The sequence below is a fragment of the Pseudoalteromonas sp. SWN29 genome (genome assembly GCF_015864465.1).
In the GTDB taxonomy this organism is placed as follows: domain Bacteria; phylum Pseudomonadota; class Gammaproteobacteria; order Enterobacterales; family Alteromonadaceae; genus Pseudoalteromonas.
Map to the genome: position 1 here is coordinate 1 of NZ_JADYXE010000020.1, position 57,671 is coordinate 57,671.

Sequence of the window (57,671 nt, forward strand, 5' to 3'; positions counted from 1 at the left end):
GCCCAAAAGTAGGACCGTTCGAATTTCAAAAACTCGGTACACCATTAAGTCAAAACATGCTTAACTGAATGGTGTTAAGCCTATAGCTGGGTTTACAATACCAATTTTATTAAAAACATGATCATTCTAGCGTATTAAATAACTCACTAACGACATTAAAAATTATTTATATAGAACAACTATGTATCATAATTTTAGCCTTGTTATTGAGCTATTTTCTTATCGCTATAATAGATCACTAATTTAATGCAATTGGTATAAAAATAACTGAGGTTTTATTTTATCAAATTTAAACTAAACGGGTAATTAAACTCTTTACCTTCGTTAGCTTTAATACTCGCCATTACAACCATTATAAACCCAAAAATTGCCACTAAAGGCAGTAATATTAAACCTATCACTGCAAATATTAGTAAAAAACAAACAAGGTAAGCAATTGCCATCGTTATTTGAAAATTAAGTGCTTTTTTGCCATGTACGTCAACAATTGGCATTTCATCTTTTTTAATTAACCACACAATTAATGGCCCAATTATTGAGCCAAACGGCACAACAAACCCAGCAAGCGCACTTAAATGGCATAACATAGCCCACGTACGGTCATCTTTATTAACTGGTTCAACCTGTTGATTTTCTTCCATAACACACTCCTTTTTGTTTTGTGTATGTTGCCTCTTAACTAAACAAATGTCTACTAATCAACCAACGTATTTACCTTTAAAAATCACAGCGTGAAATCTTGTGATAAAAAAGTGATAAGTTTGTGAGAGTTTCTGGAGACGATTATTCAATACTTAACTCGAATCATCACTTACAGGAATAATAATGAAAACTTCTACATTAACAATCGCAATTCTTTTAGCGGCAGCTAGCCAATCGACTATGGCCGCAGAGTTAGACTTAAAGGTTACCAACCTAACCAAGGGTATTCACTTTACTCCACTGTTAATTACAGCACACAACAGCGAAGACACACTATTTGAAGTAGCAACGCAAGCCTCTACAGCATTACAAACAATGGCTGAGGGCGGAAATATTGCAGAGCTAGTTGCACAAGCAACTGCTGCAGGTAGTGATATGGCTGCAAATCCAGCTGAAGGTTTACTTGCACCAGCCGCATCTGCGATGGCAACACTGACCACTACCGACGGTAACGAGTACCTATCCTTAACTGCAATGATGCTACCAACTAATGATGGCTTTGTAGGCTTAAACAGTTGGAAAATTCCAACAGAAGCGGGTACTTACACAATTAATTTAAATGCTTACGATGCAGGCACAGAACAAAACAATGAGCTTGTAGTTGAAGGCTCTGGTGCACCAGGTACTCCGGGTATTCCTGCGGCTCCAGGTGGCGACGCTGGCACTGGCGGTACAGGCATATTAAGTGGTGATACAAATACAAGTATTCATATTCACCCTGGTAGCTTAGGCGATAACGATTTAGAAGCCGGTAATAGCGATTTAAGCAATACGGTACACAGATGGTTAAACCCAGTAGCTCAATTAACCGTTACAGTTAAGTAGGAGCATGATTATGTCATCTGCTAACAACCTTAAAAAAAGTCTACTAGTGCTTGCACTTGCAACCACACTTGCAGCGTGTAGCGATAACGATAATGACGACCCAATAGTTGAAGAGCCGGTCGTTGTTGAGCCAATTGTTGTAGAGCCTGTAATCAGTGAGTTTACTATTACTTTTAGTAACTTAACTGCTGGGCAGCCTTTATCACCGCTCTCTGTCATTGCTTTTGAAGATGAAGCACCTTGGGCATTTGGCACAACGGCTTCTGTTGGTTTAGAAATGCTCGCAGAAAGCGGCGCAAATGAAGAATACCTAAGCTACGAAAGTGCGCTTGCTGCTGTTTCAGCGGAAGGAGGCATTGGCCCTGGTGAGACAACCACAGTAGTTATTTCTGTTGAAGGTCAAGAAGCGCTTAATTTGTCATTTGCTGCAATGCTTGGGAATACAAATGATGCTTTTACCGGTCTTAGTCTTGTAGATGTGTCTTCATTAGAAGTCGGTGGCTCGCTAATGCGTACCACTGTTGCTTATGATGCGGGTACGGAAGCAAATACAGAAACAGCTGAAACTGTGCCAGGTCCTGCCGCTAGCGGTGAAGGGTTTAACGAAATACGTGACGATACTGCCGATATAATAACGATGCATCCAGGCATTGTTTCAAATCTAGATGGTTTATCAACATCAGTACTTGGTGTTGAGCATAAGTTTGATAATCCAGTATCGAAAATAGTAATTATGCGCACGCAGTAACGTTCCAGCTTGTAATGGGGAAGTAAGGGAGCATGGATGCCCCCCTTTTTACGAGGTAATACATGCGTCACGAAAAAATATTAGTAGTAGAAGATGACAGAGAAATAGGTAAGTTAATTGCCACACAGCTAACGTCGCTTAACTTACATGTTGATCATGTTGTAAGCGCAGAACTAGCCTTAAAAAAAATAGCTAAGCATCCCTACGGACTTATTTTACTCGATATAAACTTACCCCAAATGGATGGTTTGAGCTTATGCCGAAAAATAAAAGAGCATTACCCTACTACCTCCGTTATTTTACTCACCGCGCTTAGTAGCGATATGGACAGAGTTATTGGCCTTGAAATGGGCGCCGATGATTATATTTGTAAGCCATTTTTTGCACGCGAATTACAAGCCAGAGTAAAAACCCAACTGCGTCACAGAGCTCAACTACTTGCCAGTCAAAATAACGATAACTCCCCTGCTGATAGCGAGCAAACGCTAAATGTAGGGTCACTTCAAATTGAATTTAGCTCACACCAAGTGTATTTAGGCGAACAAGCACTTAACCTTACCGCCACCGAATTTGATTTACTTGTTTATTTTGCACGCCATCCTAATCATGTTTTTAGCCGCCAGCAGTTGCTCGATAAAGTATGGGGTTACCAACACAGTGGTTACGAGCACACGGTTAATTCACATATAAACCGCTTACGTGCCAAGTTAGAAGAACACCAACAAGCACCTATTATCGAAACCGTTTGGGGTGTTGGTTACAAACTAAACCCTAGCCAACTCAATTAAGACACCCATTATGAAATTATCTTTGTACCAAAAATTAGCTATATCGCTAGTCGTAATTTTTTGTTTTATTTGCGCCCTTGTTTACGGCTGGAGTAAGCAATTAGAACTGACTTCAAAACACCATGCAGAACAAAACCTACATTTAGCGTTAGCTGAGCATTTAGTACAAGATAACCCATTAATAAAAGAGGGTGTTTACGACTACAAAGCCCTTGAAAACCTCTTTCACACCTTAATGTTATTAGGCCCTGCGTTTGAGTTTTATTTTGTAGACGAAACCGGAAAAATTCTTACTTACTCAGCAAAGCCAGGAAAAGTTAAACGCACGCATATTAGTTTAACACCTTTAAAAAGACTGATTAACGATTCAAGCGCAGCACCTATTTATGGTGATAATCCTCGCAATAAAGAGCAACAAAAAATATTTTCAGCCGCGCCAGTATTTAATCACGATAAGTTACAAGGCTATTTATATGTAATTATTGGTGGCGAGGCTTACGACACCTCACTAAGCACTGTAAAAAATAATGATAAGTTATGGCTCGCCGCTTTATGGCTTGGCTCTGCACTCGCATTTTTATTGATTGCGATGCTTATTTTACTACGTTTTTTTACCAACCCAATTCAGCGCTTAGCCCGCGATGTAAGTAATATAGAAGCGGCTAATTACAGCCTTACCGATACAAAGCTAAGTAATTATTCAACGCAAAAAAGTAATGAAGTGCATAGTTTAGGGCGAAGTATTCAAGCCATGCTTACCCGTATTAACGAGCAGTTTAAAGCGCTTGAACAAGGCGATAAACAACGCAAAGAGTTACTAACTCACTTATCGCACGACCTACGTACACCACTTGCCTCCTTGCAAGGGTTTTTAGAAGTATTAAATCAGTCAGGCGAGCAGCTAAGTAAACAAGAGCAGCAAGAATACTTACAGGTATCGCTTAATAATTGTGGGCAATTAAAGCTACTCATAGAGCAAATATTTGAGCTTGCTCACTTAGAAAATGGCGAAATAAACATAAATAAAGAAACCTTTAATTTAGGTGAGTTAATTTACGATTGCATGGCAAAATTTAGTTTAGCCGTTGATAAAAAAGGCATTAGTTTGTCGGTAGAACCTGCGATTTGTGATTTCCCGGTGGTTGCCGATATAGCTAAATTAGAGCGCGTGTTAAGCAACTTAATTGATAACGCAATTAGGCATACCCCTCGTGGCGGCAGCATTTCAGTACATGTAAAACGCAGTGACAATAATCAACTCTTTGTGCATGTATCAGACACGGGGGTAGGTATAAAAGAAGACGAACTTAATGCTATTTTTGACCCTCATTACCAAGCAAGTAACTCTAATAAAGAAGGGCGCCAGCAAGGTGGATTAGGACTGGCTATTTGTAGAGGATTATTAAAACTGATGGATAGCGAAATTTACGTACAAAGTGAAATTGGTAAAGGCACTATGTTTAGCTTTAACTTGCCACAAAAAAAGGTGCTTTCTTAAAAAGCACCTTATTGAGTTAAATCTATTTAAATATTAATTACTTTTTAATACCCGCTAAATCAAGCATAAATGCATAGTTTAGCGCGGTATCTTCTAAGCGTTTAAAGCGACCCGATGCGCCGCCGTGCCCTGCTTCCATATCTATTTTAAACAATAACTTATTGTCATCAGTTTTATAGTCACGAAGCTTAGCAACCCATTTTGCAGGCTCAAAGTATTGAACTTGTGAATCGTGCAAACCAGTCGTTACCAGCATATTAGGGTACGCTTGCTTAGATACTTGGTCGTATGGTGAGTAAGACAACATATAATCGTAGTATTGCTTTTCGTTAGGGTTACCCCATTCGCCATATTCATTTGTTGTAAGCGGAATACTCGCATCAAGCATGGTTGTGACTACATCCACAAACGGTACCGCAGCAACCATCCCTTTATAAAGCTCAGGTGCTTGGTTTGCTACTGCGCCCATTAATAAGCCACCAGCACTGCCACCTAACGCAAATATTTCATCTTTTGCGCCATACTTTTGAGAAACCAATGCTTTGGTTACGTCAACAAAGTCATTAAATGTATTCTTTTTAGTGAGTAGCTTGCCGTCTTCGTACCAAGGACGACCTAGCATTTGCGAGCCACGTACATGGGCAATTGCAAATACAAAACCACGATCGAGTAAGCTCAAGCGTGAGCTGGAGAACGTTGGATCCATTGTTGCGCCGTAAGAGCCGTAACCATATTGTAGTAGCGGGTTAGTGCCATCTTTTTTAAAGGCATTTTTACGATAAACTAAGCTTACCGGTACTTTTATGCCATCGCGGGCTGTTACAAAAATACGCTCTGAAGCGTAATTGTCAGCATAAAAATCACCTAACACAACCTGTTGCTTAAGAAGCGTTTTATCGCCAGTCGCTAAATCTACATCGTACGACGAGCTTGGTGTAGTCATGCTGGTGTAGTAAACACGTAACGTGCTGCTATCTATATCGTTATTGCCATAAGTACCAATTGTATAAGCGCTATCGTTAAAGCTCAGTGGTAACTCTTTACCCGTTTTTAAATTACGCGCAATCAACTTTGATTGGCCCATTTCACGCTCTTGGTAAACTAAGTAGTCATTAAATAAATCAATGCCTTCTAGCTTAATATCATCGCGCGCTGGGATCACACTTTGCCAATTAGCTTTGTCACCTACTTTATCAATATCAACTTTCATCAGCTGAAAATTTACAGCATCTAAGTTAGTGACAATATAATAAGTGTTTCCTAGTTTAGAAATTTCATATTCAAGCCCTGCTTCGCGCTCAATTAAACGCTTAGGCATTGCCTTAGCATCATCAGCACTTAATACTGATACACCCGATGCCGCTGTGCTGCTGTGCCAAATATAAATCTCTGACTCATCTTTACTCTTACTCATACCCATGTAATAGCTGGTATCAGTTTCCTCATAAATTAGCTCGTCATCAGCTTGCGGTGTACCTAACGTATGGCGGTAAACTTGGTAGCCTAACAAGGTTTGTAAATCTTTTTTAATGTAGTAAACCGTTTTATTATCGTTTGCCCACACAATGCCACCGTTAGTGCCTTCAAGTGTGTCTTCGAGTAATTTACCGGTTGTTAAATCTTTTATTTTTACGCTATAAATACGACGACTAACAGTATCTTCACCATAAGCCATTAAATTACCATTCGGGCTTACATCTAAACCGCTTACCGCATAATAATCGTGATCTTTAGCAAGCTCATTTACATCTAAAATAACTTGCTGATCGGTACCTGCAAAATCGCTACTGCGTAAGTAAGTAGTGTATTCGTTATCGCCACGTGTTTGCGTTGAGTAAAAATAATCACCGCTTTTAACTGGGACTGAATCATCGTCTTTTTGAATGCGCCCTTTTAGCTCTTCAAACAACTCACTTTGCAGCGTTTTAGTATGTGCAAGCATGGCATCCGTGTATGTATTTTCAGCTTCTAAATAGTTAATTACCGCTGGCGCTTTTCGTTCGTCATCACGTAACCAGTAGTAGTCATCTATACGTGTATCACCATGAATAGTCATTTCGTGCGGCACTTTTTTAGCAACCGGTGCAATAGCTTGGGCTACTTGAACCGTTTTGACTTGCGTATTATTTTTTTGAGTGTCTTCAGGGGCTTGATTACAGCCACTTAAAATAGCGAGCGATAGTGCGGCAAGTGCAAATGGGGTACGTTTCATCAGTCAAAGTCCTTGTTGTATTTTTATTTTTTATTAAGTAGTTAAATATACCTATAAATGGCCTTTGTTGTGATTTAGTTTGTGAAGCTATGTAAAATAAATCAACGTAATTCCTCTTTTCTTAACAAGCCTACATCAGGTACTCTGTAAATATATAAATCACTTTTAAGCTCAACTGATTAAGGGTAGTAATGAATAGCGAAGTAATTAACATTTTAACTATGGCAAAAGTAATTCAAACGGCCGTTGCCCCCGTATTTTTAATCACAGGTATAGCAGCAACTTTAGGTGTTTTATCTAATCGCTTAGCACGAATTACCGACAGAGCGCGCTTATTGGAGCGAAGATTAAAAGTAAATACAGATGACGATTTTAATAAGTCGCTAGCAACAGAACTCCGCGCTTTATTAAAAAGATCGCGTTTTATACATATTGCTTTTAGTTTAAGTGTATTAAGTGCCTTACTTGTATGTGCTGTGGTTATGTTTTTATTCTTGTCGCACATTCAATCAATTAACTTAAGCGTGACCATTGCTTGTTGTTTTGTAGCTGCCATGGCGTTACTCATTTGTGCATTTATTTCGTTATTAGGTGAAGTGTTTTTAGCAACCCGCAGCATGCGACGAGGCATGATATTTGCCGATATAGGCATTAATGATTAACTTTTCATTAAATCCATCGTATTCGCTTGAATAAAAATGACGTTACATACAAGATATTAAATTAGGAATAATACTCAACAGGGGCAAACTATGAAATTTAAAAAAATATTAGCAGGTATAGCATTAGCTACATGTGCAATTAGCGTATCGGCAAATTCTGCATTTAAAGAACCAAGTGACGCAATTGAATACCGCCAAGCAGCGTTTTCAATGATCTCAGTGCAAATTGGTGACATGGGCGCAATGCTAAAAGGTAAAGTACCTTTTGACGCAGAGCAATTTAAAAAACGCGCTAACAACGCTGCAGCACTTTCAAAAATGCCATGGGAAGCTTTTTACGAAAGTACTGATAAAGGCGAGACCGCAGCACTTGCTGCTGTGTGGGCCGAAAATGCAACTTTCGTTGAAAAAGCGAATGCTTTTGCAGCAAATGCAGACAAGCTAGCGTTAGCTGCTCAATCGGGCGATAAAGCCGTAATTGGTAAGGCTTTTGGCGCTTGGGCTAAAGGCTGTAAAGATTGCCATAAGCAATTTAAAGATTAATTATTGCTGTAGCTAACCTAGCAACAATAAATAGATAATAAAAAGCACTGAGCGTTAATAACGGTCAGTGCTTTTTTATGTTTTTTATCTACGAGACTTTCACAGCTCGGCTTTTAAATGGGCGCTTAAACACCGCACCAATATCACCTAAAATAATATATAAACACGGTACTAATATAAGCGTTATTAACGTTGCAAACATAACAGCAAAACCAAGTGCTACTGCCATAGGTATTACAAACTTAGCCTGCAGGCTTGTTTCAAACATAATAGGTAATACACCAGCAAAGGTTGTTATAGACGTTAATAGTATTGCTCTAAAGCGGGCGCAACCGGCTTCTATTACTGCATTTTTAACGCTAACACCTTCGCGGCGAACTTGGTTTACATAATCGGTCATTACAAGTGAGTCATTTATAACAACACCTGCGGCAGCAATTAAGCCAAAGCCCGACATTAAGCTCATATCTAAATCAAACCAGTAATGACCCCAAATAGCCCCGGTTAAACTAAACGGAATAACCGACATTACAATAAGCGGCTGCGAATAACTTTTAAGCGGTACAGCTAGTAGTATGTATACTAAAATCATTCCGCCAATAAAAAACATTATTTGCTCATTAGCTTGAGCTTGCTGCTCTTCTATTGCACCGCCAAGTTCTGATTTAACACTTGGGAATTCTTCTATTAGCTGTGGCAGTAAGTTTTCTTTTACTTGCTTAACTACTTCACCTGGCTCAATTTGCTCTTCATCAATATTGCCATAAACATACACGGTACGATAACCGCCCTCGCGTCGTATATAGCTAATACCTGGCGTTTCTGTTAATTCTACTACATCGCCAAGTAAGACTTCTCGACCTTGCGGGGTGGTAACAACGGTGTGTTTAAGCGATGAAAATGCTTCTCGAGTCAGTTTAGGGTAACGTACCATTACGCGTACTTCTTCGCCGTTACGGATTACGCGTTGCGCTTCGCCACCATAAAAACTAGCACCTACTTGATTCGCAATACCCGCCAAATCTAAGCCTAAATCGTATGCAACTGGTTTAAGGCTCATTTGCACTTCTTTGCTTGCAGGGTCGATGGTTGAACTAATATCAAACAATCCTTTTTGCTGTTGAAGTAATTGAATAAAACGACGACCTGCTTCATTTAAGGTATCTATGTCTGAGCCATACAATAAATAGCCAAACTCGCCGCCGCCATTACTACCGCCGCCACCAACATCGTCTTGAATAGTTAACGACTTAATACCAGCAATCGTCGGCATAGCTTCACGCCAGCGACGCGAAAGTTCAAATGCATTGTATGGACGTGAATCTTCGTCAACCAATGGCGCAAGTAATTGCGACTCAGTTCTGCCTTGGTTAAATACCAATACATCACGAATAATTTTTTGACCAAACTCACGCTCAGTTTCTTCATCCACTCTAAGTACCATGGCTTCTATTTCACGAATAGCCGCAATAGTTTGTAAGTCAGAAACATTATCATTCATTTCAACTTGTATTTGCGGAAAGTCGTGCGGCACTTTAGGTGTAGGTACTGTGCGCACTTTATTTGAGGTAATAAGCGAAATACTTATTATAAACATAGCAATAAAGGCAAACAAAACGGTCCAGCGCCAATCTACACATTTCGCAATAAAACGTTTATATGGACCATTTACAAAACCAAAAAAGCGCGTATTGAAGCGATCGCGCCAGCCACCTTTTTTAATTGGCGAAAAGTGTGTATGCGCAATATGTGCAGGTAAAATTAGTTTTGACTCAACGAGACTAAACGCCAAGCACAGCATAACCACAACGGCTATACCATAAAAGAAGGCGCTTTCTGGTCCGCTCGACATTGTAAATGGGGCAAATACAGCAATTGTTGTTAATACCCCAAAGGTCGCCGGTGTGGCGACCCGGTTTGCTCCTCGCACCACGTTTTCAACGCCACCACCGCTTTTTTCAACTTCGGTGTAGGCGGATTCCCCTATCACTATGGCATCATCCACCACTATGCCTAGCACCATAATAAACGCAAATAACGAAATAATATTAATACTAATGCCAAATAACGGCATCATCATCATGGCCCCTAAAAAACACACCGGTAAGCCAATCATTACCCAAAGCGCGAGTTTAAAACGCAAGAATAACGACAACATAATTGCCACCAAAATCGCACCTTGAAACAAGTTAGCCTTCATCATATCAAGGCGAGCATTTAGGTAGTAGGTCATGTCCATCAATGGCTCCAACCGAATACCCGGTGGTAGCTGCTTATTTTTTTGCTCAATAAATGCTTTCACCGAATCCGCAACGGGAATCATGTTTTGCTCTTGCGTTGCTTTAACCGATAAGTACACCGCGTTTTCGCCATTAAACTTAAAGTAGCGCTCACCTTCAGTAAACTGATCTTTAATTACGGCAATATCTTGCAGTAAAACTTTAGCGCCATACTCACCAATTTTTACCGGAATTTGTCTAAATTCATCACCTGAGTAAAACTGATTTTCTATTCGAACAGAAATAACGCCTGCGTCTGTTTTTAGCTGCCCCGCCGAAAAGTTAGCTGAGTAACGGCGTACAGCATCCATAACATCACTAAGGGTTAAATTATATTGGCGAAGCGTATCGGGCTCTATTTCAATAGCAATTTCATCTAGCGGTACATCGTTTACAACCAAAGATACATTCGATAGCTGCAGCAACTCATCCTCTATTTGGTTTGCTATCGGCTTAAGCTCCGTAAGCGGCAAATCAGCAACCAGTGTCATGCCTATTACATCTTGTCTAAACTCAACCTGACTTATGGTGACCGGCTCCATACCCGCTGGAAAAGTCGCAATGCCATCTATACGTAACTTTACTTTATCAAGTACGTCGGTAAGTTCTGCATCGGTATTTATTTCGAGGCTTGCCGTACCGCCATTTCTAAATGCGCGATACACGCCTTTTTTAATTTCGGTTATATCTTTAAGTGATTCTTCCACTTTTATAAGAATACTTTCTTCTATTTCCTGAGGAGAGGCACCTGGGTAATTAGCCTCAATATTAATGTAGTTAATCTCTATATTAGGAAACATTTGGCGCTGAATCGTAAAGTAACTTATAGCCCCCATAATAATGATAAAAAACATCATTAAATTAGCGGCTACTGAATTATTAGCAAAGTAGGCAATTAACCCTGTTTGTTTTTGTTGTATTGATTCGCTCATAACTATTACACCCTACAGCTGTTGCGTGTTTGAAGTGCTCGTTTCTGAGCTTTCAGGTTTTGCAGCTACACCTGCAATTTTAACCTGCATTCCTTTTTGCGGGTATTCAGGTAGAGTAATAACGAGTTTGTCATCGGCATTTAAACCGCTGCTAATGTAAAAATACTCACCTTCTTCACGAATAACAGTTACTTTGCGAGGCTCTAGTTCTTGATTTTCGTTTACTACCCACACAGTTTGATTGTTAACTAAAGCTTGCGGTAAACGGTAAATATTATTAAGTATTGCACCTGCAAAATTTACCTGTACATAACTGCCAAACTTAATAGCAGGCTGTTTTGTTTTTAAGCCGTATGGGTCTTCAATACGTACCACTAAACTACTCATACGCGTAGCGTTATCAACAATCCCTAGGTCGCGGTCAATTACACCTTCACGGGTAAAGCTGTTTAGCCCTTTTTGAATAATCGTTGCGGTAATGCCTTTAATACGCTCTGGTAAAAAAACACTGTCGAATCCTGCGATAGGAATAATCACTTCAGCAGTTTCAATATTATTTAGTTCAGCAACTTGCGAACCCATAGTGACATATTGGCCAACACCTACGTTACGGCTAATCACTAATGCATCGTAAGGGGCAGTTACTTCACAATTATCTAAGTCACGCTGTGCACGTTTTAATGCTGCTTGCGCCGATTTAACAGATGCCTGCGCGCTTAGCACTTGAGGTTTACGTAAAAATAAGTCGGTACGTGCTTTACCAGGAAAACGCTTTGCTTCATCTGCGGCTACTTGGGCTTGGGCTTGTTCTTCAATTAAGCCTGCTTGTGCACGGGCAATTTCGGCCTCAGCAACAAGTACTGCAGCTTCATAGTTATCTTTTTCGATAGTAAATAACGTCTCACCGCGAGCAACGACGCCACCGGCTACAAAATTAGGATGCCAACTTAGCACTTCACCCGACACCTGCGCCGAAAGCTGTGTATTTTCAAGCGGCTTTACTTCACCGTAGCTATTAATAATAACTTGATGATCGTTTGCAGCAACAGGCTCAACTTGCACTGTTGGACGAGTATCAATAACTTCTTTTTTTTCTGGTTCTTGTGCAATGGCATTTATTCCCATAAAGCCAACAATACCAACAGCTAGCGCTACAAATGGAAAAATCCATCTAAGTGAATTTGTTTGCATATTCTATTATCCTCAAAACTCTATTAGCATCATAATACCAGAGCCTTATGAAACATTAAGGTGACATTTGTAAGCAACTGTTGCAAATACATATAAACCACTGCTATTTAGGGCTATAAAAATAACTTTGCATGCAGCTCACCTCATTCGTTATATTTTGTTACAAACTTTTGTTTATTAATATCAGTTAATTAGCGTTGTACACTTAAATTTCGTCGCGAAGATGTGCGAAATTAAATTAATTTACGTACAGTCCAATTAAATTAACAAATATTAAAAGTCTCAAAATGAAATTAACGACCATCACCCTTGCGCTTAGCTTAGCGTTTGGCAGCCATGCATTTGCAGCCGATAAAAAAGACGAAAAAGAGCCAAAAACACTTAGCGAAATGATCAAAGGACAAACCGAATTTGCCGGTATATTTAGCCTTTATCAAGACGAAAAAACCGGTAAGCACCTTATGGTGATTAACGAGTCCCAACTTAATACGCCGTTTGTATATTTTGCGCACACTGTCGATGGCGTTACAGATGCAGGCCATTATCGTGGTTCGTACCGTGAAACTAAGTTAATTGAATTTAGAAAATACTTTGATCGTATTGATATCATCAGCAAAACACCTCGCTACAAATTTGACGAAAACAGTGCAATTTCAAAAGCGAGTGATGCCAATATTAGTGAAGCGGTACTTGCGAGCATTAAAATAGAAAAAGAAGAAGACGGTAAAATAGCATTTAACGTAAATAAGTTATTTTTAAGCGAAGCACTTCATAAAGTATCACCTACGCCAAATCCAGCTGATAAAAACGCCAAAAAGCGCTTTAAAGTAGGCAAGTTAGACGATAAAAAATCACGCATTATTAAACAGCGTCCATACCCTAATAATCTAGACGTGGTTGTTGATTACGTATTTACTAACCCAAGCCCAACGGTACGTGGCTCAAATGCAGTAAGCGACCCGCGTAGTATATCGGTAAAAGTTCAGCACTCGTTTGTTGCTCTACCTAGCAATAACTACGCACCACGTATGGATGATGCGCGCATTGGTTATTTTACAAATCAATTTGATCAAATGACATCTGCCGATTGGGCACCTTATGAAGATGTTATAAAACGTTGGGATCTACAAAAGAAAGACCCTAGTGCAGCACTTTCAGAACCAGTAAAACCAATTACTTGGTGGATAGAAAACACCACACCGATTGAATGGCGCGATACTATTCGTGACGCGGTTTTAACATGGAATACTTCTTTTGAAAAAGCCGGTTTTAAAAATGCTTTAGAAGTAAAAGTACAACCAGATGATGCAGATTGGGATGCGGGCGATATTAATTATAACGTACTGCGTTGGACTTCGTCACCTAAGCCTCCATTTGGCGGATACGGACCTGCACTTGCTAACCCATTAACAGGTGAAATACTGGGCTCAGACATTATGCTTGAGTTTGTATTTATGAAAAACCGCTGGATTTACGACACACTTTTCACTCAAGGAACAATGAGCCACGGTGAAACAACAAATACCGGCGAGCTAAATTGCTCACTAGGGCATGAGATTCAACAAAATCTAATGCTTGCTAAAGGCCTTGCTAGCGGCGACAAAATTGAAGATAAAGAAATGCTTCGCCAAGGTCTAACGCAATTGGTACTTCACGAAGTTGGCCATACTTTAGGTCTTAACCACAATATGAAATCATCTATTTTGTGGGATGAAAAAGAAGTACACGACAAAAACAAAACCCAAGGCATAGTAACCGGTTCTGTTATGGATTATGCACCGGCTAATATTGCCCCAATAGGTATGCAGCAAGGTGATATTTTTCAAACAAAACCAGGTCCTTACGATGACTGGGCAATTAACTATGGTTACAGCGTAGCACTTACCGATGAAGCCGCTGAGCAAATGCGACTTGAAAAAATACTTGCTCGCTCAAGTGAACACGCCCTTGCCTTTGGTAACGATGCAGACGATATGCGCTCACCAGGTCGCCATATTGATCCACGTGTAATGATTGGTGATTTGTCGTCCAATCCTGCTGCCTATGGCGCAGACCGTATGGCACTTATTAATAAACTATTTACTGAGCTTAAAGATAAAGCAACCGTTAAAGGCGAGTCCTACCAACAGCTTGTTACCTCTGCTAATAGCTTATTTGGTCAGTACCGAGCGCAAGCAGGTATTGTTTCTCGTCAAATTGGTGGTGTGTACGTTGAGCGCGCTGTAGTGGGTGATACAAACGCAGATAAACCATTTACACCGGTATCGCTTGAGCGTCAAACACAAGCAATGGATATACTCGCAAAATTTGTATTTGCACCAGACGTACTACAAAACATGCAGCCTCTATACAGCTACTTACAACTGCAGCGCCGAGGCTTTAATCACTTTGGTAAAAATGAAGACCCTAAAGCACACCAAATGATTTTAGGTATGCAAAAGTCTGTACTTGCACAGCTATTACACCCTGCTGTGTTACTGCGTATTTCTGACACCGCTTTGTACGGCAATGAATATAGCCTAACTCAGTTTATGGAAGATTTAACCGCCAACATTTTTGTAAAAAGCAAAGATGCCAACTCTATTAGTCACAACTTACAAATTGAGTATGTTAATCAGCTAATCGCGATTGCAGGCCTTCGCAAAGCAAGTAAATACGATAACTTAGCTAAAACAGCGGCGTTATATCAGCTAACTCAAATAGCCGATAGCAGTGTTGCATGGGGATCTGATATAGCAACTAAAGCGCATAAAAAATACATTGATCGCCTAATCACAAAAGCACTAGAAGCGTAAAAAATTAAGCCGTACTTTTAATATTTAACCTAATTAATAAAAGTACGGCCTTTTTCATAACACTACGTTACTGGTATTTACTGTAAATAAAACTAAGGGCAGTTTACTCTTTGTTTTCTACATGGATGCAGTTAGGAGTCATAAGCTTTGCTCAGCGTTTGCTTTACCTATCTCAGGAAAAGCGTACAGGCGATAACTTTATCGCAAAATATGCTATCAGTTTTAACTCTATTTCACCGAAACACTGACCTCAAATCAATTTAACCTGAGTCTTGGTTATTTATTGAACTTAGATCCACAACCGTTATTCAAAACCGAACACCGACTTGTTCGATATCGAACATCTATTTATTTTAAAGCACTATAAAAACAAGCAAAACTTTGAAATATAAGAAAATTTAAATTTGGCATTAAACTTTCATTAACAACTACATCAATCAAAATGATGAGTAGATAATGAATATTAATATTGACCAAAAAACAAAACCGAACAAATTAAAAATGATGCTGACTATTGCAACTCTTTTAGTTGTCATATGTATCGGTTATTTCACAATAAAACCCACCATACCCAAGCTCAGTGCTAGCACGCTCAATACAGTTACTGTGCAACAAGGTGATATTGATATTATGACACCAGTGTATGGTCAATATGCATCACGCTATGAACGCCTGATCAGCGCGCCAGCAGCAGGCCAAGTGGGTGAAATTTATTTACGGGCAGGTGCTGATGTAAAAGCAAGTACTGTTATCGCAAAGTTAGTTAATCCTGATTTGCATCAGCAACTGTTTGAATCACAAGCAAAACTTGAACGGATGAACTCTGAATTTGCAGCATTTAAGTTTCAAAAACAAAATGAACAACTCACTTTTCAAGCCGAACTCGCTGATATTGATAGTCAGATACAAGGCGCTAAATTAGATGTAGATGTTAACCAGCGCCTATCAGACCAGGGCATTGCTGCAAAAATCGATTTAGAGCGCGCTATTCTTAAATACAACCAGCTCAAAAAGCGCCTAGAGTTTGCAAAATATCGTTTTGAAAAGCAAAAAGAAATGCACAAGCTAGAACTTGAGCAACAGAAAATTTTATTAACTCAACAACAAAAACAAGTCGCTTTAGTCAACAATAAAGTGGCAGCATTAACTATCACAGCAGGAATAACAGGCACGCTACAGCGTTTAGATATTGAGCTTGGCCAACGAGTAAACCAAGGGCAACCAATGGCGCGCATTGGTTCAAAAACACAGTTGATGGCAAAACTAAATATCCCACAACGTATTGCTGAGCGTATACAACTTGGCGCGGCAGTTGAGTTAAAACACCCAACAGGCAAGCTAAAAGGGCATGTTAAACAATTAGCGTCGGTGGTTGAAAACGGCTTTATCGTCGCAGAAGTGCACCTAAGCGAGCCTCTACCTGCAAACTTACGTCCAGCACAACCTGTCAATGCATTCGTATTTGTCGAACGCAAGAAAAATGTACTTTATGTGAACCAACAGCCCGGATTAAAACCACTTGGCGCGCAACAACTCTATAAACACATTCCTAACCAAGCACAATTACAACAACAGCAAATAACCTTTGGTGAACTATCAGGCACGAACTTACTCATCACCAACGGCGCCATTGCAGGTGAAAAAATTATCACAAATGATTTAAGCCAATGGCATACTTACAGCCACTTGGCCCTAGATACAACTAACCTTTAAGGAAAACCCCCATGACCACACTAGTAACAATTAATAATATCAATAAAGTGTACAGCAAAGGCCAAGTGAAAACGCATGCCCTACAAGATGTATCTTTAACTATAAATAAAGGTGAATTCATCGCTATTTCAGGCGCATCGGGTTGCGGTAAATCGACCTTACTCAGTATTTTAGGCCTATTAGACACCCCAACGGATGGTCATTATCAATTAGCTAATATTGATACCCATAGCCTTAAAGTTGATCAACGTTCTAGCGTACGCAACAAGCACATTGGCTATGTATTTCAGTCCTTTAACTTAATTGATAACCTCACTGTATTTGAAAACGTCGCATTACCCCTTGAGCACCGCGGCGTCTCGAGTAGTGAAATAAAAATCGCTGTTGAAAAACAGCTAGCTGCAGTAAACATGAGCGCACGATTAGACCATAAACCAAGCCAACTCTCTGGTGGACAACAGCAACGCGTTGCGATTGCTCGCGCATTAGTTGGCAACCCTGATTTACTGCTCGTAGATGAACCAACAGGTAACTTAGATAGCCAAAATGGCGATGCCGTTATGCAACTATTGCTTGATTTAAACAAACAAGGCGCCACCGTTATTATGGTGACGCATGACGAACGCTACAGTCAGATGGCGCAGCGTCAAATTCGCTTATTTGATGGCAGAATATTAGTTGAACATCAGGAGGCTATAGTATGAGTTTTTATCTACGCGCATTACGCCACGGTGTTTTACGACTCTTTACATTGCCACGTTTATCACTGCCAATTTTACTTACATTAAGCTTAACATTGGCTGCGGTGCTTGCTGTTGTCGCCATGAGTAGCCATCTTATTTTTAAACCTTTACCTGATATAAAAGACGAAGATAGCCTGTATACAATTAATCGCACTATGTCAGTTTCAAAAGACATGCGTGTTTCAATGTTTACCACCAAGCGTCTTGCTCTATTAGCTGAGCAATACAAAGGCTATGGTCAGTTTGCTGCATATCAAGCGGGTAAAAGTACAGTCAAGGTGCATGAAACGAGTTATCCCGTGTCGCATTTTGATGCCAGTAATAATTTTATGTCTATGGCCGGAGGAAGTCTGCTATTAGGAGAGCAACCAAGCAAAGTAAATACTCAAAATGCGGCGTGGATCTCTGAAAGTTTATGGCAAAGCGCATTTCAAAAAAGTGTAAACGCAATTGGCCAAACATTAAAAATAGACGACCAAGCTTTGCAAATTCGCGGAGTGGTCAGCGACTTCTCGTCGTTTAATTCCGATAACGATGAAAAATATGCCCAACAGGTTTGGCGCTATTATGATTTAGCCGAAAAAGCTGCAATGCCAACACAAATGACCATTGATGGCAGTCTACAACCCCTATTTCGCCAAACAGAACGTGCATTTACGACCGATGACATGGAGAGCTTTTGGCAACAGTATTACCTTAACCAAAGCGAACAACTTGGCCCTATGAAGCAAATGTTTGAGAGCATGAACCCTGAAAGTTCAGCAACCTTATATCGCGATAATTTGATGGAAGATCAGCAAACCATGCTGTTGTTTTTATTAGCCACGGTGGTCATCTTGCTCGTTATGGCAAGCCTCAACTTACTAAATCTATTTATTGCCCATTACCAACAACGCGAACAAGAATTTGCCACACAATTATGTATGGGCGCATCACGTAACAAATTATTAGTAATGAGCTTTTTAGAAAACCTGAGCACTTTTTTACTTGCCGCAGTATTAGGGTTGTTAGGTGCTGCTTGGCTTATTAGGCTATTACCTATCATTAGTGGTGGTAATATCGCGATGCTTGAACTCGTGCAAATTGATGCGATAACCATTGCTGTTGCGGTTGCAATTGTGCTGATGATCAATTTGTTTTTTGCGTTTTTATCAACCCGTCAGTTTGATCAAACACAATTAATTAGTAATCTTAATAACGGTAATAAAGGTGTCAATGCAAGTAAAGTGACCCGCCTTAGCCACGTATTATTTATTGCACAATTAAGTTCTGCTGCGGTCATTTTAACCGGTACCGCTATGCTGGCAAATACCGCCTACGATAAGCTAAATATTAACTTAGGTTTTGAGCCAGGCAACACACTTATTGCCAGTGTACGTCTTCAAAGTAATGAAAAAGCAATTTTAAACAACGCAGAAATGCAGGAAAAATTAGCGCAAGCAGCACAAGATCCTGAAGCCGCAGAACAAAAAACCAAGCAACATTTTCAAGGTGCATTGGAAATAAAAAATCAACTTGAGCAAGCAATAATTCAAGTCCAACCTAATATTACCCCGCTACAAAGCGAAGGAGAACCCTTTAGTTTTAGTACCGTCATAAATATGACTGAGGATGAGCAAACACAAGAGCGCTTTACCTATATGACGATTAATATTGCACCTGATTATTTACAAACCTATAAACTCAATTTGCTAGCAGGACAAAATATGAGTCAAACGCAATATCAAAATTTAGAGCCTGTTGCATTGATCAACGAAACCTTTGCAAAGCAATTGTCCACAGATGGCACGATTGAATCAGTAATAGGTAAAGAAGTATCTAATAAACAAGTTATTGGCGTAATCGCAGACAATTATACCATGATGGCTAAAGATCAGGGCTATCCGATTCTGCTTTACAGTTATTCGCACGATGATACTGATTTTGTGATTAAGATTGCTATGCAGCTACCACCTGGGCAAAGCTTTGATAAAAATGCCATTATGCAAGCGATTCAATATGCTCACCCACAAGTAATTGAAGTAAATGCGCGTACATTAGACGAACGCTGGACAGAGCAAACAATGCCACAACGCGTACAGTTTTATTTTATTAGTGCGTTATCGCTATTAACTTTGCTACTTGCAGCGGTTGGTAGTAATGGTATGGCAATGAGCTTTACAGAATTAAAACGCTTTGAACTTGCGATACGCATGGCAACTGGCGCAAGCCGTATAAATCTAATGAAACACACATTAAAGAGCTTTAATGGCTTACTTCTCAGTGCGCTGGAGATTGCAATCACACTAGCTTGCAGTATTTATTTAGCGCTACAAAATGCAATTCCTATGCTGCCTGCATTTTCATGGCCAGCATTAACAATTTTCACTAGTTTATTGATTGCTATCGTCTTTATTGCCATTGTTTTGGTAGTATGGCGTATTATTAATGCAGACCCTATGCGCGCGCTTAGAGAGCAGTAAACTTTTAAGGAGGTGGCAGTTAATACTGCCATTACAACCAGTATGAGCCAACCTACTATTTTAGTTGTTGATGACGACGATGATATTCGCTTTGCCCTATCGCTACTTTTAGAACAAGCAGGTTATCGTGTGATTGAAGCTGATGGAGCAGCGCAATGTATGCAATTACTCTCACGGGTAACGCCTGCGTTGGTGTTACTGGACATGAACTTCACCCGCGATACCACCTCTGGTAAGGAAGGACTTGCACTGTTAGAGCAAATCACCCCATTGGGTATTCCTGTAATTTTAATGACTGCATGGGCAAATATTGAACTGGCGGTTACTGGGTTACAACGTGGTGCTAAAAACTTTATTGAAAAACCATGGCGAAAAGAAAAACTACTTACCCAAATAGCAAATCATATTGAGCCTATTTTACCTCAGATTGAGCAAAGTGATTGGATAGCATGCTCAAGCGCGATGAAATCCCTCGATAAGCTCATTACACAACTTGCACCAACCGATGCAAATTTATTAATTTTAGGTGAAAACGGCACCGGTAAATCACAACTAGCGAAACGTATCCACCAATTAAGTGCGCGTAATGAAGCACCGCTTGTGAGCCTAAATATGGGGGCTATTGCAGAATCTTTATTTGAAAGTGAACTATTCGGTCATCATAAAGGTGCGTTTACCGATGCAAAGCAAGACCGAACCGGCGCGTTCAGTCGTGCTAAAAATGGCACTTTATTTATGGATGAAATAGGCACATTACCCTTTCATTTACAGCCTAAATTATTACAAGTACTCGAAATGGGTGAGTTTACACCGCTTGGTGCAAATGCAAGTGAACTCGTTAATGTACGCTTAATTGCAGCCACTAATCAAAACTTGAGCGCTGCCATCTCTGACGGGCAGTTTCGTCAAGATTTATATTATCGCTTAAATACCTTTGTAATTAGGCTCCCCGCTCTGCATGAGCGCACAGAAGATATATTGCCACTTGCCGCACACTTTATTAACCTGTTTGCTGGCAAATATAACAAACCGATTTGCACATTATCTAAAAGCGCTGAAGAATTGCTATGCAATCATAACTGGCCGGGTAATATTCGCGAGCTAAGTCATGTGATAGAACGCGCAATGCTAATTAGCACCGGCAGCGTCATCGAGCTACCTAATATCATGCTCGATAGTCAAGTAAACCAAGGTCAATCAATTCCAAAACTCACACTAGAAGAGCTTGAAAAACAAAGAATCACTGATGTACTACAACAACACAATCAACAAATAACAGCGGCGGCAAAAAGCTTAGGTATTTCACGTAATGCGCTGTACCGACGGATGGAAAAGTACCAACTAGAGGGATTTGATGAGTAATATCAAAGTGCGCTATAAAACCAAAATAATTAGCATATTAGTTGCTGTATTTTGCGCAATTATTGGCCCGAGTACAGGGTGGGTTTATCAATTAAGCCAAGATATATTACTAACGACAACAGTCGCTATTTTTTTAAGTTACCTACTTATTATTTCTCTTTATAAGCTATTTAATAGTTACTTCTTACCTATTACTCAATTACAAGCCTATATTGATGCCAAACAACAGGGACAAAGTAATCTCAGTTTAGGTTACAACGATCCCAACTCACCATGGACAGCGCTAGGTATACAAATTGAAACGTTATTTACAAAATCAACACCTGCATCAACGCAGTTAATCGATGGATTATTTCAACATTGGCCTCACCCTATCGCTTTATTTAACGCTCAAGAGAAGCTTACTTTCTTTAATCACCCTATGTATAAGCAACTGAAAACACCACTTCTGCGTGGCATGACCATAGCTGAATGCGGTTTTACAGTGAATAATAAACAATGTAGTCATGCTAAGTTAAACCAAGATTGGCAAGTGCAACGCATTGTACTTAGTGATGCAAAGCAAATACTTATTAGCGCCAGCTATATTGGTCATCAATTACAAGATGCAAAGCGTCAGTCTCAAGCTGATTTAATTCGTATCTTATCTCATGAGTTAAATAACTCACTCACGCCTATGGCTTCCATGACAGATACATTACTAACCACAGAAACACTAAATGAAAAACAAACAAGGCAAGTATTAACAAGAATCAAATCGCGTAGTGAGTCTTTACTACGATTTATAAAGTCCTACTCAGAATTGAGCCGATTACCAGCAGCACAACCGCAATATTTTGATTTAAAAAACTTAGCAGATCTTAATGCCGCAGAGCAAAATATTCAGTTTAGTTTTGCTGGCGAATCACAATGCTTTGCTGATAAGTTACTTATTGAACAGCTGTTAATTAACCTATTTAAAAATACATTCGAAGCCAATAAAGACCAACCACACGTAACACTTAACAGCTTTGCACAAGCTAATATGCATATATTGCAGCTAACCGACAATGGTCCGGGATTTGCTAATCTGGAGTATGCAATACAGCCTTTGTATACAACTAAAAAAACCGGTTTCGGGCTTGGTTTAGCACTATGTAATGATATTGCCCAAAAACACAACGGTCAGCTTCTTTTAGCAAATACTGACAATGGCGCACAAATAACCATTAAACTACCGCAAGGCGGCACTTTAAAATAACGCATTTACAAATAAATTATACCTTGCAAATAGCGCACAGCATGACCTGTTAAAGTGACTGTTGTATCACCCACTTCACATAGCAAATGCCCGCCTCTGCTTGAAGCCTGATAAGCACTTAGCGTAGTTTTACCCAATTGCTGCGCCCAGTAAGGTGCCAAGCCTGTATGAATAGAACCCGTTACATAATCTTCGTCGCCACCGCTTGCAGGCCAAAAATAACGAGATATAAAATCATATTCATCGCTAGGAGCTGTCGCCACTACATCAAGTGGATAAAGCGTTTTTAAAAGTTCAGAGTTAGTTTTTAATTTAAGTATTTGATCGGCGTTTTTATAAATAGCAAAGTAAGCTTGGCGATTTTTAAGCACTTTACTCGGTTGTATAGACAGGCCATCAAGCAATTGCTGTGGCGCATTTTGTACCTCAACCGGTGCTTGTTTAGGAAAGGTCATTGCAAAGCTGCCATCGTTGTTTTTATTAACGATTAGCTCACCCACCGCATCAGCAATAAAGCAAATTTGCGACACGTTATGCTCTTCACATAAAACATACGCTGCCGCAAGTGTGGCATGACCACAAAAATCGATTTCCATTAACGGCGAGAACCAGCGAATAGCAAAACTTCCATCGTCTTTCAGGCAGGTAAAAGCCGTTTCAGATACGTTATTCTCAGCGCCAATCTTTAGCATTAAATCGTCACTTAACCACGCTTTAAGTGGGATCACTGCAGCATAGTTACCTTTAAATAACTCACTCGTAAACGCATCTATTTGGTGAATAGTTAATTGCACTTTAGTCCCCTAATTACTTTTATATACATGCTGAAGGTAAAATTTCTTTTGGTACTGTTGTTCTGTTATCGCCAACCGCCTGCATACCCGTTACCGGCTCGTCAAACCCACATAACCAAGCAATTGGGCTTGTAGGACTCCCAGTTACAACTGCCGGTCTGAATGTTAAAATTGTATTTTGTAGAGGCTGTGAAGCTTTATTGCCCAAGCTAATATGAATAGCACCATTATCAACTGTAATACCCGTTACCCGATTGCCAATCAAAAATTTACTTGCTGGTACACCCGCTTGTTCGTTACTTGTTGGAAACCGCCTGTTTTCAAGATAATAAACCGTAACGTCTTCTCGGATGGCAGCAGCCATTGCAAGTGGATCAACTAATTCGGCTCTTTGTAAATACTTACTATACTGAGGTAGCGCAACCGCAGCTAAAATACCAATAATAGACACCACCACCATCAACTCTATTAACGTAAATCCTTTCATTTTCATAATGCTTCTCCTAACATAAATAGTGGTTGATAAGCTGCTTTCACAAATAAGTAAATTGACACAACAATGACTAAACCATAAACAATAACGAGCTTACTTATATAGCTTTTAATATGTGTATTAAGTAACTTTAGCTGCTGCTTTAATAACACTTTAAATTCTTCTTGGGTTTCTAAACCTAGCAGCTCGCATATAGCTAAGTGCTGGGTTTGAGGTGTAGAGGCTTCAATACCTTCTTTAATAGTAATGGGGAATAGTAGGGTGGTAGTTAAAGAGTTGTACTGATTAATTAATTGACGAGGAATTAGTATTTTAAATAAACCCGAAAAAGGCTGTAGCTCTGTTAGAGCGCTCGCATTTTTAAGCTTTAAAATAATGGTAAAAATAACACTCAGCAATAAAGTAAGTAAAATGATTGGAACATACCAGTAAGTAAAATAATCATCAAAAGTATGGTTTAAAGACACTGTATGCGTGCTATATATTTCTACAAAGGCAGGGACAACAAAAAACTGATACAACAAAGAGGATAAAAAATAAATAACAAATACAATAGTTAAGTAACTAAGCCAGCCCTTGTGCTCAAACTTAAATTCGTTAATTAACTCTGGCAAGCATTGATAATACGTAGCTTTTTTTTGCGAAGTTGCTTCATCTTGAGATGCAATTTTTGAGATTAAATCATCTGCTAATTTGCTACGTACACCGTTATTAATATAAACGTCTAAATACGGCGGTGTACTTAGCTCATCTTTTTTCTCTGCACTTAGTGTTTTAGAGCTATTAACACGGCAAATATAACCAAACTGATTCCAATTCATACTTTATCCCTTTATTTGATAAAGTAATTTGCCACAAAATGGACTAAATAGGAACTTAGGTCGCTTATTTTTAAGCCATTACAGGCCGCATTCTATAATATTGCATACAACCAAATTGCACTGCATTGGTAAGCAATAGCATAATAAACATAAGTAAATGCGCAGTACTTGGAGCAGCCGTTGTAAGCTCAACAACTAAGCCGCAAATACCTGCAATAAACTGCAGGCTAAAGTAGCGTGCGCTTAAATTACTTACATTACCCGTGCGTAGTGTTTTATAAGTTTGTGGCATAACACGTACCGAGCTCATCACCAGCCCAACATATGTTAAGGCGCTTAATACCGTTGCAGTATCTAGGTTCGAATTCAAAAGCAGTGAAAAAGGCAGTAACGAAAAGCCCAACATGGTTATCAACTGCACACGCTCTCGTTTAGCTGCGTTATAACGTGCGAAAAAATACAAAATAAGTCCGCTTAACGCACCAGTTACAATAAATGGTAATGCAATATAATAGCGCTCAAAGTACATATTGTAGGTTATAAAATAAAGGCTTTGTGCTAATCCAAACGTCATCATCAATAGTGATAGACCTGAGACACTACGATTTTTTCGAATTTTGTTTAGTAATGGTAAAAAACTAAAAACCAAAATAAATGAAGACAATATAGGCAAATAATGCGCCAAAGCAACCTCGCTCGTTACATAAGTGTTAATTAAACATGGAAATAAAAACATTTAATAAACATATGTTTTAAAAGGCTTTTACTATGAGCGCGGCATTGTAGAGCCGCGTAAATTTAACTCAACTAAATAAGACATTCTTATTTTAGGTACTGGCAAGCTGGGTATACAAAAACCGTAGAATTAAGTTCACAGTTTGCCTGTTTAATAGAAAGCACTCTCACGATCTATTAAATAAAAATGATAGTTGTTATCATAAGCAAGTCATTAGCTGCAATATATAAAACTATCTATGAGAAAAACTCTTTTTAAAATTCACAGTTGGATCGCCCTTATAGCTATCATTCCGTTGATTGTTATTAGTATTACAGGGAGCGTATTAGTTTTTAAAAGTGAAATAGATGGCTTACTTATGCCAAACAGCCATTTTGTTGTAAAAGCACTGCCAGAGCGCATGCCAATCGACAAATTAATTACAAAAACAGAGCATGCTTACCCTGAATATGTAGTAGGTAGTTGGGAAATATTTAACGATGATACTGCTGATCGGGTTTACTTAGTAAAACGCGGCACAGAACAATGGTATAAGTTTCATTTAAACCAATATACGGGTGATATTTTGTCTGAGCCTGTAGGCACCAGCCATTATTTTACTGATTGGTTTTTAGAACTACATTACACCTTTTTACTTAACGACTTTAAAAACCTGCCAGGGCAAACCGGTACTGTACTAGGCTTCTTTTTTGCGTTGTTTTTATTGGTGTTAGGTATAACTGGGCTTATTATTTATCGTAAATTTTGGCAGCGCCTATTTAGTGTGCGCTGGCATGCCACATTGCAAATTGTACTTAGCGACATTCATAAAATGACGGGGGTTATTGGATCTCCCATCATTATTATTTTAGCGATCACAGGTGGCTATTTTAACTGGGCAGTGTGGTATCACGAAGTTATTGAACACGCAGAGGAAGAGCACTTTGTACTAACCAAAAACCTGCACAGTAGCGATATTTCGTTTCAACGCATACTTGATGACAGTAAAAAACAAATCCCCACTTTTAACGGTACGTTTTTAGTTATGCCGCTAGAGCCTGACGAAAATATTACCTTATTTGGCGAAGTCGATACCGCCAACCCACTTGCTAGTGAGTATGCCAATACGGTTAGCTATAACAAGCTAACAGGCGAGCACATAGCTAACTGGGATATTCGCGAAGCAGGCGTTGGCTGGCAGGTAATTGATAGCTTTAGAAAGCTTCATTTTGGCTACTTTGCAGGGCTAATAAGTAAAATACTGTGGTGCGTAATTGGTTTAAGCCCAGTGTGGCTAGCAGGTACTGGTTTTTACTTATGGTTTACTCGCCGTAGACGTAAAAAACAATCACAAAAAAACCGTTTTAATAAACGCAGCACAGCAAGTGCTTGATTAAAAACCCATCACATTGTAATGTAAAATTTAACAATGGAGTGGGTTTATGATGTTTTTTAAAATAGCAGTCTGTATTACTTATTTATTTTTAGTTGGATGTAAAACAGCTAATGTTCAACAAGTAGAACAACAAGTGCAGCTTGAACAACTATTTAACCATTCCTTGTTCAAAAAGCTCGACACTCCTTCTGAAAGCAGTATTTTTGAGCTGCCAGATGATGAAAAAGAAAAGTTTTTAGTCTATGCCGAAAACCAAAAACTATCTCAAATCCGTGATGACCATATTATTTACAATTACCTCGAAAGCTACTTAAATACCATGGTGACACACTTACTTCAGCTCAAATCTTAGAGCTTTCACAAGGTAATTGTATTAGTTTAGCCATTTTAACACAAAGCTACGCACAAGCTCTTGGGTTAGAAACAAGCTTTCAAGAAGTAACAAGTAAGCCCATATATGCAAAAGAAAATAATGTTGTTTATGTAGCAAGCCACTTTAGAACAAGAGTATACGCCCCAAAAATAGAGAAAAAAGATGGTAATATTATTGAGTTTTTTAGAGCTGGCACTTTAATTGACTACTTCCCTACTCGTCGCAGTTTTTATTCAAGCAGCGCAGATTATAACGATTTAGTTTCTAAGTTTTATAGTAATTTAGCTGCAACAGCATTGGCAGACAAACAGCTTGATATTGCTTACTCACTTATTTTACAAGCAAACAAGTACACCCCTAATGACCCTGAATTATTTAATATAGCGGGTATTTTACATCGCCGTGCTGGCGATGTGAAAAATGCAGAGTTAATTTATGAAACCGCTTTTAATAATCAAGTATTGAGTATTAACTTACTTAGTAATTATCAGCTTTTAGCAAAACAGCTGGGGAAAAATGAACTAGCAGAAAAATTAGCAAAGCAGTTAGTTAATAAAGAAAAAGATCCTTATGAGCTACTCGTAGTCGCTAAAAACGATTTGCAGTCAGGGCTGATAGGCAAAGCTAAAAATCACCTTGAACAAGCAATTGCAAAAGCGCCGTATATTGCAGAGTTATATTTAGAGCTAGCTAAAATTCACTACCAACAAGGCAACTCTCGACAAACCAAAAACCTACTGGAAAAGGCAATTAAGTTTGAACGAGATGATCAAAAGCACGATGTATATCAGGCTAAGTTACTGTCTTTACAGATGGAGAAGTAACTTAGCCAAAGCGCAGTTAACTTTAAACGTTAAAGTGAATAATAAAAGCTTAACCACGCTCGCATTTCATCTTCAAAACTGTCGCCTTCTACTCGCGATAGCCCCATATTAAACGTTAAATCGTTTACACCTGCAGGCCCCATTCCAAAACTAAAGTCACCTTGGTATTTTAAGCCGTAGCTTTGTGCGTATACGGTGTCGTCAAGTTGATGTTGCTTATAATAAAGCCACGGCATGCCTTCTTTAAAGCTAAAGCCACCACCATAACCTTGGTAACGCTCAGCTGTTGCACTGTAAAAAGGTAACTCCGATGAAAGTACATATTCACTATTTTGCTGCTGATTAATAAGATTTGAGCTAAAGCCACCTAATGCAAGGCTCCTGTCGTCACGTTGTTTTTGATCAAAGTTTGCATAAAGAGGAATACCAAACGCTTTACCAAAAATTTTTGCGGCTAAATCGTAACCTTGCCAACTATTGCTCTTACTACTGCCATCGTACCAACTGGCATAAATACTTTGGCCTATTGCAAAGTCTTGACGATCATATTGCCAATTTTGAGCAACGCCTAAACGCGTCCAATTTTTATGGCTTTGCTTGTAATCAGTGTAATTGTAGGCAAGCTCTGGCGTTAAATTTAACTGCCCAAATTTAACGGGGTAACTTATTGCGGCAAAACCACCACGGGCATTCATGCCTGCACTTAGACTTTGCTGATACTGGCGCGATGTATCTAAATCATAGTCAAACAGTGCAAGTTTCAGTTTTACATCAAGCGCATTATATTTTGCCTGCACATAACCACCATGCAGTGCCCCATCGTGTAAATCAGTGCTATATCCCGCCTGCAAGTCGAGCTGCTTTAATAAGTCGCTACTTTTAATGCTTAAATCTAACAAACTTGTTGAAGCCGAATAATACTGAGAGCCAAGCGCAAAGGTAGCGTGCTGGTCGAGCACGTTGTAATTTGTTTGCTGCGTTGTTTGGTGCGTATATATTTCAGCTTTTGGAAGCGTATGTTCGTTTACTATTAGCAGCGGTGCTTTTTTGTTGGCCGCAAACTCAGTAACTACAGTGCTTTTTATAGCTTTTGGCAGTGTTTTTACATTTGGCCCATCTGCGGTTATCGAAAAATAGAGTAACGAGCCATCAGCCATTTCAATTGGGTGGGCAACGGCCTCTTGCCCTTGGGTTAACTTGGTGAGTGTTTTACTCTCTATGTTGTAGTTATAAATATCGGTGGCGCTATTTAAACCTGCAACAAAGTAAAGTGACTCGCCATTAAGACTAAAGCTCGGCTGACTTAAATATTGATACCCGTTTGGCATAGGTATTAATTGCTGCTGATTGCCACCTACATTTTGTATATACAATTGCCAATTTTCATTTAATGACGTTGATAAATAAGCTAATTTAGTTTCGTCAGGACTGAGTATTGGGTAATCGTAGGTTGTCTCAAGGCTTTTTGTAAATAATGGTGTGATGGTTTGCGTATTTAGATCAACCTTTACTAATTCAGAGTAACCATCTCTTATTTGCTCGCCATACAAGGTTTCGCCGTTACTGGTTACGTTAAAACGACGTATACCAGCAAGTTCGGTAAGTTGTTCGATATTGCCTGTCTCAATGTTATAGCTAAATATGTCAGACACTTTGTTATAAATTCCCGACTCTTCATTGCTGTACGCATTGAAATATAACGTTGTGCTATTTACCCATTGAGGATTTGCAATACCGGCTCGGTTAATTTGATTAAGCACTTGTTTTTGTTCGCGCTTAAACACACTGGGCGCTGTATCGGGAATATCTTGTGCATCGTTTTCGAGTAGCTCTTTTTGCGCTTTAGTAAACTCTTCTTGCGCTTTAATGTTGTCATCCGTGCTATAAATTATAAGCTTGGTATTACTCTCTTTATCTCGCTCAACAATCGCAATTTTACTACCATCTTTTGAAAGTACTGGGTTACTTGCATATAAGTTAAGCTCAAGCCAAAGTTCACTATTAAGTAACGGCTCCCCTTGCTCTATTTGTATTGCTTTATAGGTATATTCAGCTATAAATCGGCGATATAGCTTGGCTGCACTTTGCCCAAACACACCGCTAAATGCCTCATCAAAATTACGCGTTTTTACACCTTGCATTCGCGTCCATACGCTATCGAGCGTTTGTTCTGAATAGTTTTTCTCTAACCAATTTAAAAAGCGGCTACCCATTAAATAAGCCATTGAGCCGCCCATAAAGCCCTGCTCGCCATTTAATTGCCCATACGTTGGCAGTGCGCCCTGTTGAGCAAATTCTCGCAGTATTGACTCTGAGTAGTTATCAAACAAACGTCCACGACCCGTCATTTTAGATTCAATTAGAGTAGCATAACCTTCGGCTACCCAACGCGGCGTATCACTGTAGGTTAAGTCGTATAAATCCCATATGCCACGTACTTTTTGCTGCCAGTCATTGCGTGTAGGCTGTGCTAAGTGCACTAAGTGAATATATTCATGCAACACAAGTAACTGCTGCCAGCCAGAGCTGTTTGATATAACTGTGTCGGATTGTGGTGGGGTTGTAAAAAGTGCCATTACAGGGTTACTTGAGGTAGGTAGCGCAAAGCCATTTGCTGCATTTAGGGGATCAAACACCACTACATCAACTATTTTATCAAGTGCTCTATTTTGCTGCTCAAGCACTTTGGTGCGTACTATTTCAAGCTCTGTTGCAGTTGATTTAGCAAAATCAGCATGCTCAACATTGTAGTGAATGTTGAAATGTTCAGTATGAATAGTTTGCCAATCGGCTGCAAAGCTCGGTGCTGCTAGTAATAAAGCCGATGCGATAAGTGTTTTTTTCATGAGTGTCCCTAAAAGAATTCCTTAATACCATCTAGGGTATTATTAAATGTCTTTCAGGGGCAGTAAGAAAGTGTAATAAAGCATGTGCAAATGTGTATTTACACGTGCCTTATTTTTTTAATGAGGGGGTATTACATCCAGCTGCGAGTATCTGACTCAATCTGCTTAATTGTAAAATCGATAATAAAGTCAGCGTCTTGCTGCTTTATATAAGGCATAAATGCAAAGCCTGATGCCAGTTGTATATATAGGCTTTTCAAGCCTGATTTGCGCATTAAGTACGTACTTATACTGCGTGCACTTTGCGCTTTATAAAGTTCAAAAACACGGTAATGAACGCCAATCATGCCTTTGCGTACAACCATGTAAAATCGACCATTATCCTCATGCATGTAATAACCATAACGCTGATACGATAAGGTTACCAAACCAGAAAAAACCACCAGAACGCCAAGGCTAATCAAAGTATTAATATCGGCAATAAAACAAAAACCAAACACCAATGCACTAGGTAACAGTGCATAAAAGCCTAAGTTTTTATATAAAAGCGCTCGCTCTGCGCGCTTAAAAGCGAGTTTTTTACTATTAAACCATGGGTAAATCCATTGGCATACACTATCAACTTGTTCGCTATTTAATACAGGTAACACTAAGGTTTGTTTATTTTGTTTAGCCGCAACACCTGCAACTAAACCACCGCTACTTGCTTGCAAACACTCCACAGTAAATCGCTTTAGTAATCGGCCCATTAAGTTTTGCTTTATAACAATAGATTGCACTTTATCCATGCTCATCGAAAGCTGATGGCGCTCTAACAAGCCTGCAATACGTTTAAATTTTTGACCTTTAAAATAAAGCTCAAAATTATAAAAACGAATAAGCGACATAGTCATAGATAACATAACGGCCACCAAAATTAATAAAATAATTAAGGTGATCATCGCAAAGGTAGCAGCACTTGCCAGCATGCCAAGCTCTTGCTCATAAAAGCCTTCTACTTTAGCAATAATTTGCTTCTCTAAAAAATCAACAATCAGGTTTATAAATGGCGCAAAAGCAGCGATTGCTAAAATAGCCATATTCGACATCAAACCAAATTTGGCGATTTCTTTATTGCTAATGCTTAGGCTGTTTTCAGTAGTGTCTGCTTCGCTTTGTTCAGTGCTTTGTATTTCTTCTTGTTGCTGCGCTTTAAAAGCAAATATCTGTTTACGCATTTGCTGCGCGTAGTCTTTAGTGACACCAGGTAAAACAACTTCTTGTGACACACTGCCTGCAGCATCAAAAATACAATTAACTAAGCTTACGGGAGTAAAATAAAATGGCTCGGCAATATTAACGTTTTGTACACGGCCAAATTTAAGCGTAAGTCGCTCTTTTTTAAATACGCCTTTGTTAAGCAATATTTCGTTATCACTACTAATACAAAACTTAAAATTTAAATAATATAAAAATGAGTAAACAAGCAATGAAATCAGCGCAATACCACCTACAACTTGCGCCCAAAATAATTTATTTTCTACTTGAGTAACAAACACTACAAACATAGGCAGCAAGTTTAAAAGGCCATCTTTTACAAAGCGCACACTAAAATGCACAACAAAATATAAAAGCGCCCAAGACGATACTTTTTGCCAATCATTTGAGCTAGTTTGCTCCTCAATAATACTATTACTCATCGACTAAAACCGCCTGAGGAGCCGTATCGTCTTGACGGTAGTTTTGTACAAATTGGCGCATATTTTTACAATCATCATGGGTTAACCCACTAATTTGTAAATCGGCACTTACGCCGCCTGCGCTAAATAATTTGATGCTCGCAAGGCTAAGCTTTCGCTCTATTGGCCCCTGATGTATTTCCATATGTTGTACTCGCGCTAAAGGCAATACCGTTACTTGTTGCCAAATAACGCCTTTTTTAAAAGCAATATCATGGTTTCGTACCGCAAAACCCTGCAGCCTTATGCTAACCATGTTGTACAACATGGAAACAGCTACTAAAACGGGCATACCAATTAGCAAGTAAGTTTGCGCACTCTCAGCAAAAGCTTCGTTAAAATAACAAACCGCAATAAGTACCCCAATTAACGGAATATAAAATGTAAGCCAGTTAAGCTGAGTATGTAATAAGGCCTTGTCAGCTAAAGGCTTAAAATTAATGGCGCTATGCGCTGGTAAATCCATTATTTGTTGATTGTTAAACACAATTGCATCCTATCGGGATTATTAATTAGCCCAGCTAATGGTGGTTACTAATGTATGATTTTGCTTTGGCTCAAGCGTTACTTTATCTGTCAGTACATTAGCAGCCTCTAGGCAGAGCATTGTTTTATACTCATCATCAGCAAAGTTAGATAAGCGTTTTGATTTTTCTATCCATGGGTTCCACAGTACACACGAGTTTGAATTTTCACGACTCACATTAATAACACCTTCTGGCGTATTAATTGTTTGTACTGCACTTGCTTGTGTATAAATCATGTCGGTTTCGCGCTCAAAACTTACAACGTCATTTTGCACAAATGGCCCTTCACTAAACTCAATATATTGCGCGCCTTGCAAACCATCAACATGGGTATTTGTAATGTCTGATGTAGGAAAATAGGTATGCAGCGCTTGAGTAAAGCTAAATGGCGTATTTCCTAAGTTAGTCGTAGTTAAGCGAACCTGTAACTTATCACTTAATATAAACTCCACTTTTAATGCTGACTGATGCGACCAATACGTTGTATTAACTAGCTTCATAGGTAACTTTAAACTAACCGTAATTTGCTCATCAGATTCGTGTACTTCATCGGCTTGCCACACGCTTGTGCGCGCAAAACCATGAGCAGGCCACCCATCGTTAGCGTGTGTACCAAACCACGGCCAACAAACAGGAATACCACCTCGGATACTTGCCCCTTCTTGATAGGTTTCGTCTTGTGATACCCAAATAAGCGGCTCATTATTTTTAGGAGTAAATTGGGTAATTTGCCCACCTTGCAAGAATATTTTTGCATCGCACTTTGCACTAGCTACTTTAATGAACTCAAGACCGGTTTCGCTTTGTTCAATGCTAACTGATGGCGATAATTTCATACCCTTCCCTATAATACTGATACTAAAGATTTTTAATGTTTACATATAAACAATAATGCATGCTTAAAGTATACGCTATTGATATTAAATATTGATTGCTGAATTTGTTCATTGCCGATTAATATATATACAGTAAACTCACAAACAATTACTTTGTACTAACAGCTGTAAATGAATAATACTAAAGTCTATACAATAAGACTTGCCAATTATTCACAACATACGTACTGTGCGCAACTTAATGCACACAAGATGCTAAGAAAATTTACTATAATTTAAACAATATAATTTTACATTAGTTACTGCTCTAACTATTAAAAACCAACAAAAGCGGCCTAATGTGCAATATATTGTTTGAATTCAATTTATTTGATGTGTAACATTTCGCGATTACGGCAAACTACCGCCCCATCGATGAGATAAGCAAATGCAAAAATATGACGAGTTATTGGTTTCTTTACGTAAAGTGATCCGCGCGATTGACTTACATTCTAAGCAGCTAAATAAAACTTCGGGTTTAACTGGCCCACAATTGCTTATAATGCAAGAAGTTAAAAAAACCGATGGGATAACGGCGAGCCGTATTGCTCAAAACGTAAATTTAAGCCCAGCAACGGTCACCAATATTCTCGACAGAATAGAAAGCAGAAACTTAGTAACACGCGTACGCAGTCAAATGGATAAACGCAGAGTGAGCTTATACCTCACCGAGAAAGGAAAAGAGTTACTTGATAAAGCACCTCAGCCATTGCAAGAACACTTTATTGAAAAGTTTTCTGCGCTTGCTGAGTGGGAACAGAGCCTTTTACTCTCATCAATGCAGCGTGTAGCCGCGATGATGGATGCAGATAAATTAGATGCATCGCCCCTTCTAGAAGTTGGTGCACTTACTCAAGCTCCTAAAGAATAAACAATAAAAAAAATACATAGTTTTGTACTTACTCTAAACGTAAGGCGTTTTTTGACGTCTTGAATTTTTTATTTTTTAATCACAAGCAGAGCGGCTATTATGACTAAACTCTCAAAATTAACACTAGCACTAGTCCTAGGTGGTGTTACAAGCACTTCTTATGCGTCTGATGATCTAGACACACTACAAAGCCAACTTAAACAGCTAAAGCAACAAATGCAATTGCTTGAAAATAAGTTAGCTGATGAAAAAACAAAACAACAGCAAATTAATAAGCAGCACGAACAACAAGTTGCAAACATCAGTAAAAAATCTGATCAAAAAGTAGTTGAAGTTGCCGCAGCTGAACCTGAGAAAAAAGATGAAGGCATTAAAGTTGGTGGAGCAATACGCTTTAATTACAGCACCAACACATACGATGAAGATACCCAAGATCGCGGTGGCGATTTTGATTTTGATATTTTCCGTATAAATGTATCTGGTGAGATTAACGATATTTCACTTAACGGCGAAATACGTTTTTACGATTACATGACCGTTGTTAAGTATGCTTACTTAGGTTACGAGTTTGCAGATGGCTGGGAAGGACAAGCAGGTATTGCACCCGTGCCTTTTGGTAATGGCCCATACAACTCACACAGCTACTTTTTCAGTACTAATTATTACGTAGGTCTAGAAGACGATTTTGATTTAGGTGTAGTAGTAAAACGTAAACTTAAAGATAACTGGAAACTAGACCTAGGCTTTTTCAAAAATGATGAGCTAGGTGGTATAGACGGTGGCTCTTCAGATATTAACCATCGTTACTCTTACGACATTATTGGTAGTCGTTCAGCAGAGGAAGGTACATACGATGCACCAGGCTCTCGCATAGGTGAATACAATACGTTTGCCGGGCGTGCGACGTATCAAATTGAGCACAGCAAAAATATAACTACCGATGTGGGTGTATCACTATTAAGTGGTGGCTTACATGACGGTAACGATCGTGCTGGTAACTACGGTGCATGGGCATTTCATGTTGATAGCACAATTAACAACTGGAATATCCAATTTCAACACGGTGAATACGACTACGATCTAGACGACAGCAGCGACCGCTTTGTTGTTGGTGCGTATGCGTATTATGACACTGTATCTAGCGAAGCAACTATGACTAACTTTAACGTTGCTTATAATTACTCGCTTGATTGGGGCCCAGTTACCGACATTCAATTTTACAACGATTACGGCATTATTTATGACAAGTCTGACGATAGCGCAGATACATGGATGAACGTAACGGGTATGAGTGTTGCTGCAGGTGGTTTCTTTAGTTACTTCGACTTTATTCAAGCACGTAACCAGCCATTTATTGGCGGAACAATTATTGGTGATGGTGATACAGAACGTCGCTTCAACATAAATATTGGTTACTACTTCTAAACTGTTAACCGCATTTATTTTTTAAAAGGGCAAACTTAGTTTGCCCTTTTTTATTGATTTTAAGCTTCGAATTAATAGCTATTTAGCCTACAATTAGAGATACCATAACACGCCTAAAAAGAGCCTAAGTGAATATAAAAGCAGTGTTTATTTGTTATAAAAACTTATGGTTTAAAGCGCTTGGCTTGTTACTTGTTGCGCTTGGTATCATAGGTATTGTGCTGCCCGTTATGCCTACCACTATATTTTTTATTTTGGCGCTTACCTGCTTTACTCGCTCATCCCCCGAGCTTGAAAAGTGGCTGTTAAACCACCCGCGTTACGGTGCAACTCTGCAGCAATGGCAAGCCCACAAAGTAGTTCCCGTTAAAGCCAAATGCTACGCCGCTATTGGCATGCTAATAGGGTTTATATTTTTACTTTATTCAGCCGCCCCTATTTGGGTTATTTACCTTGTTGCAGCAATAGAAATATCGGTAATGATTTACCTTATATTAAGACCTTCCAGCCCTCCTAAGCATTAAATATTCATTTTTTACCTGCATACCACCTTTATTTCAAAGTTTTTATGTAAAGATAAGTAAGTAAATTTGTAATAGCTAATGCAAATCATTATCATGTTGTAAATTTAATTTATTAACTGTTTTTATGTCGTTTATTAATAAGCGGGCTTTGTATAGTACAAGCCGTGCTCTACATATTTATATTTCTACAGCTTTGTTTTTTTTGCTTATTTTATTTTGCGTTAGCGGCATTGTGCTTAATCACGTCGATTGGCTTAAAAACGATAAAAATAACGGTCAAGTAACCGCAACGATTCCTGCAGAGCTAGTTACTAAAGCAAATGCACAGCTAAATACGCTGCCAACGCTTTACCCAGAAATAGAAGCTTACTTAGCTAAGCAGTATTCACTTACAAAAGTAAAAAGTATTGAGTGGGAAAAAGAAGACGCACTTGTCATGCTCGACTACCCACTACCAGCGGGATTTGCCTACGCAGAGCTTGATTTTACAACTGGCGAGCTAAGCCTTGATTACCAAACAGGGGGCTTTTTAAGCCTTATTGGCGACTTACATAAAGGTCGCTACACCGGTGAAGTATGGAGCTGGGTAATTGATATATCGGCCGTATTAATGATTTTATTTGCCATTACCGGCATGATTATTTTATTTCAAAATAGAAAAAAACGCTTAGCAGGAATATGGATAACCTTACTAGGAGTCGCCACTCCACTGGTTATTTATTTATGTTGGGTTCCACAAATAAAAGGAGTGTCTTAATGGTTAAATTTAAATTATTTATAAGCGCCACGTTACTACTTGTAGCTGCGTTTTTTCAAACATCAGCGTATGCGCAAACACCACAGCTAGAAGTTGAATTAACGCTTCCCGACTTAGATGTACAACCGTATCACCGCCCATACGTTGCAGTTTGGCTTGAAACACCCGAGCGCAAACACGTTACAACGCTGGCACTTTGGGTGCAAAAAGCAGAGTGGTTTAAAGATTTACGCCAATGGTGGCGTAAAGCCGGTAAAAGCGATGCCAACTTTGACGGCATTAGCGGCGCAACCAAACGCGCCGGTACTTACACTATAAATTGGCAAGGTAATGATTTAGACGGTAACCCCGTAAAACCAGGCAAATACTTACTAAATATTGAAGTTGTACGCGAAGAAGGCGGCAGAGATTACACCCGTGTTGAGCTTGATTTAACTAAATCAGGCAAGCTAACAATTGATGGTAAAAACGAGTTTTCTAAAAGCTTCGTCACTGTAAGCACTAAGTAGCTGCTACTTAATCATTTAAATTTAAGGAAATACAATGAAAATTAATTTATTAAAAACTGCATTAATCGGCGCATTGAGTTTATCTGCTTTAGTGTCAACTTCAGCAAATGCACACGGACGCTGGTTACTACCTTCGCACACGTCGCTTTCTGGCGATAAAGCTCACTACGTAATGATTGACGCAAGTATTTCAAACGAAATGTTTGCACCTGATAAAGCCTTTAAGCCAAAAGAAAAAGGCGCAGAGTACGACGACACATTATTAATGGCACTTGCGCCAAACGGTGAGAAAGTATCTGAGACTATCCGTGCTTATTACCTAAAGCGTAAAAGCTCAGCAGCGGTAAGCTTAACAGAGCAAGGTACTTACCATATTGCCATGACGCAAAAGCCAATGTATATGACCTTCTACAAAAACGAAGAAGGTAAGCGCAAGCGCGTATTTGGTAAAAAAACAGAAGCCGAGTTACCTAGCAATGCAAAAGATGTAACTACAACGAAGGTTGTTTCAACAGTAGATACATTTGTAAGCCGAAATGGCACCTCAAAGCCTGCACAGTTAGGTTTAGGCTTAGAGCTTAGCGGTCCAACGCATCCAAATGATTTATTTGTAGGTGAGCAAGCACGTTTTCAATTACTACAAGATGGTAAATCTGCCGGTGAAGGCATTGAAGTAAGTATTTTAAAAGGCGACACACGCTACCGTAACGAGCGTGGCGAAGTAAAAGTAACAACCGATAAAGATGGTATGTTTACAATTACATGGAAAGAACCAGGCCTATACCTAATCGAAACCTCTAATAAAGTTAAAGTAAACGAAGAAGGCGTAGATGCAGGACGTTATGCATTATTTACAACGCTTGAAGTTGCCCCTGAATAATTTAAATCACTAAATTTAAAAAATTGAAAGGCCAAGCATTTGCTTGGCCTTTTTACGTCTTACTAACTTTTATCTAAAATTCCCTTGAATTCGCAACCATTCGACACAAGATTGCAACTACAACGATCCAAACGCCTATATCGCGCGTAAACAGTGACCTTATGTGTTAACAACTTAGAATATCTTAGATAGTTTTTATCTTTGCACTAGGGTAGTCGCTTCTATATGATGCGCTCCTTTTCGACTAGCAGCTCTTGGGGAACAATTAATGACTTTTAAGCGTTTATCTGCAAATAAACTCGCACTTAGCTTGGCCGTTACCACTGCACTTAGCACACCTTACTCTATGGCCGTTGCCGCAGAGCAAGATAATCAAGCAGAAAAAAATATCGAAGTAATTTCGGTTACCGGTACTCGCAGAAGCCTACGCAGTATTGCCGAAAGCACCGTACCTGTAGATATTATTACCAGCGGTGATATGCAAAGTACCGGTCAGCTAGAAATAAGCCAAATACTAGCAAACCAAGTACCTAGCTTTAACTACCCAAGTGCCACTATGGGTGATGGTACTGACCATGCAAAACCAGCTGTTTTACGTGGATTAGCACCCGATCACACACTAGTACTTATAAACGGTAAGCGCCGCCACGCTGGTGCGCTATTAAACTTAGCGGGCGTTGTTGGCCGAGGCTCTACAGCTGTTGATTTGAACATGATCCCAACCTCTGCAATTAAACGTGTTGAAGTACTACGTGACGGCGCAGCCGCACAGTACGGTTCTGATGCAATTGCTGGGGTAATTAACATTGTACTTAAAGATGCCTCAGAAGGCGGTAGCGTAAGCGTAACGTACGGTAAATACGATACTCAAATGGCTGGTGTATCTCAGCTAGACAGCACCTACGCAGATGCAAACGGCGACTTAGCCTTTAATACCGGTGGCGACAGAGAAGTAAACGACGGTGCAACACGCACTGTTAGTGCAAACTCTGGTTTTGCGTTATCTGATAACGGTTTTGTAAACGTATCAATTGAATACCGTGATAACGACTCAACTCAGCGCTCAGGCTTTGACCCGCGCCCACAATACGCCAAACTTGATGACGGCAGCCTAGACCCACGCGAGTTTACTATCGACCGTTACAACCACCGCTTTGGTAAAGCCGACCTTGAAGACTACGCTTTGTTTTACAACATGGGTTACGATTTAGATAATGGCTTAAACCTTTACTCGTTTGGTAGTTACTCAAAACGCGAAGGTAATTCAGGTGGTTTTTACCGCCGTGCAAAAGACAGCCGTAACGTTTTAGAAGTGTATCCAGATGGCTTTTTACCGCAAATTGAAACAGACGTACAAGACTACTCATTTGCATTGGGCTTACAAGGCGAAACTAACGACTGGACATGGGATGTAAGTACCAACTACGGCCGCAACGACTTTGGTTTCGGTGTTGTAAATAGTATTAATACATCACTAGGTGCCGACAGCCCAACCGAATTTGACAACGGTGCATTGGTTTACGATCAGTTTTTAGTAAACGCAACGGCCAATACCACTCTCGATTTAGGCTTACCTGATGACGTATTTTTTACCGTAGGTACTGAATATCGCCACGAAAGCTACAAAATAGAAGAAGGCGAAGAAGCATCTTACATCACCGCGCTTGATAGCGATGGTAACCCAATTGCAGCCGGTGGCGCGCAAGTACTTGCTGGTTTTGGACCAGAAAGTGCGACTGACGAAAGCCGTCATAACATCGCTTTATTTGTTGAGTTTGATACCTACTTAACAGAAAAATGGAACGTAGTTTTAGCGGGTCGTTATGAAGATTACAGCGACTTTGGCGACACATTTACCTCTAAACTTGCCTCGCGTTACAGCATTACAGAAAACCTATCGCTGCGCGGTGCAATTAGCACCGGTTTCCGTGCGCCATCTTTAGCGCAAAGCTCGTACCGCCAAATATCAACCGTACTTGAAAACAACCAACCATTTGAAGTTGGTTTATTCCCAACCGATTCTGCAGCAGCACAAGCACTAGGTGCTCAGCCGCTAGATGCAGAAGAGTCAGTAAACGTTACTGCGGGCTTTATGTACACGCAAGGCAGCTTTAGCTTAACCGTAGATGCGTACCGTATTGATATTGATGACCGTATTGTATTGTCTGAAAACTTAGAGGGCGATGCCGTAGTAGAAATACTACAAAATGCCGGTGAGCTAAATACCGAAAGCGTACGTTACTTTACCAACGCTATCGATTCACGCACGCAAGGTGTAGATATAGTTGCCACTTATAACCTAGATTTAAGCGATTTAGGTGATTTACGCCTAAACGTAGCTGCTAACTTTAACGATACCGAAGTAACACACGTAAACGACAACCCAAGCGAACTTAACTCACTAGGTGACGACTACGTAGTGTTTGCACGTCGTGAAGTAGGTCGCTTTGAAGAAGGCACGCCAGATAGCAAATGGAACCTATCTGCAGTATGGAACTTTAACGAATGGCAAACAACGCTTCGTGCCACACGTTATGGTGAAGTCGCTGATATATCAACTACAGCTGATCGCGATGAATACCTAGACCCTAAGTGGATCACCGACCTAGAAGTGGCATACCGTCCAGACGAATATTGGAAATTTGCCGTTGGTGCAAACAACTTGTTCGATCAGTACCCACAAGCAACCGTGGATAACATTGGTTACTCTGACTTTGGCCAAATATTCCCGTACACACCGTATGCGCCTTACGGATTAGACGGGCGTTTTTTATACGGTAACATTACTTACAGCTTTTAATTAGTTCCCTAATAAAAGCAGAGCAATTATAAAAGGATGCATCGCGCATCCTTTTATAATAATAATTAGTTATTTTAACCACTTATTAGTATTTCAACTTTCATAAAAAACCACCACCCTATATAAAACAACAGCTTACATTTCGGCCTCATTTTTGCTCTATATTGTTTATATAAATACAAACAATAAATACCAAAGGACTAAACATGAGCTCATCAACACAATTAAGCATTGCAAAACCACTTTCACTTATTGGCGGCATTTTATTATTAAGTGGCTGTGTATTTCATATATCGCCAAGCGTTGCCTCAGTAAAGCAAACTCAGCAGCTATCACTGCCAAGCAATAATCTTGAATATTTAAATGTGTTAAGCGGTGCAGGCTCACTTGAAATAAAAGGCTCAAAAACAGCCACCAGCATTAGTGTTAACGCCACCATTTACACAGCCGATATTGAAGACGAATACGAGCTAACGCTCGAGCAAGACGGTAAACAGGCAAAGCTTGTTGCCCAAAATAAAAGTCGTAATAGTATTAGCTTTTACAGTGGTCAATCTCCAAGTATTAATTTAGTGGTTACTGTGCCAAGTAATCTAAATTTAGATATTGATGATGGCTCTGGCGACATTTTAATAAATGCTATGCAAAGCAATATTGATGTAAAAGACGGCTCAGGGGATTTAACTATAAGCGGTGCTAAAAACCTAACTGTTGACGATGGTTCAGGCGAAGTAAACTTTGAAAACATCGCGGGTAATGTAGAATTAACCGATGGATCTGGCAGTATTCATATTAACAACGTAAGCGGCAATGCGACTATTGAAGATGGTTCTGGCGAAATGCACGTGAGCAACATAAGCGGCTCGCTAAGCGTTGAAGATGGATCGGGTGATATAGTAATAAGCCATATAAACGGCGCTGTTAATGTTGATGATAACTCTGGCGACATGATCATTGAGCATATTGGCTCAAGCGTAACAATTGAAGACGGTTCGGGTGATATTCGCGTTAACCATGCAAAGGGGCTGACTATTACTGAGTCAGGCTCGGGCGATGTAAGTATCGATAATATTAGCGGTTCAGTAAAAGTAACTGACTAATTTAGCATTTTCAGCCACATGAATCATTGTATTTTATAAGAACCTAAGTCATTCTATTTATGCTCAAATACCTTGAGCATAAATAGAATGACTTAGGATAAACGCGTGTTAGAAATTGCTTTAATTTACTTAGCAGCAGCCATAGTAGCTGTCCCTATTGCAAAACGAGTCGGACTTGGCTCTGTGTTAGGTTATTTAATTGCCGGCATTCTCATTGGCCCTTATGCGCTGGGTGTTGTGGGCGATCAAACCGATGTAATGCACTTCGCTGAATTTGGCGTAGTAATGATGCTGTTTTTAGTGGGCCTTGAGCTACAACCTTCGCGTTTATGGACATTACGCCACTCTATTTTAGGACTTGGCGGCTTACAGGTTGTGTTATCGGCAGCGGCTATATTTGCATTTTGTTATTGGTTTTTTGCCATGCATTGGCAAACCGCACTCGCCATTGGTTTAATGCTCGCGCTCTCCTCTACTGCTATTGTGCTGCAAAGCCTTGAAGAAAAAGGCTGGCTAAAACAAGAAGCCGGACAAAACGCATTTTCGGTATTGCTGTTTCAAGACATCGCAATTATCCCTATTTTAGCCCTATTGCCACTGCTTGCATTTGCCCCGCAAACTAGCACAAAAGAAATCAGCGATTCGATTATTGCAGGCTGGCCTGTATGGCAACAAGTATGTGTTTCGGTTGCGGTTATTGCCGCTATTATTGCCGGCGGTAAATATGTATCGGCGCCGTTATTTAGATACATTGCCCAAACCCACATGCGTGAAATATTTACTATTTTTGCACTCTTTTTAGTAGTCGCTATTGCACTGGTTATGCAAAGTATTGGTTTATCGCCTGCGCTGGGGACTTTTTTAGCAGGCGTTGTACTTGCCGAGAGCGAATTTAGACACGAATTAGAAGCCGATATAGAACCCTTTAAAGGCTTACTTTTAGGATTGTTTTTTATAACTGTTGGCGCATCAATTAACTTTGAGCTGCTATTTAACGAGTTTAGTACCGTTATAGGCTTAGTGGTTTTACTTATTGTAGTTAAAGCCTGCATTTTATTTGCCCTTGCCGTTACCTTTAAAATTAACAGTAAACAGCAGTTATTATTTGCCTTAGCGCTTGCCCAAGGGGGTGAGTTTGCCTTTGTACTTTTAAGCGTAACCACCACCTTAAGCATTTTAACGCCCGAGCAAACCAGTCTTGTTACCTTAGTTGTTGCAGTATCAATGCTAATAGCGCCGTTACTACTTATGGTTTATGAGCAAATACAAAAACGCAGCAGCAGTGCTATGCCTGAGTTTGATAAGCCAGAACAAATAAGTACCGCTAAACACGTAATTATTGCCGGCTACGGACGTTTTGGCCAAATTATGGGGCGCTTACTGCACGCTCAAGGCTACGAAATTACCGTACTTGATCACAGCCCTAGCCAAATAGAATTACTGCGCCGTTTTGGTAACACCGTATTTTATGGCGATGCCGCACGCCAAGAACTCCTTGAAGCCGCAGGCGCGCACACCGCACAAATGTTGGTAGTAGCAATAGACGACCCCGATAAAACCATAGAGATAATTAAGCTCGCCCATAAAAACTACCCGCAACTTAAAATTGTTGCCCGCGCAATCGACCGTCGCCATGCGTATCAATTACTTAATTTAAAAGTAGATGCGTTTAACCGCGAAACAGTCGACTCAGCTATTAACCTTGCCGTAGAAGCACTCGAGTTACTAGGTAACACTAAACAAGATGCCGAGCGTGCAGGTAAACTGTTTAGAGACCACGACCGCGCTGCAGTAGTACAACTTGCTGCATTATGGGGCGACGACGCCAGCTACGGCGTAGCAGTGCGCCAACGCATGGAAGATTTAAAACATGTGCTACAACAAGACAAACAAGCACAAAGCGATTTAAATACCTGCGACAGCGGTGATTGCGAAGATGGCTTAACAGAAGTAGCGAGTAAACCGAAAAAGCCTGATGATGCTCATCTTGAGTAATTTAGGTAGTTGGTTTTGTAGTGTCTGCGGATAGTGCTAAAACAGCATTAAATGGACTAAAATAGTGGATTGCGATGTATAAACTCAATCCACTGTTTTAGTTTATCTCCTTCCACTAAATAGAATTTCAGACAATGAGTTTTGGACAATTCCCCAGGTTCCGTTTGGGTGACCAATCGGGATTGCTAGAAGCTCATCGCAAGAATAATTAATTCTTAAATTAATAGTATATTTTTTAAGCTCCCCATGAGTTAAAACACTTAAGATAGATTGCACACTTGCACTACTTGGGTTCTCATTCGAAAATCCAATAATTCTATAGTCCTTTAATTCAAACTTAGAGTAGTTTTCCTTAACCTCACGTGCTGCCTTACCTTTATGTTTTCCAACTAGGTGATACATTAGAGGAACAATTTTTGCCCATTGTTTATGCTGCCAGCTATTAAAAAAAGTTGTCACTATATCAAGTACCCCGAAGTCTTCAGTAGATCCGGATTTATTCAAACGCTCTTGAAACCTATTTAAGTAATGATCGTATATCTCATTTTTATTTTTTAAATTCGCTTTTTTTATCAATTGCTTTTTTTTATAAGGCTCATCTTTTTTATCCATATACCAAGTGCGCAAAGTGAACAGTATATTCCAACATTTTGCGGAAACATGTGAGTTTGAAAAATTTACATCTCTACCATGCAAAATACCATTTCTATAAGGCAAATAGATTTCTTCCAAGTTTGTTTTTGTTCGGTTCTTGGTAAGAAAGTTTTCTTGGATATAAGTAAATGTCTCTTCATATTGGGTAATAGAATCCCATGCACCCAGATCGGAATTTTGAGCAAATATACCTAAATTTGCTATATCATTTGATATTCCATCTAATGCTATTAGTAGTAATAAAACAGCAGCAGAGTGATTACCTTGTAAATATAATTCACGTGCATTTTCTAAAATAGCTTTTCGATCGTTAAACGCCGGCGCCCCAGCTAAATGCAACATGAATTTATCAATGCCATCTGTTACTCCCTCTATAAGAGCGAGATTTGCTTTATCTAACTTTCCTTTTTCTGCTAAAAACAAAGCACTCTGACAACTATCAAAAGGTAAATAGTTATTTAAAACCCAGGCCTCATCCTTAAACATAGGATTAAACTTCCTCACTACATCTAAAATTTCAGAACCTTTTTGGAGATCTTCGTTCATTAGCCCTAATGTATCCAACTCATGATATGTACCTATTAAATTGTCAATTGACGGGTTGTTTGATTCATTGGAACTCATGAATACTCCATAAGGTATAGCAACTTTATCTGAGAACATTTTTCTTACTTAATGGATGAATGTTCCTATTGTGTGAACTTCTATTAATATCAAATAGTGTAAATTATTACCAACTATAAATATTATGCGGCTGATAGTGTGTGTTTTATAAAAATAGGAAAGTGTTTGTTGTATTACCTGGGTGGGAATGGCTTAAATTAATCTATTTTTGAATACATACTTGTAGCTCATAGCCGCCTGTCATTTTTTAGCTATGAGCTACAACATTTAAAACCTAGTGATGATGCCCACCTTCAATAGCCTCGCCTTGCTGGTTATAAAAACCTGTGGCGCTGTGCTCTATAAAACCAAGGTTTATCATTTTAGCTAAAAACGGGTCGTTTTCGTTATCGCCAATGTCGGCGTAGTCGGTGGTTTGAAAGCGATCCCATTTGGCAAACTGTTCAGTTATTTCTGCTTTATTACTGCTTACATTATTAAGGCTAAGCACGGTGTTTGTTTGGGCTTTTTTATTGGTTACGTTAAAGGTTTTAACTAAGTTTGATTGCGTAAATAAAGCGAGTTTAAATTGGTTATCGCCTTCAGTAAGTTCGTAGTTTTTTACTTCATCGCAGCCTGTGTTTTGGGTGTTTACTAGGGTCATTTTTTCGATTAGGTGGTTATCCACCAGCTGACTTTTAGCACTCCAACTTTGTACGCCGCGTACCTCAGATGGCTGATATTCAATACCGCGTTGCTGGGCATTAAAATAGCGAATAGGCCGAATTTGCTTATTAGCTAAATGTTGCCAAAGCTCGGTAATTACTTGGCGTTGATGCGCTACTTGCTGATCGTTCCGCCAAAGGGTAAGTGAATCATTACTTTGCTGCGCTTTATGGCTGTTGGTAATTTTATAATCGGCTTTTAAATATTCGGCATTAATATCGCACTGCGTTGCTAATGTGCTGGTGCTTGCTAAGGTTGCCATTAAAAATAATGCTACTTTCATCAGTTAATCTCTTATTTAAACGTCACTGTAATAGCCATACAATAACGACTTACAATGGCATTTTTATGACATAAAAAAACAACTCACACAGGGTATGAGTTGTTTTTAAATACTCAATTTGCGTGCGTACTTTATATACTTAAAAAGTACGCTTTTGAGCGGCTTACTGCGTTACTTTTTCGTCTGCTGTTTTAACTAAATCAGCCGCAAAGTCCATTACATGGAATAAAAAGCTTTGCTCGTTTGTGCCTGTTACCAAGTGTGCACCTGGCCCCATTGCATAAACGCCTACGTCTTCACCGGCATGTGTTTCTGAGCCCATTGGTACCAGTGCTTCTTGATGAAAACCAGGTGTTGTTGTATCAACATCTGTTAAATCAACACGCCCTGTAACTGGTGCAAACGCATAACCTGCATCGGCATCGGTCTCGCTGCCTAGGTTTCTAAAGCCACCACCATTGGTGTAACCAACAGTTGTGTATGGCATATCGTCGGCAGCTAAGCTTGGCTCAGTAGCACCTACTGCAACCACTTTACCTAAAATTGGGTTACCGCGTTTAGGGTAACCTGCAATGGTAAATACATGGCTGTGATCGGCTGTTACAACTATTAATGTTTCTTCTGGGTTGGTGTTTTCCATTGCTACTTTGACGGCTTTAGCAAGCTCAATAGTGTCTTTTAATGCGTTATAAGCATTACCCGCATGATGCGCGTGGTCAATTCGACCCGACTCAACCGTTAAGAAAAAACCTTGCTCGTTGTTATCAAGCACGTTTATTGCTTTTTCGGTCATTTGTGAAAGCGAAGGCTCGCCTGCAACATCGTTTGCACGGTCTGCTTCGTACTGCATGTGGGATTCGTTAAATAAACCAAATACTTTAGTGGCGTCGTCACTTATTGCATCAAAACCGGTTTGATCCATTACGTAAGTGCCATTTGGATATTGCGTTTTCCACTCTGCGGTTAAGTCGCGGTTATCTGTTCGATCCCCTTCAACAGCGCTTACTGCATCGGCTGAATTAAACGCGGCATCTTTTGGTAAAAAGTGACGACGACCGCCGCCCATTACTACGTCAATACCGTCTACATCAACACCACTGAAGCGTGCTTCTAAGTTGGCTTCAAAGTTAACCAGTTGCGATGCAATGTCTTCACATGTTGCGGCACTTTCTGGCATATCGGAGATATCTTCCCAGTTACGCTCTGCTGATTTAGCATACGTTGCAGCGGGTGTTGCGTGAGTAATACGCGCTGTAGAAATAATCCCTGTTGCCTTGCCTGCAATTTCAGCAAGCTCTAACGAGGTAACAAGTTCGTGCCCTTTACCTGATGCACAATTACCACGTTCAGCCGCTTCATCAATACCAATAACGCCTGCGTCGGTTTTAACGCCCGATGCCATTGCGGTCATAGTGCCTGCCGAATCTGGCGTTTGTGCATCTACGTTGTATGTTTTTACAAAGCCCGAAAAAGGCATAGTTTCAAAGCTTAGCTGGTGTTCTTCACCCATTTCGCCTTCTAACTGACCCGCTAAAATACGTGCTGCGGTTATGGTAGAAATACCCATACCATCGCCAACAAATAAAATTACGTTTTTAGCTTTGCCTGATTCAGTAACAATGTTGCTACTGGCTGTTTGCGCTGCACCTAATTTTGTTTGTGCTTCACTAAACCAAGTATTACTAGTGAGTGAGGCTAGCTGCTCGCTTGTTAACGACGTTGCAGGTGCATTACACACTAAATTAGTTGAGTTAACTTCGTCGCTATCTAGCACGTCGTTATTATTGGTATCTGCGCCTACTTGCGTCTCTACTCCGCCATTAATGCACTGCTCAGAGCCCACTGCAATAGTATTATCTACTGCGATAATATTATTTTCACTTTTGTTATCGTCACTCGAGCAACCAGCTAGCGCGACCATTACTGCCAAAGAAAGTACCGTTAATTTGTTCATGTTAGCCGCCATTATTGCTGAGTTAGTTCAAGAGCTTGATTAATTAGATGAAATACAACGTTTTGTTCAATTACGCCCTGTGCTAGCTGAGCACCAGGACCTTTAGCATGTAAAGATATGTCTTCACCTGCGTGTGTTTCTGAACCCATCGGTACGGTTGCTTCTTGGTGAAAACCTGGGGTTGTTGTATCAACGCCATTTAACTCAACACGCCCTGCAACAGCAGCACTTGTGTAACTTGCATCAGCATTTGTCTCGTCGCCTAAGTTTCTAAAGCCTAAACCATTTGCGTAACCTACTGTGCTGTAGGGCATGTTGTCGGCGGCTAAACTTGGTGCTGTTGCACCTACTGCAACTACTTGACCTAAAATTGGATTACCACGCTTAGGATAGCCTGCAATAGTAAATACATGGCTGTGATCGGCGGTGACTAAAATAAGGGTTTCTTCTGGATTGGTGTTATCTACCGCTGCTTGCACGGCTTTAGCAAACTCAATGGTGTCGTTAAGTGCGTTGTATGCATTACCCGCGTGGTGCGCATGGTCAATTCGACCTGACTCAACCGTTAAGAAAAATCCATTATCGTTTTTACCAAGCACTTCAATTGCTTTAGTGGTCATATCGGTAAGTGAAGGCTCGCCCGCTACATCGTTTGCGCGGTCAGCTTCGTATTGCATGTGGGATTCGTTAAATAAACCAAATACTTTAGTGGCGTCATCGCTTATTGCATCAAAGCCTGTTTGATCCATCACGTACGTAGCATCTGGGTATTGTGTTTGCCACTCAGTTACTAAGTTGCGCTCGTCAGTACGGTCGCCTTCTATAGCACTTACTGCATCTGTTGAGTTAGCTGTTTCGTCTTTTGGTAAAAAGTGACGACGACCGCCCCCCATTACAAAATCAAGGCCGTCTACGTCGGTCCCTACAAATCGTGCTTCTAGGTTTTTTTCAAAGTTAACCAGTTGCGATGCAATGTCTTCACAGCCACCCGTTACTGCATCTTCTGGCATATCTGATACGTCCTCCCAGTTACGGTCAGCCGATTTAGCATATGTGGCAGCAGGGGTTGCATGAGTAATACGTGCTGTAGAAATAATACCGGTAGATAGCCCTTTAATTTCAGCCAATTCAGTCGCGGTAATTAGCTCGTTACCTGCCACTGTTGAACACACGCCGCGTTCAATATCTTCGTCTACACCAATAACGCCCACATCGGTTTTTACACCCGAAATAATAGCCGTCATCGTGCCTGCTGAATCAGGAGTTTGAGCATCTACGTTATACGTTTTAACTTGTGCAGAGTATGGGAACTCTTCAAAGCTTAAATAACCTTCTTCGCCAGATTGGTTATTACGCTGCCCTTGTAAAATGCGCGCGGCGGTAAGTGTAGAAATACCCATACCATCGCCCACAAATAAAATGACGTTTTTAGCTTTAGTGGCTTGTGTAGCCTGCGCTTGTGCTGTTTTTGTTGTTAGTTTAGTTTGCGCAGCGCTATACCAGCTGCTGTCTTTTTGGCTTTGCGGTAGTACATCAGCATGGCTCACTGCGCTAAACGTTAACGTTAGCGCGATTGCCGCAGCGACTTTTTTAATTTTCATCCGTAATTCCCATTGTTTAGTGGTTATTTTTTGAAATGTGTAAACACAAAAAAGATCAACCGCTGCACTATAGAAAACAGATGTGACTGATAAAGGTAATTTTGATGAAAGTAAAATGACTAAACTATTACAAAAATAAGTCACAAAAATAAAAAAGCGCAACGTGTTAAACGTTGCGCTTATTCATTCAATAAACGTTATTATTTTTATTAATGACCATCTTCAAACGAAGCCGTTGCAGAAACTTTGCTCCAAGTACCATCTGTATATAATACCGTTGCTTCTGCTTTATTACTTTTAAATGATTTTATCGAGAATGAGCATGATGTACCCGATACGCCACAAGACGACGCAGCATTTGACCAAACAACACTATCAATGTCAGAGCCATTACCTACCACTCTGAATACTGCTGTAGCTGTTCTTTTACCATAAATCACAGCAAAACAATGATTAGGAGTAAATTGGTCATATGCTTGAGTATCTACGTAACATTCCATTTGGTCTGCACTCGCTTGTGCAGAAAAAATAGATGCCAAAATAATACCTGTAGTAATTAATATAGTTTTCATTTTTATCCTTAATAATTGAACCTAAATAGGTACAAAAAAGATAGAACAACAACGCCCACCTGTACAATTAATTTACAAAAAAACCTAAAAAGCATACAAAAGGATTGTTTTGATTAAAAAAGCGCAACGTGTAAAACGTTGCGCTTATTTTCAGGGAAATTATTAAATGTAATTATTTAAATATTAAAAACGCGCCTTAAACGATACGCCAAAGTAGCGCTCTGCATCACGCGGTATTTGGTAACGGAAGTTATCGCCACTGTAGGTAGTTGCGTAGCTTTCGTCGGTTAAGTTTTTAGCAATAAGCGATACTCTAAACGCATCATCTTTAAACGATAAGCCAACACTTGCGTTTAAAATGCCGTAATCTGGCAGTAACGACGCTGGGTTAAACTCGCCTACGTTATCTGGCAAGTCTGAGTATTGCTCGTCGGTGTAAATGTATGAGCTATTTATGTGTACGTTAAAGCCATGCTCAGTTTCAATAAAGTAGTCAGCTGTTAGTGAGTATTTTAAATCTGGCGAAAATGGAACATCTAAGCCAGAGCGGTCAGTACACGAACCTGCAGCTACTTCTGCCGGACAATTAAACTCGTCAATTTCGGCTTTAATATAAGCGACACCACCGGTAAGCGTTAGTGACTCTGTTGCAGCCCACATAAAGTCAACTTCAACACCTTGTGTGCTTACATCGCCCGCGTTTGTTAAGCGGGTAATACAGGTGCCGTCTGAACAGTCAAAGTTGTTAGCTTGAAAACCTTCAATTTCTGTTCTGAAAAGTGCCATGTTAAACACAAACTCGCGGCTTGCGTATTTGTAGCCAATTTCGTAAGCATCAGACTCTTCTGGCGATATTTCGCGGCTGTCGGTGTCTGGATTAAAGTTGTAATAAATATTAAAACCAGGCCCTTTGTAACCTTGCGAGTAGGTACCGTATACCATTTGGCCATCGCCTAAATCGTATTGCATACCTAAACGACCCGATACGTTGGTTTCTTCTGCTTTGCCTTCGTCATCGGTATTTAGTGTTGCTGGGCGTACGCCTACACCGGTGCGGCCATATACATCATTGCTTACACGGCGATGCGTGTAAGACACTTCATCGTCGGTGTAACGAATACCAAATAATACGCGTAAATCTTCAGATAAATCGTAAGTACCGTCGGCAAAGGCTGCCCAGTTGTTAAATTCTGTGCTCATAAAAGCAGTGGCCGATACAATATCGTTTGCGTTACAGCTAACGCCTAGCCCTTGTGTGTAACCTTCTAAATCAGCAAGTGCGGCATCAAGCTCTGCGCCCGATAAGTTATTTTGCGCGTAAAAAGCCATTGCGCTATCAAGCTGGCCACCATTGTTTTGACAACTTGCATCACGAGTAAAGTTACGTTGTGAATCCATGTTCCAGTAAAATAAACCAGCAACATAGTTAAATGGCCCTGCTAGGTTTGATGTAACTCTAAACTCTTGCGAAAACTGATCCCATTGCTGTGCACCAATATCATGTAGTTGAAACGGCGCGCCAAATACTGGCTCGCTGCTGTCGCCAGCAATAGAGGTAAAGTCGCCTTCGCGGTATTCGGTATTATCCCATGAGCGCTGCGCTGTAATTGACGTGTACGTATAGTCGCCAATTGTTTTATCAACTTGCACCGAAAACGCGCTATGTTCGTCAATTGTGCGCGACTCGTAATCATGGTCTACTTTGCGTTGGTCTAGGTCAATATCGGCTACGCCATCAACAATACCATTACTGTTTGGCGCTGCTTTTGAATCAGGATTACGACCACTTGGCAGGGCTTCTAAGTCGGCGCAACAATCGTCGTCTGCGTTATAAAATTCAGCTATAAATTTTACGCTTAAGTCGTCCTCTGGCTCGTATTTAAATACAGCACGTGCACCTTCGCGGTCATAACCGTTTACTTTTTCGTTGTTGTAAACGTTATCAATGTAACCGTCAAACTTGCCTTTAAATACCGTTAAGCTAGCGGCTAAATCGTCGGTTAAACCGCCGCTTATAACACCTTTAAAACGGTATTCGTTATCTTGATAAAACGAGGTTTCTACGCTGCCGGTTGTGTCGTACGACGGATCTTTAGTGGTAATATTTACCACACCTGCTGAGGCGTTTTTGCCAAATAACGTACCTTGTGGCCCGCGTAATACTTCAATGCGGTCTACGTCGTATAAATCGGCAAAGGCTTGACCCGAGCGGCCAAGTACCACGCCATCAACAACAGTTGCCACACTTGGCTCGGCAGCAATACTAAATGAAATAGTACCAATACCGCGCACTGTTAGCGCTGAGTTACGTGTTGTGGTGCCTTTTCTAAAGCTAACCGAAGGAACAAGTGACTGTAAGCCTTCCATGTTATTAGCAAAAGCTGAATTAATTTGATCGCTATTAAGTACCGATACCGCAACAGGTACTTCGTTTAAACTTTGCGTTCTTTTTTGTGAAGTAACGACTATTTTTTCAAATGTATCGTTTTTAGCTGTTTCTGTTTTTTGTTGTTCTTGTTCGGTTTGCTCTTGCTGTGCATGTACCTGCGCGCTAAGCGCTAAACCGGTTGTCATTGCTAACGTGACTGCCAAGCTTAAGACGGACTTTTTAGCTCTCATGTCATTCTCCATATTGTGCGTGTGCTGTGTGGTACCGCGCTAGCAATTGTGTGAGTTGCTAAAAAGCGGTGTCAGTGTGTGTGATACTTTCCTTAAAGCTCTTATATCTTATATAAGAGCTTTAAATTTAAACAAACTATCTTACTAATGCAAACATTATGTGAATTAAATGTGATTTAAGTTTGGTGTATAGAATATAGCCGCACGTTATGCGGCGTTTTTAGCCCCAATACGCGCTAAGCTATTTTCGTAACGAACCTGCCAACGACGTACACTCCACCAGCTAAGCACTAAAACAGTAGACCAAACAGCAACTAAACTTGGTACAAAGTACACACTGGTTCCACCCACTAATCCGAGCGGAGAAAACAATATATATAAGCTAACAATTAGGCCTACTAATACGATGGCGCAAGGCAATGCGTACTTCCAAGGATTAAGGTCTACCTCGGCTTTGCGTGTAAATTGCCATGGTGTTTTAAGTGGTTTGTAGTAACCAATACCCAGCATTATTGCCAATTCAATTATGAACAAAATGGCGTAAATATGAATAAAGTTAATGTCTACATCCCATACAAATTTAAGCAAGGTGTAGGCAATAATATGGAATATAATCGCGACTTTAGCGCCCAGTGCAGGCACTTTTCGAGTAAACAAACCTACCAATACAATTGTGATGACCGGAATGTTGTAAAAACCTGTAAATACACGAATTATGTGCCATAAGCCTTCAGGTGCAAACATCAATAATGGCGCGGTTATAAACGATAATACGGCAATAATAATACTGGTAATTTTAGCCACTTTTATAAGTTGGCTGTCTGTTACTTTGTCTTTTTTCATTGGTTTGTAAACGTCTAAACAAAATAAGGTTGCTGCACTATTTAACAGTGAGTTAAACGAGCTAAATACGGCACCTAGTAGCACCGCTAAAAAGAACCCAGACAAATACTGTGGAAGTACTTCTTTTACTAAATGTGGATAAGCTAAATCGATAGTGGGCAGGCTTTCGTGTTTATAAAGATGGTAAGCAATAACGCCTGGGATCATCATCATAAACGGCACTAACACTTTAAAGTACCCTGAAAACAACACGCCCTTTTGGCCTTCTACTAAGTTTTTAGCGCCCAATGTACGCTGGATCACGTACTGATTGGTGCCCCAATAAAACAAATTAGCTAAGATCATACCTGTAAAAATAGTGCCAAATGGCACAGGATCGTCGCTGCTGCCAATAGCGTTGAGCTTTTCTGTATCGGTGTTTACAAGGGTGCTTAATCCTTCTGAAAAACTCCCGTCACCCAATGCAATTAAACCCAGTGTTGGCACTAAAATACCAATAATAAGTAGCCCAACACCGTTAATAGTATCCGACACCGCAACCGCCTTTAAACCGCCAAAAACAGCGTATATTGCGCCAACTGAGCCCACTGTAATAATGGTGACAATCAGGCTTGCTTCGTAACTCATATTTAATAAGGTGGGTACATCAAACAGCCTAAGTACGGCTATTGATCCTGAGTATAAAACTGAGGGGATCGTTATAAAACAATACCCTACCATAAATAAGATCACCGTCATGCGCCGTACGGTATCGTCAAAACGATCCCGTAAAAATTCAGGTAAGGTAGAAAACGCACCCGCTAAATAACGCGGCAAAAAGATCAACGCCATAATGATTGTTGAGATCCCTGCGGTTACTTCCCACGCCATTGAGCTTAGGTTGTAACCATAGGCTGAGCCATTAAGACCAATAAGTTGCTCTGCCGATAAGTTAGTGAGGATCATCGACCCTGCTATAAACGTACCCGTTAACCCACGACCCGCTAAAAAATAGCCGTCTTGGGTATTAACTTCCCCTTTGGTTTTTTGGTACGAGATATATCCCACCAGCGCCATAAACGCCAAGCACGATAGCAGTGTCATGGTAATGTTCATACCTTCCATCTTGCGCCCCTTTTAGCTTACTTTACTCGGTAAAAAGTAAGCTAATATCTTTATTATTGTGTGTGTTGTATGTGTGTTGTGTGTGTGTTGTGTGTTTTTTATTAAGCCGAATTTTATTTAGGCCATGGCGTTAATTGGCTCATGTCTTGTTCTGTGTGTTGAACCTCTGGGCCAAGCATTAGGCTGTCGCCTTCGCGCATAAATACTGCCATTTCTTCAAGTGCGAGTGTGTGCTCGTAGTACTTACCACCTTCGTAAGCTTGTTTATCAGGAAAGCGAATCCAGCTGCCTTGTGGTAAATAAAATTTCACTTTACCTTTTGGTACTACACATGGCACAACCAGTAATTTTTCACCGCACATAAATTGCTGATCAAAGCTATGTGCTAGCACATCATCAGGAAATGTCAGTGCCATTGCACGCTGAATCGGCAAACCGGTTTGCTGCGCTTGCTCTGCACTTTGTTCTAAATAAGGAATAAGTTGGTAGCGTAGTTTAAGTGCTGCAAATACCGCGTCACTTGCTTGCTCAGTATAAGACCACGGTTCGCGAGGGCCAATACCATGCAAGCGCATGTGTGCGCTAAATACTGAGGCTTGCGCCCAGCGCACGTAAAGCTCTGCGTCGCGAGTGTCTTTGTAAAAACCGCCAATATCGGTTGCAAAAAACGGTCCGCCCGACATACCCCACGCTAAGCTGCCACGAATACTCGCCGCTAAACCTTGCCAATCGGCTTGTGGGTCACCGCCCCACTGTGCAGGGAAGCGTTGGCTGCCCGTCCATGCTGAGCGGCTAAATAAAAATGGCCCTGTTTTACAGTATTTTTCGGCGGCTTCATAAACGCAGCGGTTGTACAACATGCTATAAACGTTGTGTAATCTTATACCGCTGTCGCCACTGTGCGATACCATATTTTCGTCTTCTAGCTGCTCGCCAAAATCTGCTTTTATCATATCTACGCCAAGCTCAAACAATGGCTTGTGCGATTCGAGCCAGTATTCGTAAGCATCAGGGTGCGTAAAATCTAAAATACCCGACTCTGGCAGCGGCGTAAGTACTTCGCCAAATGGACTTAAATCCCACTCGTATTGATACGCTTTGCCTGTGCGTTTGTCTTTTATAAGCCAGCCGTTTTCGGCCGCTTTAGCAAACAATGGGTTATTTACCGAGATCATCGGGTATTCCCACACACAAATTTTAAAGTCCATCGCTTTTAGTTCATCAAGCACTGGTTTTGGGTCGGCGTAGCGTGTTGGGTCCCATTCAAAGGCAAAGCGAGTGTCGGTGTCTTGCCATGCTCGGCCATCAAGGGTAATTACGTCGCACGGCATTTTTTTAGCGCGTACTTCGCGGGCAACACTAAGTAGTTCGTCGGCATCTTTGTAATACGCTTTTGATAAAATAACACCAAAGCTCCACTGCGGTGGCACCGGTGCAAAGCCTGTTAGTTCACAATAGCGGTTAATACTTTGAGCAGGTGTTTGTTCTTGATATAAAAAGACATCTAGCGCGTCATCTTCAACTAAACATACATAAGCGCGTTGCGACCACAATGCATAACCTACGCCATGGGTAACAGGCGCGGGTGTATGTACAAATAAATTCCAGCCTTCTGGGCTCCATGCATACGGGGTATTTTTATAAGACTTTTCGGCGTTAACACCCAGCGCATCGTGGTTGTATGAACGAATAAGTTGGCCGCGTTTATCAAGCTTGCCCCACTTTTCGCCAAGGCCATACACGGCCTCATCGTAGTTAAGCTCAAGGCTTAAAA

General features: G+C 40.2%; 42 protein-coding genes and 1 pseudogene (1 of these 43 running past the window's edge). 23 read left to right on the plus strand and 20 right to left on the minus strand.

The window, feature by feature from the left end; all coding sequences use genetic code 11:
* Window positions 1-275: 275 nt before the first annotated feature.
* Complete coding sequence (locus tag I6F53_RS09360; RefSeq protein WP_197239347.1) at window positions 276-641, minus strand: DUF4870 domain-containing protein; 366 nt, start codon at window positions 639-641, stop codon at window positions 276-278.
* 184 nt (window positions 642-825) lie between these two features.
* On the opposite strand from I6F53_RS09360, the gene I6F53_RS09365 reads away from it, so the two are divergent.
* From I6F53_RS09365 to I6F53_RS09380, 4 genes are all read left to right on the plus strand, one after another.
* The gene (locus I6F53_RS09365) at window positions 826-1,527 is read left to right on the plus strand and encodes a spondin domain-containing protein (RefSeq protein WP_197239349.1); all 702 of its coding nucleotides are present in this window, start codon (window positions 826-828) and stop codon (window positions 1,525-1,527) included.
* A gap of 10 nt (window positions 1,528-1,537) precedes the next feature.
* Complete coding sequence (locus tag I6F53_RS09370) at window positions 1,538-2,275, plus strand: spondin domain-containing protein (protein ID WP_197239350.1); 738 nt, start codon at window positions 1,538-1,540, stop codon at window positions 2,273-2,275.
* 62 nt (window positions 2,276-2,337) lie between these two features.
* Window positions 2,338-3,063, plus strand: a complete 726-nt coding sequence (locus I6F53_RS09375; protein WP_197239352.1) for a response regulator transcription factor — start codon at window positions 2,338-2,340, stop codon at window positions 3,061-3,063.
* A 10-nt stretch (window positions 3,064-3,073) separates the two neighbouring features.
* Complete coding sequence (locus tag I6F53_RS09380) at window positions 3,074-4,561, plus strand: sensor histidine kinase (RefSeq protein ID WP_197239353.1); 1,488 nt, start codon at window positions 3,074-3,076, stop codon at window positions 4,559-4,561.
* A 37-nt stretch (window positions 4,562-4,598) separates the two neighbouring features.
* Here the strand turns inward: I6F53_RS09380 and I6F53_RS09385 are convergent, their stop codons facing one another.
* A complete protein-coding gene (locus tag I6F53_RS09385; protein WP_197239355.1) occupies window positions 4,599-6,773 on the minus strand; it encodes a S9 family peptidase in 2,175 nt (724 codons plus the stop codon).
* Window positions 6,774-6,964: 191 nt separating this feature from the next.
* On the opposite strand from I6F53_RS09385, the gene I6F53_RS09390 reads away from it, so the two are divergent.
* Together I6F53_RS09390 and I6F53_RS09395 are read left to right on the plus strand one after the other, a co-directional pair.
* Window positions 6,965-7,435 carry a DUF2721 domain-containing protein gene (locus I6F53_RS09390; RefSeq protein WP_165729344.1) on the plus strand — a complete coding sequence of 157 codons (471 nt, stop codon included), beginning with the start codon at window positions 6,965-6,967 and terminating at the stop codon, window positions 7,433-7,435.
* Window positions 7,436-7,525: 90 nt separating this feature from the next.
* Window positions 7,526-7,978, plus strand: coding sequence for a c-type cytochrome (locus I6F53_RS09395; RefSeq protein WP_197239356.1), 453 nt, complete (start codon window positions 7,526-7,528; stop codon window positions 7,976-7,978).
* An 88-nt stretch (window positions 7,979-8,066) separates the two neighbouring features.
* Here the strand turns inward: I6F53_RS09395 and I6F53_RS09400 are convergent, their stop codons facing one another.
* Window positions 8,067-11,189, minus strand: a complete 3,123-nt coding sequence (locus tag I6F53_RS09400) for an efflux RND transporter permease subunit (protein WP_197239357.1) — start codon at window positions 11,187-11,189, stop codon at window positions 8,067-8,069.
* 12 nt (window positions 11,190-11,201) lie between these two features.
* Entirely contained in the window at window positions 11,202-12,380 is a 1,179-nt protein-coding gene (locus tag I6F53_RS09405) for an efflux RND transporter periplasmic adaptor subunit (protein WP_197239359.1), read from the minus strand.
* A 287-nt stretch (window positions 12,381-12,667) separates the two neighbouring features.
* Between I6F53_RS09405 and I6F53_RS09410 the strand changes: the two genes are divergently transcribed.
* The 6 genes from I6F53_RS09410 (at window position 12,668) to I6F53_RS09435 (ending at window position 22,695) form a co-directional block, all read left to right on the plus strand.
* Window positions 12,668-15,175, plus strand: coding sequence for a zinc-dependent metalloprotease (locus I6F53_RS09410; RefSeq protein ID WP_197239361.1), 2,508 nt, complete (start codon window positions 12,668-12,670; stop codon window positions 15,173-15,175).
* A 456-nt stretch (window positions 15,176-15,631) separates the two neighbouring features.
* On the plus strand, window positions 15,632-16,888 hold the full coding sequence (locus I6F53_RS09415) for an HlyD family secretion protein (RefSeq protein ID WP_197239362.1): 1,257 nt from the start codon (window positions 15,632-15,634) through the stop codon (window positions 16,886-16,888).
* Between the two features lie 11 nt (window positions 16,889-16,899).
* Window positions 16,900-17,592, plus strand: a complete 693-nt coding sequence (locus I6F53_RS09420) for an ABC transporter ATP-binding protein (protein WP_166419533.1) — start codon at window positions 16,900-16,902, stop codon at window positions 17,590-17,592.
* Window positions 17,589-20,093 (plus strand): ABC transporter permease, encoded by a 2,505-nt coding sequence (locus tag I6F53_RS09425; RefSeq protein ID WP_166419532.1) that lies wholly within the window; start codon window positions 17,589-17,591, stop codon window positions 20,091-20,093. The genes I6F53_RS09420 and I6F53_RS09425 overlap by 4 nt, the downstream gene beginning before the upstream one ends.
* 12 nt (window positions 20,094-20,105) lie before the next feature.
* Window positions 20,106-21,455, plus strand: a complete 1,350-nt coding sequence (locus tag I6F53_RS09430; RefSeq protein WP_331460771.1) for a sigma-54-dependent transcriptional regulator — start codon at window positions 20,106-20,108, stop codon at window positions 21,453-21,455.
* Entirely contained in the window at window positions 21,448-22,695 is a 1,248-nt protein-coding gene (locus I6F53_RS09435; RefSeq protein WP_166419531.1) for a sensor histidine kinase, read from the plus strand. The genes I6F53_RS09430 and I6F53_RS09435 overlap by 8 nt, the downstream gene beginning before the upstream one ends.
* Window positions 22,696-22,700: 5 nt before the next feature.
* Here I6F53_RS09435 and I6F53_RS09440 read toward each other — a convergent pair whose 3' ends face one another.
* From I6F53_RS09440 to I6F53_RS09455, 4 genes are all read right to left on the minus strand, one after another.
* Window positions 22,701-23,489, minus strand: coding sequence for a PhzF family phenazine biosynthesis protein (locus I6F53_RS09440; protein WP_197239364.1), 789 nt, complete (start codon window positions 23,487-23,489; stop codon window positions 22,701-22,703).
* Window positions 23,490-23,508: 19 nt separating this feature from the next.
* Complete coding sequence (locus tag I6F53_RS09445) at window positions 23,509-23,982, minus strand: pilin (protein ID WP_197239366.1); 474 nt, start codon at window positions 23,980-23,982, stop codon at window positions 23,509-23,511.
* On the minus strand, window positions 23,979-24,803 hold the full coding sequence (locus I6F53_RS09450; RefSeq protein ID WP_197239367.1) for a hypothetical protein: 825 nt from the start codon (window positions 24,801-24,803) through the stop codon (window positions 23,979-23,981). The genes I6F53_RS09445 and I6F53_RS09450 overlap by 4 nt, the downstream gene beginning before the upstream one ends.
* Window positions 24,804-24,873: 70 nt before the next feature.
* On the minus strand, window positions 24,874-25,488 hold the full coding sequence (locus tag I6F53_RS09455) for a SemiSWEET family transporter (protein ID WP_197239387.1): 615 nt from the start codon (window positions 25,486-25,488) through the stop codon (window positions 24,874-24,876).
* A gap of 289 nt (window positions 25,489-25,777) precedes the next feature.
* Between I6F53_RS09455 and I6F53_RS09460 the strand changes: the two genes are divergently transcribed.
* Together I6F53_RS09460 and I6F53_RS09465 are read left to right on the plus strand one after the other, a co-directional pair.
* Window positions 25,778-26,911: a PepSY-associated TM helix domain-containing protein gene (locus tag I6F53_RS09460; protein WP_197239369.1), complete on the plus strand. Its 1,134-nt coding sequence runs from the start codon at window positions 25,778-25,780 to the stop codon at window positions 26,909-26,911.
* Window positions 26,912-26,960: 49 nt separating this feature from the next.
* Window positions 26,961-28,111, plus strand: a pseudogene (locus I6F53_RS09465) (tetratricopeptide repeat protein).
* 29 nt (window positions 28,112-28,140) lie between these two features.
* On the opposite strand, the gene I6F53_RS09470 reads toward I6F53_RS09465, so the two are convergent.
* The 4 genes from I6F53_RS09470 to I6F53_RS09485 all read right to left on the minus strand — a co-directional run bounded on the left by I6F53_RS09470 (window position 28,141) and on the right by I6F53_RS09485 (window position 34,038).
* On the minus strand, window positions 28,141-30,957 hold the full coding sequence (locus I6F53_RS09470; protein ID WP_197239371.1) for a TolB family protein: 2,817 nt from the start codon (window positions 30,955-30,957) through the stop codon (window positions 28,141-28,143).
* Window positions 30,958-31,088: 131 nt separating this feature from the next.
* Window positions 31,089-32,636 (minus strand): PH domain-containing protein, encoded by a 1,548-nt coding sequence (locus I6F53_RS09475; protein WP_197239372.1) that lies wholly within the window; start codon window positions 32,634-32,636, stop codon window positions 31,089-31,091.
* The gene (locus tag I6F53_RS09480) at window positions 32,629-33,162 is read right to left on the minus strand and encodes a PH domain-containing protein (RefSeq protein WP_197239373.1); all 534 of its coding nucleotides are present in this window, start codon (window positions 33,160-33,162) and stop codon (window positions 32,629-32,631) included. The genes I6F53_RS09475 and I6F53_RS09480 overlap by 8 nt, the downstream gene beginning before the upstream one ends.
* Window positions 33,163-33,183: 21 nt before the next feature.
* Complete coding sequence (locus I6F53_RS09485) at window positions 33,184-34,038, minus strand: D-hexose-6-phosphate mutarotase (RefSeq protein WP_197239374.1); 855 nt, start codon at window positions 34,036-34,038, stop codon at window positions 33,184-33,186.
* Window positions 34,039-34,465: 427 nt separating this feature from the next.
* Here I6F53_RS09485 and I6F53_RS09490 point away from each other — a divergent pair, with 427 nt between their 5' ends.
* The 9 genes from I6F53_RS09490 (at window position 34,466) to I6F53_RS09530 (ending at window position 44,938) form a co-directional block, all read left to right on the plus strand.
* Window positions 34,466-34,948, plus strand: a complete 483-nt coding sequence (locus I6F53_RS09490; protein ID WP_010554531.1) for a MarR family winged helix-turn-helix transcriptional regulator — start codon at window positions 34,466-34,468, stop codon at window positions 34,946-34,948.
* A 99-nt stretch (window positions 34,949-35,047) separates the two neighbouring features.
* On the plus strand, window positions 35,048-36,373 hold the full coding sequence (locus I6F53_RS09495) for a hypothetical protein (RefSeq protein ID WP_007580455.1): 1,326 nt from the start codon (window positions 35,048-35,050) through the stop codon (window positions 36,371-36,373).
* 128 nt (window positions 36,374-36,501) lie between these two features.
* The gene (locus I6F53_RS09500) at window positions 36,502-36,897 is read left to right on the plus strand and encodes a YbaN family protein (RefSeq protein ID WP_197239375.1); all 396 of its coding nucleotides are present in this window, start codon (window positions 36,502-36,504) and stop codon (window positions 36,895-36,897) included.
* Window positions 36,898-37,021: 124 nt separating this feature from the next.
* Window positions 37,022-37,654, plus strand: coding sequence for a PepSY-associated TM helix domain-containing protein (locus I6F53_RS09505; protein ID WP_166419520.1), 633 nt, complete (start codon window positions 37,022-37,024; stop codon window positions 37,652-37,654).
* On the plus strand, window positions 37,654-38,163 hold the full coding sequence (locus I6F53_RS09510) for a DUF2271 domain-containing protein (protein ID WP_166419519.1): 510 nt from the start codon (window positions 37,654-37,656) through the stop codon (window positions 38,161-38,163). Before I6F53_RS09505 ends, I6F53_RS09510 begins: the two co-directional genes overlap by 1 nt.
* 34 nt (window positions 38,164-38,197) lie before the next feature.
* On the plus strand, window positions 38,198-39,043 hold the full coding sequence (locus I6F53_RS09515) for a DUF4198 domain-containing protein (RefSeq protein ID WP_166419518.1): 846 nt from the start codon (window positions 38,198-38,200) through the stop codon (window positions 39,041-39,043).
* 268 nt (window positions 39,044-39,311) lie between these two features.
* Window positions 39,312-41,843 carry a TonB-dependent receptor plug domain-containing protein gene (locus I6F53_RS09520; RefSeq protein ID WP_197239376.1) on the plus strand — a complete coding sequence of 844 codons (2,532 nt, stop codon included), beginning with the start codon at window positions 39,312-39,314 and terminating at the stop codon, window positions 41,841-41,843.
* A gap of 206 nt (window positions 41,844-42,049) precedes the next feature.
* On the plus strand, window positions 42,050-42,943 hold the full coding sequence (locus tag I6F53_RS09525; RefSeq protein ID WP_197239377.1) for a hypothetical protein: 894 nt from the start codon (window positions 42,050-42,052) through the stop codon (window positions 42,941-42,943).
* A gap of 105 nt (window positions 42,944-43,048) precedes the next feature.
* Window positions 43,049-44,938 (plus strand): monovalent cation:proton antiporter-2 (CPA2) family protein, encoded by a 1,890-nt coding sequence (locus I6F53_RS09530; RefSeq protein WP_165741773.1) that lies wholly within the window; start codon window positions 43,049-43,051, stop codon window positions 44,936-44,938.
* A 102-nt stretch (window positions 44,939-45,040) separates the two neighbouring features.
* Here I6F53_RS09530 and I6F53_RS09535 read toward each other — a convergent pair whose 3' ends face one another.
* The 8 genes from I6F53_RS09535 to I6F53_RS09570 form a co-directional block, all read right to left on the minus strand.
* Entirely contained in the window at window positions 45,041-46,216 is a 1,176-nt protein-coding gene (locus tag I6F53_RS09535) for a hypothetical protein (RefSeq protein ID WP_197239378.1), read from the minus strand.
* Between the two features lie 274 nt (window positions 46,217-46,490).
* Window positions 46,491-47,204 carry a hypothetical protein gene (locus I6F53_RS09540; RefSeq protein ID WP_197239379.1) on the minus strand — a complete coding sequence of 238 codons (714 nt, stop codon included), beginning with the start codon at window positions 47,202-47,204 and terminating at the stop codon, window positions 46,491-46,493.
* Between the two features lie 163 nt (window positions 47,205-47,367).
* The gene (locus tag I6F53_RS09545) at window positions 47,368-49,158 is read right to left on the minus strand and encodes an alkaline phosphatase (protein WP_197239380.1); all 1,791 of its coding nucleotides are present in this window, start codon (window positions 49,156-49,158) and stop codon (window positions 47,368-47,370) included.
* Window positions 49,159-49,169: 11 nt separating this feature from the next.
* Window positions 49,170-50,759 carry an alkaline phosphatase gene (locus I6F53_RS09550; protein ID WP_197239381.1) on the minus strand — a complete coding sequence of 530 codons (1,590 nt, stop codon included), beginning with the start codon at window positions 50,757-50,759 and terminating at the stop codon, window positions 49,170-49,172.
* A 209-nt stretch (window positions 50,760-50,968) separates the two neighbouring features.
* The gene (locus I6F53_RS09555; RefSeq protein ID WP_197239382.1) at window positions 50,969-51,331 is read right to left on the minus strand and encodes a hypothetical protein; all 363 of its coding nucleotides are present in this window, start codon (window positions 51,329-51,331) and stop codon (window positions 50,969-50,971) included.
* A gap of 183 nt (window positions 51,332-51,514) precedes the next feature.
* Window positions 51,515-53,950 carry a TonB-dependent receptor gene (locus tag I6F53_RS09560; RefSeq protein WP_197119537.1) on the minus strand — a complete coding sequence of 812 codons (2,436 nt, stop codon included), beginning with the start codon at window positions 53,948-53,950 and terminating at the stop codon, window positions 51,515-51,517.
* A gap of 207 nt (window positions 53,951-54,157) precedes the next feature.
* Window positions 54,158-55,897, minus strand: a complete 1,740-nt coding sequence (locus tag I6F53_RS09565) for a solute:sodium symporter family transporter (RefSeq protein WP_197161077.1) — start codon at window positions 55,895-55,897, stop codon at window positions 54,158-54,160.
* Window positions 55,898-56,010: 113 nt separating this feature from the next.
* Window positions 56,011-57,671: the 3' portion of a glycoside hydrolase family 31 protein gene (locus tag I6F53_RS09570; RefSeq protein WP_197239383.1), read on the minus strand. 400 nt of this gene lie beyond the right edge of the window; the window shows 1,661 of its 2,061 coding nt (coding positions 401-2,061); the start codon falls outside the window, past its right edge — the gene reads right to left on this strand; the stop codon is at window positions 56,011-56,013.

Excerpts from the sequence above, each read along its gene's own strand:
- I6F53_RS09360 (WP_197239347.1), bottom strand. The coding sequence starts at position 641 with ATGGAAGAAAATCAACAGGTTGAACCAGTTAATAAAGATGACCGTACG.
- I6F53_RS09365 (WP_197239349.1), top strand. The coding sequence starts at position 826 with ATGAAAACTTCTACATTAACAATCGCAATTCTTTTAGCGGCAGCTAGC.
- I6F53_RS09370 (WP_197239350.1), top strand. The coding sequence starts at position 1,538 with ATGTCATCTGCTAACAACCTTAAAAAAAGTCTACTAGTGCTTGCACTT.
- I6F53_RS09375 (WP_197239352.1), top strand. The coding sequence starts at position 2,338 with ATGCGTCACGAAAAAATATTAGTAGTAGAAGATGACAGAGAAATAGGT.
- I6F53_RS09380 (WP_197239353.1), top strand. The coding sequence starts at position 3,074 with ATGAAATTATCTTTGTACCAAAAATTAGCTATATCGCTAGTCGTAATT.
- I6F53_RS09385 (WP_197239355.1), bottom strand. The coding sequence starts at position 6,773 with ATGAAACGTACCCCATTTGCACTTGCCGCACTATCGCTCGCTATTTTA.
- I6F53_RS09390 (WP_165729344.1), top strand. The coding sequence starts at position 6,965 with ATGAATAGCGAAGTAATTAACATTTTAACTATGGCAAAAGTAATTCAA.
- I6F53_RS09395 (WP_197239356.1), top strand. The coding sequence starts at position 7,526 with ATGAAATTTAAAAAAATATTAGCAGGTATAGCATTAGCTACATGTGCA.
- I6F53_RS09400 (WP_197239357.1), bottom strand. The coding sequence starts at position 11,189 with ATGAGCGAATCAATACAACAAAAACAAACAGGGTTAATTGCCTACTTT.
- I6F53_RS09405 (WP_197239359.1), bottom strand. The coding sequence starts at position 12,380 with ATGCAAACAAATTCACTTAGATGGATTTTTCCATTTGTAGCGCTAGCT.
- I6F53_RS09410 (WP_197239361.1), top strand. The coding sequence starts at position 12,668 with ATGAAATTAACGACCATCACCCTTGCGCTTAGCTTAGCGTTTGGCAGC.
- I6F53_RS09415 (WP_197239362.1), top strand. The coding sequence starts at position 15,632 with ATGAATATTAATATTGACCAAAAAACAAAACCGAACAAATTAAAAATG.
- I6F53_RS09420 (WP_166419533.1), top strand. The coding sequence starts at position 16,900 with ATGACCACACTAGTAACAATTAATAATATCAATAAAGTGTACAGCAAA.
- I6F53_RS09425 (WP_166419532.1), top strand. The coding sequence starts at position 17,589 with ATGAGTTTTTATCTACGCGCATTACGCCACGGTGTTTTACGACTCTTT.
- I6F53_RS09435 (WP_166419531.1), top strand. The coding sequence starts at position 21,448 with ATGAGTAATATCAAAGTGCGCTATAAAACCAAAATAATTAGCATATTA.
- I6F53_RS09445 (WP_197239366.1), bottom strand. The coding sequence starts at position 23,982 with ATGAAAATGAAAGGATTTACGTTAATAGAGTTGATGGTGGTGGTGTCT.
- I6F53_RS09450 (WP_197239367.1), bottom strand. The coding sequence starts at position 24,803 with ATGAATTGGAATCAGTTTGGTTATATTTGCCGTGTTAATAGCTCTAAA.
- I6F53_RS09460 (WP_197239369.1), top strand. The coding sequence starts at position 25,778 with ATGAGAAAAACTCTTTTTAAAATTCACAGTTGGATCGCCCTTATAGCT.
- I6F53_RS09470 (WP_197239371.1), bottom strand. The coding sequence starts at position 30,957 with ATGAAAAAAACACTTATCGCATCGGCTTTATTACTAGCAGCACCGAGC.
- I6F53_RS09475 (WP_197239372.1), bottom strand. The coding sequence starts at position 32,636 with ATGAGTAATAGTATTATTGAGGAGCAAACTAGCTCAAATGATTGGCAA.
- I6F53_RS09485 (WP_197239374.1), bottom strand. The coding sequence starts at position 34,038 with ATGAAATTATCGCCATCAGTTAGCATTGAACAAAGCGAAACCGGTCTT.
- I6F53_RS09490 (WP_010554531.1), top strand. The coding sequence starts at position 34,466 with ATGCAAAAATATGACGAGTTATTGGTTTCTTTACGTAAAGTGATCCGC.
- I6F53_RS09495 (WP_007580455.1), top strand. The coding sequence starts at position 35,048 with ATGACTAAACTCTCAAAATTAACACTAGCACTAGTCCTAGGTGGTGTT.
- I6F53_RS09505 (WP_166419520.1), top strand. The coding sequence starts at position 37,022 with ATGTCGTTTATTAATAAGCGGGCTTTGTATAGTACAAGCCGTGCTCTA.
- I6F53_RS09510 (WP_166419519.1), top strand. The coding sequence starts at position 37,654 with ATGGTTAAATTTAAATTATTTATAAGCGCCACGTTACTACTTGTAGCT.
- I6F53_RS09515 (WP_166419518.1), top strand. The coding sequence starts at position 38,198 with ATGAAAATTAATTTATTAAAAACTGCATTAATCGGCGCATTGAGTTTA.
- I6F53_RS09520 (WP_197239376.1), top strand. The coding sequence starts at position 39,312 with ATGACTTTTAAGCGTTTATCTGCAAATAAACTCGCACTTAGCTTGGCC.
- I6F53_RS09525 (WP_197239377.1), top strand. The coding sequence starts at position 42,050 with ATGAGCTCATCAACACAATTAAGCATTGCAAAACCACTTTCACTTATT.
- I6F53_RS09535 (WP_197239378.1), bottom strand. The coding sequence starts at position 46,216 with ATGAGTTCCAATGAATCAAACAACCCGTCAATTGACAATTTAATAGGT.
- I6F53_RS09540 (WP_197239379.1), bottom strand. The coding sequence starts at position 47,204 with ATGAAAGTAGCATTATTTTTAATGGCAACCTTAGCAAGCACCAGCACA.
- I6F53_RS09545 (WP_197239380.1), bottom strand. The coding sequence starts at position 49,158 with ATGAACAAATTAACGGTACTTTCTTTGGCAGTAATGGTCGCGCTAGCT.
- I6F53_RS09550 (WP_197239381.1), bottom strand. The coding sequence starts at position 50,759 with ATGAAAATTAAAAAAGTCGCTGCGGCAATCGCGCTAACGTTAACGTTT.
- I6F53_RS09555 (WP_197239382.1), bottom strand. The coding sequence starts at position 51,331 with ATGAAAACTATATTAATTACTACAGGTATTATTTTGGCATCTATTTTT.
- I6F53_RS09560 (WP_197119537.1), bottom strand. The coding sequence starts at position 53,950 with ATGAGAGCTAAAAAGTCCGTCTTAAGCTTGGCAGTCACGTTAGCAATG.
- I6F53_RS09565 (WP_197161077.1), bottom strand. The coding sequence starts at position 55,897 with ATGGAAGGTATGAACATTACCATGACACTGCTATCGTGCTTGGCGTTT.